The 55,708-nt window shown below is 63.3% G+C and carries 53 protein-coding genes and 2 pseudogenes (1 of these 55 cut by a window edge); 32 read left to right on the top strand and 23 right to left on the bottom strand.

The features are described from left to right. From PJE01S_RS10570 to PJE01S_RS10535, 8 genes are all read left to right on the top strand, one after another. Positions 1–48, top strand: partial view of an ABC transporter permease gene (locus tag PJE01S_RS10570; RefSeq protein WP_068833535.1) — the end only. The gene continues 1,155 nt to the left of window position 1, outside the view; 48 of the gene's 1,203 nt are visible here — the last part of the coding sequence; its start codon lies off the left edge, out of view; the stop codon is at positions 46–48. A 7-nt stretch (positions 49–55) separates the two neighbouring features. Beyond that, positions 56–322, top strand: a complete 267-nt coding sequence (locus tag PJE01S_RS10565; RefSeq protein WP_068833533.1) for a hypothetical protein — start codon at positions 56–58, stop codon at positions 320–322. 50 nt (positions 323–372) lie between these two features. After that, positions 373–975 carry a DUF3299 domain-containing protein gene (locus tag PJE01S_RS10560; protein WP_245660723.1) on the top strand — a complete coding sequence of 201 codons (603 nt, stop codon included), beginning with the start codon at positions 373–375 and terminating at the stop codon, positions 973–975. Between the two features lie 17 nt (positions 976–992). Beyond that, positions 993–1,397, top strand: coding sequence for a hypothetical protein (locus tag PJE01S_RS10555; protein ID WP_068833713.1), 405 nt, complete (start codon positions 993–995; stop codon positions 1,395–1,397). 270 nt (positions 1,398–1,667) lie between these two features. Next, on the top strand, positions 1,668–3,710 hold the full coding sequence (locus PJE01S_RS10550; protein ID WP_068833531.1) for a TonB-dependent receptor: 2,043 nt from the start codon (positions 1,668–1,670) through the stop codon (positions 3,708–3,710). Between the two features lie 71 nt (positions 3,711–3,781). Continuing rightward, positions 3,782–4,744, top strand: coding sequence for an AEC family transporter (locus PJE01S_RS10545; RefSeq protein WP_068833529.1), 963 nt, complete (start codon positions 3,782–3,784; stop codon positions 4,742–4,744). A 100-nt stretch (positions 4,745–4,844) separates the two neighbouring features. Next, positions 4,845–5,492, top strand: coding sequence for a DUF47 domain-containing protein (locus tag PJE01S_RS10540; RefSeq protein ID WP_068833527.1), 648 nt, complete (start codon positions 4,845–4,847; stop codon positions 5,490–5,492). A gap of 16 nt (positions 5,493–5,508) precedes the next feature. Further along, positions 5,509–6,519, top strand: coding sequence for an inorganic phosphate transporter (locus PJE01S_RS10535; RefSeq protein ID WP_068833526.1), 1,011 nt, complete (start codon positions 5,509–5,511; stop codon positions 6,517–6,519). Between the two features lie 248 nt (positions 6,520–6,767). On the opposite strand, the gene PJE01S_RS10530 is transcribed toward PJE01S_RS10535, so the two are convergent. Both PJE01S_RS10530 and PJE01S_RS10525 read right to left on the bottom strand, forming a co-directional pair. Next, a complete protein-coding gene (locus PJE01S_RS10530; protein WP_068833524.1) occupies positions 6,768–7,214 on the bottom strand; it encodes a hypothetical protein in 447 nt (148 codons plus the stop codon). A 19-nt stretch (positions 7,215–7,233) separates the two neighbouring features. Beyond that, positions 7,234–7,770 carry a GNAT family N-acetyltransferase gene (locus PJE01S_RS10525; RefSeq protein WP_068833712.1) on the bottom strand — a complete coding sequence of 179 codons (537 nt, stop codon included), beginning with the start codon at positions 7,768–7,770 and terminating at the stop codon, positions 7,234–7,236. A 187-nt stretch (positions 7,771–7,957) separates the two neighbouring features. Between PJE01S_RS10525 and rpsP the strand changes: the two genes are divergently transcribed. From rpsP to hisC, 7 genes are all read left to right on the top strand, one after another. Further along, positions 7,958–8,209 (top strand): 30S ribosomal protein S16, encoded by a 252-nt coding sequence (gene rpsP, locus PJE01S_RS10520; RefSeq protein WP_068833522.1) that lies wholly within the window; start codon positions 7,958–7,960, stop codon positions 8,207–8,209. Between the two features lie 16 nt (positions 8,210–8,225). Beyond that, complete coding sequence (gene rimM, locus PJE01S_RS10515; protein ID WP_068833520.1) at positions 8,226–8,834, top strand: ribosome maturation factor RimM; 609 nt, start codon at positions 8,226–8,228, stop codon at positions 8,832–8,834. Between the two features lie 69 nt (positions 8,835–8,903). Further along, entirely contained in the window at positions 8,904–9,683 is a 780-nt protein-coding gene (gene trmD, locus PJE01S_RS10510; RefSeq protein WP_068833518.1) for a tRNA (guanosine(37)-N1)-methyltransferase TrmD, read from the top strand. A 149-nt stretch (positions 9,684–9,832) separates the two neighbouring features. Continuing rightward, positions 9,833–10,198: a 50S ribosomal protein L19 gene (rplS, locus tag PJE01S_RS10505; RefSeq protein WP_068833516.1), complete on the top strand. Its 366-nt coding sequence runs from the start codon at positions 9,833–9,835 to the stop codon at positions 10,196–10,198. A gap of 71 nt (positions 10,199–10,269) precedes the next feature. Then, complete coding sequence (locus tag PJE01S_RS10500) at positions 10,270–10,977, top strand: CoA pyrophosphatase (protein WP_068833711.1); 708 nt, start codon at positions 10,270–10,272, stop codon at positions 10,975–10,977. Positions 10,978–11,202: 225 nt separating this feature from the next. Continuing rightward, positions 11,203–12,222 carry a CobD/CbiB family protein gene (locus tag PJE01S_RS10495; protein ID WP_068833514.1) on the top strand — a complete coding sequence of 340 codons (1,020 nt, stop codon included), beginning with the start codon at positions 11,203–11,205 and terminating at the stop codon, positions 12,220–12,222. 22 nt (positions 12,223–12,244) lie between these two features. Continuing rightward, complete coding sequence (gene hisC, locus PJE01S_RS10490; RefSeq protein WP_068833512.1) at positions 12,245–13,321, top strand: histidinol-phosphate transaminase; 1,077 nt, start codon at positions 12,245–12,247, stop codon at positions 13,319–13,321. 9 nt (positions 13,322–13,330) lie between these two features. On the opposite strand, the gene rsgA is transcribed toward hisC, so the two are convergent. From rsgA to PJE01S_RS10475, 3 genes are read right to left on the bottom strand one after another with little or no spacing between them, the layout of a single operon-like run. Then, complete coding sequence (rsgA, locus tag PJE01S_RS10485) at positions 13,331–14,314, bottom strand: ribosome small subunit-dependent GTPase A (protein ID WP_068833510.1); 984 nt, start codon at positions 14,312–14,314, stop codon at positions 13,331–13,333. Beyond that, positions 14,311–14,631 (bottom strand): 4a-hydroxytetrahydrobiopterin dehydratase, encoded by a 321-nt coding sequence (locus PJE01S_RS10480; RefSeq protein WP_068833508.1) that lies wholly within the window; start codon positions 14,629–14,631, stop codon positions 14,311–14,313. Before PJE01S_RS10480 ends, rsgA begins: the two co-directional genes overlap by 4 nt. Further along, positions 14,628–16,013, bottom strand: a complete 1,386-nt coding sequence (locus PJE01S_RS10475; RefSeq protein WP_068833506.1) for a M48 family metallopeptidase — start codon at positions 16,011–16,013, stop codon at positions 14,628–14,630. Before PJE01S_RS10475 ends, PJE01S_RS10480 begins: the two co-directional genes overlap by 4 nt. A 35-nt stretch (positions 16,014–16,048) precedes the next feature. Here PJE01S_RS10475 and orn point away from each other — a divergent pair, with 35 nt between their 5' ends. From orn to PJE01S_RS10460, 3 genes are all read left to right on the top strand, one after another. Beyond that, entirely contained in the window at positions 16,049–16,612 is a 564-nt protein-coding gene (gene orn / locus PJE01S_RS10470) for an oligoribonuclease (RefSeq protein WP_068833504.1), read from the top strand. Between the two features lie 405 nt (positions 16,613–17,017). Continuing rightward, positions 17,018–18,928: a DEAD/DEAH box helicase gene (locus tag PJE01S_RS10465; protein WP_068833502.1), complete on the top strand. Its 1,911-nt coding sequence runs from the start codon at positions 17,018–17,020 to the stop codon at positions 18,926–18,928. Positions 18,929–19,123: 195 nt separating this feature from the next. Next, positions 19,124–20,029, top strand: a complete 906-nt coding sequence (locus tag PJE01S_RS10460) for an alpha/beta hydrolase (protein ID WP_068833500.1) — start codon at positions 19,124–19,126, stop codon at positions 20,027–20,029. 30 nt (positions 20,030–20,059) lie between these two features. On the opposite strand, the gene PJE01S_RS10455 is transcribed toward PJE01S_RS10460, so the two are convergent. Next, positions 20,060–21,037, bottom strand: coding sequence for a GMP reductase (locus tag PJE01S_RS10455; RefSeq protein ID WP_068833498.1), 978 nt, complete (start codon positions 21,035–21,037; stop codon positions 20,060–20,062). Between PJE01S_RS10455 and PJE01S_RS25115 the strand changes: the two genes are divergently transcribed. Beyond that, positions 21,036–21,176 carry a hypothetical protein gene (locus tag PJE01S_RS25115; RefSeq protein ID WP_157090285.1) on the top strand — a complete coding sequence of 47 codons (141 nt, stop codon included), beginning with the start codon at positions 21,036–21,038 and terminating at the stop codon, positions 21,174–21,176. The genes PJE01S_RS10455 and PJE01S_RS25115 overlap by 2 nt on opposite strands. 105 nt (positions 21,177–21,281) lie before the next feature. Here the strand turns inward: PJE01S_RS25115 and PJE01S_RS10450 are convergent, their stop codons facing one another. Further along, positions 21,282–22,010, bottom strand: a complete 729-nt coding sequence (locus PJE01S_RS10450) for a hypothetical protein (RefSeq protein ID WP_245660722.1) — start codon at positions 22,008–22,010, stop codon at positions 21,282–21,284. Positions 22,011–22,032: 22 nt separating this feature from the next. On the opposite strand from PJE01S_RS10450, the gene PJE01S_RS10445 reads away from it, so the two are divergent. After that, positions 22,033–24,483, top strand: coding sequence for a UvrD-helicase domain-containing protein (locus PJE01S_RS10445; RefSeq protein ID WP_068833496.1), 2,451 nt, complete (start codon positions 22,033–22,035; stop codon positions 24,481–24,483). A gap of 15 nt (positions 24,484–24,498) precedes the next feature. Here PJE01S_RS10445 and PJE01S_RS10440 read toward each other — a convergent pair whose 3' ends face one another. The 3 genes from PJE01S_RS10440 to PJE01S_RS10430 are packed head-to-tail and all read right to left on the bottom strand — an operon-like array spanning position 24,499 to position 26,696. Next, entirely contained in the window at positions 24,499–25,314 is an 816-nt protein-coding gene (locus tag PJE01S_RS10440) for a BPSS1780 family membrane protein (protein ID WP_068833494.1), read from the bottom strand. A gap of 39 nt (positions 25,315–25,353) precedes the next feature. Further along, positions 25,354–26,304, bottom strand: a complete 951-nt coding sequence (locus PJE01S_RS10435) for a homoserine kinase (protein ID WP_068833492.1) — start codon at positions 26,302–26,304, stop codon at positions 25,354–25,356. Positions 26,305–26,339: 35 nt separating this feature from the next. Beyond that, positions 26,340–26,696 (bottom strand): hypothetical protein, encoded by a 357-nt coding sequence (locus tag PJE01S_RS10430; RefSeq protein WP_084389458.1) that lies wholly within the window; start codon positions 26,694–26,696, stop codon positions 26,340–26,342. Positions 26,697–26,897: 201 nt separating this feature from the next. On the opposite strand from PJE01S_RS10430, the gene polA reads away from it, so the two are divergent. Beyond that, positions 26,898–29,720, top strand: coding sequence for a DNA polymerase I (polA, locus tag PJE01S_RS10425; protein WP_068833490.1), 2,823 nt, complete (start codon positions 26,898–26,900; stop codon positions 29,718–29,720). A 29-nt stretch (positions 29,721–29,749) separates the two neighbouring features. Here polA and PJE01S_RS10420 read toward each other — a convergent pair whose 3' ends face one another. Both PJE01S_RS10420 and PJE01S_RS10415 read right to left on the bottom strand, forming a co-directional pair. Further along, positions 29,750–30,460: an anti-sigma factor family protein gene (locus tag PJE01S_RS10420; protein ID WP_068833487.1), complete on the bottom strand. Its 711-nt coding sequence runs from the start codon at positions 30,458–30,460 to the stop codon at positions 29,750–29,752. Between the two features lie 10 nt (positions 30,461–30,470). Then, positions 30,471–31,010 (bottom strand): sigma-70 family RNA polymerase sigma factor, encoded by a 540-nt coding sequence (locus PJE01S_RS10415; protein ID WP_245660720.1) that lies wholly within the window; start codon positions 31,008–31,010, stop codon positions 30,471–30,473. 293 nt (positions 31,011–31,303) lie between these two features. Here PJE01S_RS10415 and PJE01S_RS10410 point away from each other — a divergent pair, with 293 nt between their 5' ends. The 9 genes from PJE01S_RS10410 (at position 31,304) to PJE01S_RS10370 (ending at position 44,376) form a co-directional block, all read left to right on the top strand. Next, the gene (locus PJE01S_RS10410; protein WP_068833707.1) at positions 31,304–32,209 is read left to right on the top strand and encodes a metallophosphoesterase family protein; all 906 of its coding nucleotides are present in this window, start codon (positions 31,304–31,306) and stop codon (positions 32,207–32,209) included. 2 nt (positions 32,210–32,211) lie between these two features. After that, complete coding sequence (locus PJE01S_RS10405) at positions 32,212–32,592, top strand: cupredoxin domain-containing protein (RefSeq protein WP_068833486.1); 381 nt, start codon at positions 32,212–32,214, stop codon at positions 32,590–32,592. Positions 32,593–32,694: 102 nt separating this feature from the next. After that, positions 32,695–33,606, top strand: coding sequence for a dienelactone hydrolase family protein (locus PJE01S_RS10400; RefSeq protein WP_068833706.1), 912 nt, complete (start codon positions 32,695–32,697; stop codon positions 33,604–33,606). Positions 33,607–33,836: 230 nt separating this feature from the next. After that, a complete protein-coding gene (locus PJE01S_RS10395; protein WP_068833484.1) occupies positions 33,837–34,622 on the top strand; it encodes a ZIP family metal transporter in 786 nt (261 codons plus the stop codon). 126 nt (positions 34,623–34,748) lie between these two features. Then, the gene (locus PJE01S_RS10390) at positions 34,749–36,302 is read left to right on the top strand and encodes a class I SAM-dependent DNA methyltransferase (RefSeq protein ID WP_068833482.1); all 1,554 of its coding nucleotides are present in this window, start codon (positions 34,749–34,751) and stop codon (positions 36,300–36,302) included. A gap of 118 nt (positions 36,303–36,420) precedes the next feature. Continuing rightward, positions 36,421–37,629, top strand: a complete 1,209-nt coding sequence (locus PJE01S_RS10385; RefSeq protein WP_339374671.1) for a restriction endonuclease subunit S — start codon at positions 36,421–36,423, stop codon at positions 37,627–37,629. After that, the gene (locus PJE01S_RS10380; protein ID WP_068833478.1) at positions 37,629–39,635 is read left to right on the top strand and encodes an RNA/DNA-binding domain-containing protein; all 2,007 of its coding nucleotides are present in this window, start codon (positions 37,629–37,631) and stop codon (positions 39,633–39,635) included. The genes PJE01S_RS10385 and PJE01S_RS10380 overlap by 1 nt, the downstream gene beginning before the upstream one ends. Before the next feature lie 425 nt (positions 39,636–40,060). Next, positions 40,061–41,143 (top strand): Fic family protein, encoded by a 1,083-nt coding sequence (locus PJE01S_RS10375; protein WP_068833476.1) that lies wholly within the window; start codon positions 40,061–40,063, stop codon positions 41,141–41,143. Continuing rightward, a complete protein-coding gene (locus PJE01S_RS10370) occupies positions 41,140–44,376 on the top strand; it encodes a type I restriction endonuclease subunit R (protein WP_068833474.1) in 3,237 nt (1,078 codons plus the stop codon). Before PJE01S_RS10375 ends, PJE01S_RS10370 begins: the two co-directional genes overlap by 4 nt. 67 nt (positions 44,377–44,443) lie before the next feature. Here the strand turns inward: PJE01S_RS10370 and PJE01S_RS10365 are convergent. Together PJE01S_RS10365 and PJE01S_RS10360 are read right to left on the bottom strand one after the other, a co-directional pair. Next, positions 44,444–44,701: pseudogene (locus PJE01S_RS10365) on the bottom strand (NAD(P)-dependent oxidoreductase); the annotation flags it as partial. Between the two features lie 60 nt (positions 44,702–44,761). Next, a complete protein-coding gene (locus PJE01S_RS10360) occupies positions 44,762–45,766 on the bottom strand; it encodes a zinc-dependent alcohol dehydrogenase family protein (RefSeq protein WP_068833470.1) in 1,005 nt (334 codons plus the stop codon). A gap of 117 nt (positions 45,767–45,883) precedes the next feature. On the opposite strand from PJE01S_RS10360, the gene PJE01S_RS10355 reads away from it, so the two are divergent. Continuing rightward, positions 45,884–46,735, top strand: coding sequence for a LysR family transcriptional regulator (locus PJE01S_RS10355; RefSeq protein ID WP_068833468.1), 852 nt, complete (start codon positions 45,884–45,886; stop codon positions 46,733–46,735). Here the strand turns inward: PJE01S_RS10355 and PJE01S_RS10350 are convergent, their stop codons facing one another. The 9 genes and pseudogenes from PJE01S_RS10350 to PJE01S_RS26390 all read right to left on the bottom strand — a co-directional run. After that, complete coding sequence (locus PJE01S_RS10350) at positions 46,736–47,728, bottom strand: 2-hydroxyacid dehydrogenase (RefSeq protein WP_068833466.1); 993 nt, start codon at positions 47,726–47,728, stop codon at positions 46,736–46,738. It lies immediately after the preceding gene. 2 nt (positions 47,729–47,730) lie between these two features. Beyond that, positions 47,731–48,678, bottom strand: coding sequence for a sugar kinase (locus PJE01S_RS10345; protein ID WP_068833464.1), 948 nt, complete (start codon positions 48,676–48,678; stop codon positions 47,731–47,733). An 18-nt stretch (positions 48,679–48,696) separates the two neighbouring features. Then, positions 48,697–49,527, bottom strand: coding sequence for a sugar phosphate isomerase/epimerase family protein (locus PJE01S_RS10340; protein WP_068833462.1), 831 nt, complete (start codon positions 49,525–49,527; stop codon positions 48,697–48,699). After that, positions 49,517–50,317: an amino acid ABC transporter ATP-binding protein gene (locus PJE01S_RS10335; protein WP_068833460.1), complete on the bottom strand. Its 801-nt coding sequence runs from the start codon at positions 50,315–50,317 to the stop codon at positions 49,517–49,519. The genes PJE01S_RS10340 and PJE01S_RS10335 overlap by 11 nt, the downstream gene beginning before the upstream one ends. A gap of 54 nt (positions 50,318–50,371) precedes the next feature. After that, positions 50,372–51,190 (bottom strand): transporter substrate-binding domain-containing protein, encoded by an 819-nt coding sequence (locus tag PJE01S_RS10330; protein ID WP_068833458.1) that lies wholly within the window; start codon positions 51,188–51,190, stop codon positions 50,372–50,374. A gap of 51 nt (positions 51,191–51,241) precedes the next feature. Continuing rightward, positions 51,242–51,895, bottom strand: a complete 654-nt coding sequence (locus PJE01S_RS10325; RefSeq protein WP_068833456.1) for an amino acid ABC transporter permease — start codon at positions 51,893–51,895, stop codon at positions 51,242–51,244. Next, positions 51,895–52,566, bottom strand: coding sequence for an amino acid ABC transporter permease (locus tag PJE01S_RS10320; protein ID WP_068833455.1), 672 nt, complete (start codon positions 52,564–52,566; stop codon positions 51,895–51,897). The genes PJE01S_RS10325 and PJE01S_RS10320 overlap by 1 nt, the downstream gene beginning before the upstream one ends. A gap of 249 nt (positions 52,567–52,815) precedes the next feature. Then, positions 52,816–53,913, bottom strand: coding sequence for a LacI family DNA-binding transcriptional regulator (locus tag PJE01S_RS10315; protein ID WP_068833453.1), 1,098 nt, complete (start codon positions 53,911–53,913; stop codon positions 52,816–52,818). A gap of 690 nt (positions 53,914–54,603) precedes the next feature. Continuing rightward, positions 54,604–54,798: pseudogene (locus PJE01S_RS26390) on the bottom strand (KGG domain-containing protein); the annotation flags it as partial. A gap of 496 nt (positions 54,799–55,294) precedes the next feature. Here PJE01S_RS26390 and PJE01S_RS25515 point away from each other — a divergent pair. Next, complete coding sequence (locus PJE01S_RS25515; RefSeq protein ID WP_068833449.1) at positions 55,295–55,552, top strand: hypothetical protein; 258 nt, start codon at positions 55,295–55,297, stop codon at positions 55,550–55,552. Positions 55,553–55,708 lie beyond the last annotated feature (156 nt).

Here is a 55,708-nt window from a genome sequence, read left to right as displayed (position 1 = left end):
TGGGAGGCCTACCGGGTCAGTGTGTTTGAACTTCTCCAATCCAGGTAACACTTTTATGAAATACATCCCTTCTTTTCATCAAGCCGCCCAGTTGTTTGCCGCTGTGGCGTTGAGCGCCGTGTTCTCGGCGGCCTATGCCCAGCACACCGACAAGGAAACCAAGGAAGACATCCAGCGTCACCGCGCCATGGCCGCCGCCCACGAAGGGGCTGCCAAGTGCCTGGAGTCGGGCAAAAAAGACGAGGTCTGCGAGAAGGAATTGCTGGCGGCTTGCAAGGGCTTGGCAATCGGTAAATACTGCGGCATGAAACACGTGCATTGAGCCCGGTGGATCATCTTTATCTTGTCCCCCTGAAATTTCTGGAGCCCCGCATGACCCATCCACTTCGCACTGAGCCTTCGTTCGGCCGCATGGCGTTGCGCTCCGCGTGCGCCTATGGGCTGGCCTGCGGCTTGCTTTTGGCCGCCATAGGCCCGAGGGCCGAGACGCTGTCTTCGCCGCAGGCTTCGGGCAACCCGAAATCCGCCGCCCCTGCAGCGCCTGGTTTTGATTGGCCGGTGGGGCAGGGCCCCGGGGTGCATGGCGCCAACAGCATTTTTCCGCCGCTCTCGGCCAGAGACGATGTGGTGCCCTGGTCCGTGCTGACCGCGGTGAACGTCAAGAAAGAAAAAAACCGGATTCTTCCGGTGTTCAACCTGCCCCAGCTGGCCCTCCACCAGAAAACCCAGCGCATACAGGGCTTCATGATGCCGCTGGACCCGGGTGAAAAGCAGAATCATTTCCTGCTGTCGTCGGTGCCGCTCACCTGCCCGTTCTGTGCACCGGGCGGGCCCGAAAGCATGGTCGAAGTCAAGACCAAAACGCCGGTGAAATACAGCATGGAGCCGGTGGTGGTCGAAGGGCGTTTCCTGGTGCTCAACGATGACGCTTATGGCCTGTATTACCGGATCACGGATGCGACCAGCGTCAAGTGATCGTCGGTGCTGAGGGCATGAGGCGGCTGCCGCGCCCGCCGGCCAGCTCTTTGGCGTGGCTGCTGGTGTTCGCGCTCCTGGCGGCGCAAATCCTGGGCCTGATGCATGGCGTGGTGCATGGGCCGCAGGCGCATCTGCACGGCAGCGGGCATGGACACCCGCATGTTCACGACGACGACCATTCCGACGCCGCCGACGCTGACCATGGCGATAGTTGGCTGGCGTCGCTTTTTTCCTCGCATGACGGCGACTCGGATTGCCGCCTGTTTGACCAGGCCAGCCATGGCAGCGCAGCGCCTGCCGTGACGGCATTGAGCCTGCCCATGGCGCTCTCGTCGTTTGTTCTGGCCATCTCCCAGGGCGAAGCACTCGCCCGCTGGGCGGCGCTGTTTGACGCCCGCGGCCCGCCCCTGACTCGCTGAATCCCCTGAATCTCCTGAGGTAGCGCTGCATCGGCCGCACGGCCGGGGCGCAGCCTTGCCTTTTCGACGCCGGGCCTTCCCAGACGAAACAGACCCCCACGGGGGCTGTGCATGACACGCCGTGTTCTCAAAGAGCGGCGTGGCCAAAAGCGTGGGAGGCCCTATTCAAAATTCTAAGAAGTCATCATGAACCCACCCCTTTTGAACGGTGCATCCCGCACCCCGTTTGGCCCTGCCCGGTTTTCACGGCATGCCGGCCGGCAGGCTGCGATGGCCTTGTGCGCTTCGGCAGTGCTGCAGGCCGGCACAGCCGGCGCGCAGGAAACACCAGCGCCGGTCCCCAGCCTGAAGGAAGTCACCATCACCGGCAACCCGCTGGGTGCTACTGATTTAATAGCACCTGCCGCCCAGTATTCGGGGACGGGACTGCTGTTGCGTTCCAAGACCACGCTGGGTGAAACGCTGGACGGCGTGCCGGGCGTGAGCAGCACCTATTTCGGGCCGAACGCCAGCCGGCCCATCATCCGCGGCCTGGATGGTGACCGCATCCGCATACTGGGCAACGGCGGCGCCACGCTGGACGCCTCCAGCCTGAGCTACGACCATTCGGTCACGGCCGACCCGATCAGCATCGAGCGCATCGAGGTCCTGCGCGGGCCCGGGGCCTTGCTCTACGGCGGCAGTGCGGTGGGTGGTGTGGTCAATGTGATCGATAACCGCATTCCGCGCGAGGCCTTGTTCGATGCGAAGGGCGGCGTGGGCGGCAAGGTGGATCTGGGCCTGGCGAGCGGCAACCGCGAAAAAAGTGCCGGCGCTCTGCTGGAGGGCGGCAATGACCGCTACGCCCTGCATGTGGATGTGTTCAACCGCGAGACCGGCGATGTCAAGGTGCCGGTCGACCTGGCTTGCACCAAAGGCGGCGTGGACACTGTCACCTCCCGCATCTGCAACTCGGCCAGCAAGGTCCATGGCGGCGCGGTGGGCGGCTCGGTGTTCTTTGACCAGGGCTACCTGGGCGCGTCGGTCAGCACCTACCGCAGCAACTACGGCACGGTGGCCGAAGACGATGTGACCATTGACATGAAGTCTGATCGCGTGGCGCTGGAGGGCGAGGTGCGCAATCTGGGCGGTGCCATCCAGAGCATCAAGGGGCAGCTCAGCCATACCGATTACAGGCACACCGAATTTGAAGGGGCCAACCCCGGCACGGTGTTCAAGAACAAGGGCAGCGATTTCCGGCTGGAGGCGCGTCATGCCCGCTTCGGCAATCTGGACGGCCTGATCGGTTTCCAGGCGGAAAACAACCGCTTCTCGGCGGATGGCGCCGAAGCTTTTGCACCTCACAGCCGGACCGGGCAAAACGCCTTGTTTGCCTATGAGGAATACGCGACAGGCTGGGGAAAGCTCAGTTTTGGCGGACGGCTGGAGTCGGTCAAGGTCGAGTCGTTTGGCAACCCGCTGGTGGCGCGGTTTACGCCCGCCACGCGCGATTTCACGCCCCACAGCTACGCGCTGGGCGCTTTGTGGAATGCGGCGCCCGGCTGGCAGTTCACGACCAACCTGGCTTACACCGAGCGGGCGCCCAAGGACTACGAGCTCTTCGCCCAGGGCCCGCACGTAGCCACCAAGGCCTGGGAAACCGGCGATGCGACTTTGGACAAGGAAAAGTCCACCAGTCTTGATGTGGGTGCCAGCTGGAAATCCGGCGCCCATCGCTTTGCCGCCAACGCTTATGTGCACCGCTTCAGGAACTACATCGGCCTGCTGGCCACGGGCAATACCCGCGACCAGGAAGATGGCACGCTCAATCCGGTCGATGTCAATCCGGACAGCAAGATACTGCCCGAATTCGCCTATACCGGTGTGCGTGCCCGCTTTGTGGGCCTGGAAGCCAGCGGCAACATCCGGCTGATCGAAGGCGCTTCCAGCCTGGACCTGGCGCTGCGCGGCGATGTGGTGCGCGCCACCAACCTCAGCAACGGCCAGCCGCTGCCGCGGATCGCGCCGATGCGGCTGGGCGCCAGCCTGCTGTGGGCGAGCGGGCCCTGGGGCAGCAGTGTCGGTTTTGACCATTCGTTGGCGCAGAACCGCGTGGCGGCCGGCCAGCGCGCCACCTCGGCCTACACGCTGTGGAACCTGGCAACGACCTATCGCATGAAGGCGGGCGCTTCCAGCCTGCTCTGGTATGCGAAGGTGGACAACCTGACCAACCAGCTGGCCTACAGCGCCGCCTCGGTGCTGACCACCACGGCATTTCCGAAGGCACCCCTGCCGGGCCGCAGCCTGAAGCTGGGACTGCAGGTCGCTTTTTAAGCGCCCGATGATTGAACGCCGGGAGAGCAAGGCCAAGGCGAGCTTAACGGGGCGCACGCTAAGATTGCGCGATGAACCAGCTCGTCTTTGTGTCCCTGCTCCCGGTTGTTTTTTTGATTGCTGCAGGTTTCATAGCTGGTCGCGCAGGCTGGATAAGGGCTTCAGCCATAAAAGATCTGTCAAACCTGGTCTTTTTGCTGCTCACGCCGGCGCTGCTGTTTCGCACCATGAGCCAGGTGCGCATCGAGCAGCTTGACTTCAAACCGGTGGCGGCCTATTTCCTGGCCGTCATCATCCTGTTCACCGGCACCCTGCTGGTGCAGGGCTTTAACCGCCGCGCCGCCGTGCTGGCGCTGGCCAACACCTTTTCCAACACCGTGATGATAGGCATCGCGCTGATTGGCCTGATGTATGGCCCGCAAGGCCTGGTGACGCTGTTCACGCTGGTCTCCGTGCATTCGCTGGTGCTGCTGACCAGCGCCACGGTGGTGCTGGAGCTGGCCGTGGCCCATGAGCAGAAGCAGGGCGCATCCAGCGAGTTGGGCAGCGCGTCCCGCCATCCGGTGGCCACCGTGCTGATGGCCGTGAAAAACGCGCTCTTGCATCCCGTGCCTTTGCCCATCATCGCCGGCCTGCTGTTTGCGCAGACCGGGCTGGCGCTGCCCGAGGTGATAGACAAGCCGCTGGAACTGCTGGCCCATGCCTTCGGCCCGCTGGCGCTGGTACTGGTGGGGGTGACGCTGGCCAACACGCCGGTCGGTCGGCACTGGCGCCAGGCGCTGGCGCTGGCCAGCGTGAAAAACCTGCTGCATCCGCTGCTGGTGTTTGGCCTGTGCCGCCTGCTGGACGTGCGCGGACTGCCGATGACGGTGATGGTGGTGGCTTCAGCGCTGCCGATTGGCGCGAATGTGTTTTTGTTCTCCCAGCGCTACAAGGTGGCCGAAGAGCTGGTGACCGCCAGCGTGGTCGTGTCCACCGCGCTGGCACTGCTGACCTTGACGCTGGTGTTGCTGCTGGTGGGGCAGGCCGCCTGAGCGCTGCGCGCGGCGGCCTGGCGGCCCGAAAAGTCTTCGCGGTTAAACTCCCCGCTGTTTCAAAACGTCAAATTCTGACCTATTCCCCGAGGATTCCCCCATGCTGTTTGGCAAATTGCTGCCGCGCGAAGCCAATTTTTTCGTGATGTTCAACCAGCATGCCAGTTGCATCGTGGAGGCTGCCCATGCCTTCTCCAGGCTGGTGAGCAACTACAGCGACGTGCAAAAGCGCGAATCGTTCAACCGCGAGGTCGACAACGCCGAGCATGCCGCTGACCGCATCACGCAAGAGGTCAACCGCGCGCTGCACAAGACCTTCATCACGCCGATAGACCGCGACCAGATCCATCAGCTCATCAACACCATGGACGATGTGGCCGACCTGATCCAGGATTCCGCCGAAACCATGGCGCTCTACGACGTGCGTCACATGACCGACGACATCGTGCGTCTCACTGATTTGAGCGTGAAATGCTGCGAGCGGCTGAAAGATGCCGTGGCGTTGATTGAAAAAGTCAGCGATGCCGCCACCGCCGAGGCCGCACTCAAGACCTGTGAAGAAATCGACAAGCTCGAATCCGATGCCGACCGCGTCATGCGTTCGGCCATGAGCCGGCTGTTTCGTGAAGAGCCCGATGTGCGGGAGATCATCAAGCTCAAGGCGGTCTATGAGTTGCTGGAGACCATCACCGACAAGTGCGAGGATGTGGCCAATCTGATCGAGGGCATTGTCCTCGAGCACTCCTGATCAGCGGTTACTTCCCATGCAAACCGTACAAACGGCCCTGTGGGTCGTCGCGCTGCTGGTGTTTCTGGCCATTGCCTTTGACTTCATGAATGGCTTTCACGATGCGGCCAATTCGATTGCCACGGTGGTGTCCACCGGCGTGCTCAAGCCGGCACAGGCCGTGGTGTTTGCCGCCATCTTCAATCTGATCGCCCTCTTTATCTTCCACCTGAGCGTGGCCGCCACCGTGGGCAAGGGCATTGTCCAGCCCGGCGTGGTCGATACCCATGTGGTGTTTGGCGCGCTGACGGGCGCCATCACCTGGAACCTGGTGACCTGGTATTACGGCATTCCGAGCAGTTCCTCACATGCCCTGATAGGCGGCATTGTGGGCGCCGTGATTGCCAAGGCCGGTGCCCATGCGCTGGTGTCGGGCGGCATTTTGAAGACGGTGGCCTTTATTTTCATATCCCCGCTGCTGGGTTTTCTGCTGGGCTCCCTGATGATGTTTTTGGTGGCCTGGGTCTGCCGGCGCGCCACGCCCTCGAAAGTCGACCGCTGGTTTCGCCGCCTGCAGCTGGTGTCGGCCGGCGCCTACAGCCTGGGCCACGGCGGCAACGATGCGCAGAAAACCATTGGCATCATCTGGATGCTGCTGATTGCCACCGGTTATGCCTCGGCCGGCGACGCATCACCCCCCACCTGGACAATTGTCAGCTGCTACACGGCGATTGCGGCCGGCACCATGTTTGGCGGCTGGCGCATCGTCAAAACCATGGGCCAGAAAATCACCAAGCTCAAGCCCGTGGGCGGTTTCTGTGCCGAAACCGGCGGCGCGTTGACATTGTTTTTGGCGACCGGGCTGGGCATTCCGGTGTCGACCACCCACACCATCACCGGCGCCATCGTGGGCGTGGGGTCGACCCAGCGCGCCTCGGCCGTGCGCTGGGGCGTGGCCGGCAACATCGTCTGGGCCTGGATTCTCACCATTCCCGCCTCCGCCTTCGTGGCGGCGGTTGGCTACTGGCTCAGCCTGCAGATCTTTTGAAGCACCCCCGTCCAGGCTCACTGCGTGTAGCCTGTTCCCCCCTCGAGGGGGCGGTGAATTAGCCCACCCCTGTCCAAGCTCACTGCGTGTAGCTTGTTCCCCCCTCGAGGGGGCGGCCCCCGAGGGGCTGGAGCCCGCGGCTCCAAGCCTGCCTGCTCAGGCTTGGACGGGCGACAGAGGCGAAGCGTCTCGCGAGCCGCGGCCTGCAAGGCCTCGGGAGCGACACGCAGTGCGTGACCGTGGGGGCCTTACTGTGAAATCTTGCGCGCTTCTTCGACCTGGTACTCGAAGTAGCGCTGGAAGCTGAAAACAATGCTGGACATCAAGGCAATGGTTCCGAACAGCAAGGCGAACACGATGGCGCCTATGGTGAGCCAGTTGGTGTGGCCCGCAACCGCATCGGGCGCGTTGCGATTGTGTTTGACATTCCATTTTTCGGGCGCCATCAGGCCGTAGTAAATGGCGGTCAGCGCGGTGCCGGCGAGGGTGAAACCCAGCAGTGGAATCAGCACCCAGGCCAGTTGGTCGTCCTGCCCGTAAAGTCTCACGCGCTCCACGCCCCACCAGCCCAGCGCGGCGACGATGGGGTGCATCCAGGCCCACATGTCGCGCCAGCCAAACAGGTACAGGCGGTGCAGCCCCAGCTGGCCGCCGATGAAGGCCAGCCAGGCGGCAGCCGTTTTGTTTTTTGTCATGGGGAAAAGCATGTGGGAGTTATGGGGCGGGCTGATCCAGGGGCGGCTGCGTGTCGCCCGGCCCGAGGGTTTTTTGCAGGATGACGATGTCGCGCCAGGCGCCGAATTTCCAGCCGCAGGCCTCGATGAGGCCGACCTGCGTGAAGCCCAAGGCGCGATGCACACCGATGGAGCCGGCATTGGCGGAGTCGCCCACGATGGCCATCACCTTGCGAATGCCCACGGCCTCGCAGCGCGCCAGCAATTCGGCGAGCAGGGCACGGCCCAGGCCCTGGCGGTGCAGCTCGGGCGCAAGGTAAATCGAGTCCTCCACCGAGTAGCGGTAAGCCGGACGGGGCTTGAACCAGTTGCCGTAAGCAAAGCCGGCAATCTTTCCGTGCTGCTCGGCGACCAGATAGGGCAGGCCCTTGGAAAGTACATCGGCCCGGCGCGCCGTCATGTCGGCCACGCTGGGCGGCTCGGTCTCGAAGGTACCCGTGCCGTGGAGCACATGGTGGGCGTAAATGGCCGTGATGGCGGGAATATCTTCGTCGCGGCTGGGGCGGATGAGGGGCATGTCGGTCAGCAATTCAGGGGTTAGGTCGGGTGAACAGGCCCTAGCGTAATAGATTTTCGGGCAAAGCGAGAGGGCGGGCTATAATGTCAGGCTTTGCAGCATTTCGCTGGCCGGGTGGCCATGTCGTGTGTCTCAAGCGCTGCAGGAATATTTGGAGTGTTTTCACTCCTCCACCCAAGGATAAATCATGGTCGTCATCCGACTTTCACGCGGCGGTTCCAAGCATCGTCCATTTTTCAATATTGTTGTGGCTGACAAGCGCGTTCGCCGCGACGGCCGTTTCATCGAGCGCATCGGTTTTTACAACCCGATTGCCAAGGGTGGCGAAGAAGGCCTGCGCATTGCGCAAGACCGTTTGACCCACTGGGTCGGTGTTGGCGCCCAGGCGTCACCCACCGTTGAGCGCCTGATCAAGCAGAACGCCGCCAAGGCTGCCTGATTTTTCAGAAGCCTTGATGTTGCCCGCTTCTCAACCGTCCACGGTCTTGACACCTTCAAGCCTTCCTGACGACGCGGTTGAGGTCGGGCGCATTCTGGATGCCTGGGGCGTGAAAGGCTGGGTGAAAATCCTGCCGCACAGCAGCGATCCAGAAGCACTTTTCTCGGCCAAATCCTGGTTTTTGCAGGCACCCGACGCCAAATACCGCGTGGGTTTCACTGCATTTTCCGGCACCGTCTCGCTCAGCGTGGACGAGGCCAAAATCCATTCCGATTCGGTGGTCGCCAAGTTCGGCGGCCTCGATGACCGCAACGCCGCCGAGGCCTTGCGGGGTGCCCGGATATTTCTGCCACGCAGCAGTTTCCCGGCCGCCTCCAAAGACGAGTATTACTGGGTCGACCTGATCGGCCTGGATGTGGTCAACCGTGAAGGCGTGGCACTGGGCTGCGTGCGCGACCTGATGGCGACCGGCCCCCAGTCGGTGCTGTGCGTCGAATACACGGCCAGCCAGGAAGATGGCACGACCGCCCCGGCCGAACGCATGATCCCCTTTGTTTCGGCCTACGTCGACGCCGTGGATCTCGCCGGCAAGCGCATCACCGTCGACTGGCAACCCGACTATTGATGCAGCAAGCCTCGGGCGAATGGCCTGAGCTTGCCTGTACCTCATCTGTGCGCGCAAAATAGCCTTCCCATGCGCTTCGATGTCGTCACCCTGTTTCCCGAGCTTTTTGCGCCGTTTCTGATCAGCGGCGTCACCCGCCGTGCCTACGAAACGGGCCTGGTCGATGTCAAACTCTGGAACCTCCGCGATTTTGCCGAGGGCAACTACCGCCGCGTGGACGACCGGCCGTTTGGCGGTGGCCCGGGCATGGTGATGATGGCCGAGCCACTGGCGCGCTGCCTGGAGCATCTGAAAGCCGATCGGCTGGCTTGCGGCGCTGCCGAGGTGCCCACCGTGCTGTTTTCGCCCATAGGCCAGACCTTGAATCACGCCAGCGTGGAGCGCTGGTCCGCCGGCAGCGGTGCGGTGCTGATTTGCGGCCGCTACGAGGGCCTGGACCAGCGTTTTATCGATCGCCATGTCGACCAGCAGATCAGCCTGGGTGATTTCGTCCTGTCGGGCGGAGAGCTTGCCGCCATGGCCCTGCTGGATGCTGTGGCCCGCTTGCAGCCCGGCGTCCTGAATGACGAAGGCAGCCACCAGATGGACAGCTTCAACCCGGCGCTGGACGGCCTGCTCGACTGTCCGCACTACACCCGGCCGGAAGCCTGGCGCGGCGAGCCTGTTCCGGCCATCCTGATGTCGGGCAACCATGCCCATATCGAGCGCTGGCGACGTGACCAGCGGCTGGCCCTGACCCAGCGCCAGCGGCCCGAACTGGTGAGGCAGGCGCGGCGAGCCGGCCAGCTGAGCGCGACCGACGAAGCTTTTCTGGCCGACCTGGTCGAAAATCCCGAGCAGGACGCCTGATTTGGCGCTGTGCGCTCAAGTTGCTATAATCAAACGCTTTTCGATCCTCTGGCGGCCACTGCAACCATCTGATTGTCTTCGGGTGAATCCATGGATTTGCGGTCTTTAGCGTAGCGCGTGCATGAGCGAAAAAGATAGATGGAAAAATTATGAATCTGATCCAGACTCTTGAGCAGGAAGAAATTGCTCGCCTGAACAAAACCATTCCTGCTTACGCACCTGGCGACACCGTCATCGTGAGCGTGAACGTGGTTGAAGGTACCCGCAAGCGCGTGCAGGCTTTTGAAGGTGTGGTGATTGCCAAGCGCAATCGCGGCCTCAACTCCAGCTTCATCGTTCGCAAGATTTCGAACGGCGAAGGCGTTGAGCGTACCTTCCAGGTCTACAGCCCACTGATCGCCAAGATCGAAGTGAAGCGCCGTGGTGATGTGCGCCGTGCCAAGCTGTACTACCTGCGCAGCCGCAGCGGTAAATCTGCACGTATCAAGGAAAAACTGGGCGCCAAGGCAGCTTGATAAGCCCTTGATGCTCTCGAAAAGCCGCTCTTTTGGGCGGCTTTTTTTATGCCTGTTACGCTTTGCCCTGTATGAACGCCTACAAGCCTTTGCCAAAGTTTGACCCCCGCAGCATCCCGGTGCTGGGCATCGATGATCACCTGGCGGGCGTCTCCCTAGACCGCCTCACGCCGCAGGCCCTGCGCGAGCGATTCAGGCATCCGCCGGTCTGGACGCCCGAGCACAGCGTGGAAAAGAAATTTGCCGACCGCCAACCGGCGCTTGCGGCCGTGCTCTTGCCGCTGGTGATGCGCGACCAGCTCACCTTGCTGCTGACCGAGCGAGGCAGCAACCTCTCGACCCACTCGGGGCAGGTGGCCTTGCCCGGGGGGCGCACCGACGCGTCCGACCGCGATGCCGTGGACACCGCCCTGCGGGAAGCGCAGGAAGAAATCGCCTTGCCGCGTGACCATGTGGAGGTGCTGGGGACGCTGCCCACTTATGTGACGGGAACCGCCTTCATCATCACGCCGGTCGTGGCTTTGGTGAGGCCAGGCTTCGTGTTGCGACCCAACCCCGGCGAAGTGGCGGACGTGTTTGAAGTACCGCTTGGCTACCTGATGAATCCGGCGCATCACCGCCGCCACGAGCTTGAATTTGATGGCGTGATACGTCAGTGGCTGTCCATGCCCTACACCGACCCCGTGGCTGAGGCGGACGACGGCGAGGGCCGGGAGCGCTACATCTGGGGCGCGACCGCCGGCATGCTGCGCAACCTGTACCGCTTTCTGAGCGCCTGAGGCGGGCGGTAACCGCAAGACCGCGGGTTCTGGGGCCACGGCCACAGCGCCGGGCCGCCCCAAGCAAGGCCAGCCCCCTCGGGGGGCAGCGCAGTACACGCAGTGACAAGCGTGGGGGCCACGGCCGTAGTGCCGGGCCGCCCCAAGCAAGGCCAGCCCCCTCGGGGGGCAGCGCATTACGCGAAGCGAAAAGCGTGGGGGCCATTTACCCCGTTATGATTTGGCATGAGCTTTTTTGCCGTATTGTTTGCCCTCATCCTCGAACAGGCACGGCCGCTGGCCCGTGGCAACTGGGTTCATGCCGGTCTTCTGGGCTGGACCCGCTGGAGCAATCGCAGCCTGGATGCCGGCAAGCCCCACCATGGATGGATTACCTGGACGGTCGCTGCGGTTGTCCCTGCGCTGCTGACCCTGCTGGTCCACTGGCTGCTCTGGCGCGTGAGTGTGCTGCTGGCTTTCGCGTGGAGCGTGGCCATTTTGTATGTCACGCTGGGTTTCCGGCAATTCAGCCATTACTTCACCGATATTCGCGACGCGCTGGACGACGGCGATGAAGCCACGGCACGCGAGTTGCTGGCCCAGTGGCGCCAGGTCGATGCCAGTGAGTTGCCGCGCAGTGAAATCGTGCGCCACGTGATTGAATACTCGGTGCTGGCCGCCCATCGCCATGTGTTTGGGGTGCTGAGCTGGTTTTCCGTGCTCGCGGCGCTGGGTCTGGGGCCCGCCGGCGCGGTGTTTTACCGCATGAGCGAATTCGTGGCGCGTTACTGGGTCTACGAAAGCAAATCCGCCACGGAGGATGCCAGCCCGGCCTTGCAACTGGCTGCCGTTCGCGCCTGGGGCCTCATCGATTTTGTGCCCGCCCGTGTGACCGCGCTGGGTTTTGCGGTCGTGGGGAGTTTTGAAGACGCCATTGATGCCTGGCGCAGCTACACGCAGCGCTTCCCGGCCAATGCGCCGGCCACCTCTGAAAACCGCAACGATGGCGTCATTCTTGCCGCCACCTCGGGCGCGGTGAATGTGCGTTTGGGAGGGGAAGTGCTCAAGACCATGTTCTCGCCCGATGCCTCGCCCGCGTTTCAGGCGGGCGGACTTGATGGCGAAGACGTGACCGCCACGGAATCCATGCCGGGGCGGGTGGCCGAAGTGGCCCATCTGCGCAGCATCGTGGGCCTGGTGTGGCGCTCCGTGGTGCTGTGGATGGTGCTGCTGGCCCTGCTGACCCTGGCGCGCCTGCTGGGCTGATGTTTGCGATATTTGATTTGATATGAGCGCTTCCCAAAGCTTCTGGAGTCCGGTGGTCGCCGGCCTCAAGCCCTATGTGCCCGGCGAGCAGCCGAAAATCGACCGACTGGTCAAGCTCAACACCAACGAAAACCCGTATCCGGCATCGCCCCGTGTGGTGCAGGCCATCACGGCGGCCGCTCAGCAGGGCCTGCAGCTCTATCCCGATCCCGAGTCCACTGCCTTGCGTGAGGTGATTGCCCGCCATCACGGCATGGCGGCCGATCAGGTCTTTGTGGGCAATGGCTCCGACGAGGTGCTGGCGCACGCCTTCTTTGCCTTTTTCCAGCAGCACAAGCCGCTCCTGATGCCGGACATCAGCTACAGCTTCTACCAAGTGTATTGCCGCCTGTATGGCATCAGCGCCGAACAGGTACCGCTTGATGACAACATGGTCATCCGGGTCGAGGACTACCGGCGCGCGCAGACCGTCGCCGGGGTGGTTATTGCCAACCCGAATGCCCCCACGGGCAGGGCGCTGCCGCTGGCCGACGTGGAGCAGCTGCTGCAGGGCCAGCCCGGGCAGGTGGTGCTGGTTGATGAGGCCTATGTCGACTTCGGCGGTGAAAGCGCGATCCAGCTGATCGACCGCTATCCGAATCTTCTGGTGGTGCAGACCCTGTCGAAATCGCGCTCGCTGGCCGGCCTGCGGGTGGGCTTTGCGGCCGGGGCGCGGCACCTGATCGATGCGCTGGAGCGTGTGAAGAACAGCTTCAACTCCTACCCGCTGGACCGGCTGGCGATCGCCGGAGCCATTGCGGCCTATGAAGACGTTGATTACTTCGAGCAGACCCGGCGGGCCGTGATGCAAAGCCGTGAGTCGCTCGCAGCGCAACTCACGGCGCTGGGCTTCGAAGTGCTGCCATCGGCCACGAACTTCCTCTTCACGCGGCATCCGCGGCACGATGCGGCGCTGCTGGCGCAGCGTTTGCGCGCGCAAGGCATTCTGGTGCGCCATTTCCGCCTTCCGCGTATTGAGCAGTACCTGCGCATCAGCATCGGGACGCCGGCGCAATGCGAGGCCCTGGTCGCCGCCCTGCGGCCCTTGCTGGCCGCCTGAGCCTTCGTTTCAGTAGCGGGTCTGCGACAGCTCGGCAAACAGTTCGCTATATAAACGATAGCGGTTTGCGCTGATGGCGCTTGGGCTGGAGGTCGAATTGACCTCAGAAATCACACCGCAGCCGGGTTCATGCAGGTGCGTGCAGTTGTAGAACCTGCAGTCCTGCGCATGCGCCTTGAAGTCGGGCATGTAGTTGGCCAGCTGCATGGGGTCGATGTGGTGCAGGCCAAACTCCTGAAAACCTGGCGAGTCGATCAGTGCCGTGTTCCGGGCCCCATCGCCATCGGCATCTACCCAGTACAGCGTGGTGCTGGTGGTAGTGTGCTTGCCCGAGTTCAGGGCCTGGGAGATCTCGGCCGTCAGCACCCGTGCCTGGGGCACCAGGAGATTGGTCAAACTGCTTTTTCCGGCGCCCGAAGGGCCTAGCACCAGCGTCTTTTTGCCGCGCAGCAGCGCCAGCAGTTCGGCGGTCTGCGCGTCATCCGGCGGGGTCGCGGACGCCCTGGGCTTGATCGCCAGCGACAGCATCTGGTAGCCCATGGCCCGGTAGGGCGCGAGCCTGGCCCAGGCGCGGGCAAAGGGCTCGGCCAGATCGCTTTTATTCAGCGCAATGATGGGTGTGATGCGCTCGGCCTCGGCGGCAATCAGGGCCCGCGTCAGCTGGCTTTCCGAAAACTCCGGTTCGGCGGCGATCAGGATGAGGACCTGGTCGAGGTTGGCGGCGAAGGACTTGGTGCGCATCTCGTCCTGCCGGTAAAACAGGTTGCTGCGCGCCTCGATTTTTTCGATGGTGCCTTCATCCTCGGAAGGCAGCCAGCGAATGCGGTCGCCGACGACGGCCTGGCTTTTCTTGCCGCGCGGGTGGCAGATCACGCGTTCGCCGGCATCCGTTTCCACCAGCACATGGCGGCCGAAACCGGCCACCACCAGACCCGCCCGTGTGCCCGACACCGGTGCCGCGCCGGAACGCGGCGGCCGCGCCGGCTTGCTCAAGCCAGCAAGGCGTCAACCTTGGACGCGCAAAAGAAGTCGCTGACAGAAATGCCCTGCACATCGTGGGTGTTGAAGCGCACCGTGCATTTGCTGTAGCTCACCGCCAGGTCCGGGTGGTGGTCTTCGGCATTGGCGATGAAGGCCACCGCGTTCACGAAGCCTATGGTTTCGTGGTAGTTTTTGAAGCTGAAGGTTTTTTCGAGCGCGCCCTCCATCAGGCGCCAGCCAAGCGGCTGTTCGCCATTGAGCTTGCTCAACTGCGTGACGATTTCCGTGGCGCTCAGCGCGCGGCGGTTTTGATGGATCGGGTTGCTCATGGGGCTGCGCTTTCTGGAGAAGGGTTGATGCCGGGAGCGGTCATGCGTTGCAGCCGCTCGGACGCCGGCGGATGCGAATAGTAAAACTTCACAAACACCGGGTCGGGCGTGAGCGTGCTGGCGTTGTCCTGGTACAGCTTGAGCAGGGCGCTGCGCAAATCCCCGCCGTCCGTTTGCGCCACGGCATAGGCGTCGGCTTCGAATTCATGCTTGCGCGAGAACTGGGCAAATACCGGCGAGACAAAAAAGCTGAAGAGCGGCACCACCAGCAGGAACAGCAGCAGGGCCAGCGCGTCGTTGGGAACGGTTATGAGCGACGCCGGGCCGCCCCAAGGCGCGAGCGCCCCCCCGGGGGGCAGCGCGGACGCGATAGCGCCAAGCGTGGGGGCCATATTCGGCCTGACACCCAGGCCCGTGTAAAACCACACCTGCGACGACAGCCAGCCCAGCAGCGCAAAGCCGGCCAGGCTCATGGCAAACATGGCGACGATGCGTTTGAGGATGTGCTTGTGCTTGAAGTGACCCAGCTCGTGCGCCAGCACGGCATCGACCTCGCCGGGGTTCAGCTGCTTGAGCAGGGTGTCGTAAAACACCACGCGCTTGGCCGCGCCGAAGCCGGTGAAATAGGCGTTGGCATGGGCCGAGCGCTTGCTGCCGTCCATCACGAACAGGCCTTTGGCCGCAAAGCCGCAGCGCTGCATCAAGGCCGTCACCCGCGCCTTCAGGGCTTCGTCTTCCAGCGGCTTGAACTTGTTGAACAGGGGGGCGATCACCGTGGGGTAGAGCACCAGCACCAGCAGGTTGAAACCCATCCACACGCCCCAGGCCCACAGCCACCAGCCCTTGCCCGCGCTGCCCATCAGCCACAGGATCAGCGCCACGATGGGCAGGCCGATGACGGCGCCGACCAGCGTGGCCTTCACGAGGTCGAGCAGCCAGAGCCTGAAGGTCATTTTGTTGAAGCCGAAGCGCTCCTCAATTTTGAAGGTGCTGTACAGCGTGAAAGGCAGGTCCAGCAGGCCGCTGATGAGGCCGAAAGCGGCCAGCAGGGCCAGCTGGGGCGCCAGGCTGCCATAGGCGGCCAGGCCTGAATGCAGCAGCGCCTGGTTCAGCGCATCGAGGCCGCCCAGCAAGGTCCAGCCCAGCAGCACGGCCGCACCGAAAGCCATTTCCAGCAGGCCGAAGCGGGCCTTGGCCATGGTGTAGTCGGCCGCTTTCTGGTGCGCCTGCAAGGAGATGGTGGCCGCAAACGCCGCCGGCACGCTGTCACGGTGCCGCGCCACATGGCGTATTTGCCGCGAAGCCAGGTAGAACTTCGTGAGCAGCCCCAGCACCAGGACGGCTGAGAACAGCAGGGTGAAGACAAGTGAATGGTCGGTCATGGCTGGAAGTTTAGGCGATCGGCGAGAATCGCCAGATGCCTGAAATTGAACCCCTACTTAAAAAATCGGACCAGAACCTCGTCTGGCTGGACTGCGAAATGACCGGGCTGGACCCGGAAAAAGAACGCCTGATCGAAATTGCCGTGATCGTCACCGGCCCGCAACTCACCCCGCGCATCGAAGGCCCGGTGCTGGCCATCCACCAGTCCGACGCGGTGCTGGACCAGATGGACAAATGGAACAAGGGCACCCACGGCCGCAGCGGGCTGATCGACAAGGTCAAGGCCAGCACCGTGACCGAGCATGACGCCGAAGCCCAGTTGCTGGCGTTTCTGGCGAAATACGTGCCCAAGGGCAGCTCGCCCCTGTGCGGCAATACCATCAGCCAGGACCGGCGCTTTCTGGTCAAGTACATGCCCAAGCTGGAGGCGTTTTTCCATTACCGCAATATCGATGTCAGCACCTTCAAGGAACTGGCCAAGCGCTGGAAGCCCGAGGTCTACAACGCTTTCAAGAAGCGGCAAAGCCATATGGCGCTCGCCGACGTGCACGAGTCGATCGACGAGCTGGAACACTACCGGGAACACTTCTTGAAGTGATTTTGAAGCATTTCAGGCCTGTAGCCCTTGTGCCATGGGTGTAGCCAGCTCTTGAAATCATAGCGGGCAGAGGATGCGCCAGGCTCCGTGGCGGCCACTCGCCAGGGGCTGGAATAACCCCGGCCCGGCAAGGGGACTGGTAGAAACCCGTAAACCACGCTATAATCAAAGGCTTGCAGCTGCACAGGGTGCGCTGCATTTGTACATCTACCTCACACTTTTGGACTCTACCGACAGAGTCACCGCTTCAGGCTAGTTTCTTCCTGAACCGCATATTCGTTTGATGGTTGATGTTTTATTAACCATGAACGAAGCCTTCTGCATCGCAGGAGGTGTAGTTTCCTGCTTCAATTTTTTTGGCTCGGTGCCAAAGACCTTGCTTGCAGGTGATTAGTGAGAAAAAACATGACTGACTCTTTTGAGGCTCGTGGCGACTTTTTGCCCGAAGCCAACACCGACATGGCTTCTGACATCATTTCCGATGTTGAAATCAAGGTGATCCCTGACTTTTCCGATGCGGCCGCCGAAGCCACGTCGCTGGAAGCCATCGCCGCCGAGCCCAACGGCTTCGTGAAGCTGGGCCTGGCCAAGGAACTGCTGCAGGCCGTCGCCGACATGGGCTTTACCCAGCCGACCGCCGTGCAGATGGCCACCATTCCCAAGGCCATGCAGGCCCTGGATGCCGACCCCGCCGCGCAAAAATTCACCGACTTGCTGGTCTCCAGCCAGACCGGCAGCGGCAAGACCGCCGCCTTCCTGCTGCCCGTGCTGCACACCCTGCTCAAGCAGCAGGAAGCCGCCGAGCGCCAGGAACGCGCTGAATTTGAACGCCTGAGCGCGGAAGCCATCGCCCGCGGCGAAGCGCCCCCGAAAAAGCCCAAGCGCAAGGACCCGACCAGCCCGCGCAACTTCAAGGCCGCCACGCCTGGCGCGCTGATTCTGTGCCCGACGCGCGAACTGGCCCAGCAGGTCTGTGCCGATGCGATCGACCTCGTGCGTCACTGCCGCGGTTTGCGTGTTGCCAACGTGGTGGGTGGCATTCCTTACCAGCTGCAAATCGCCAAGCTGCAAAACGCCAACCTCGTGGTGGCCACGCCAGGCCGCCTGCTGGACCTGCAGCGCAGCATGCAGATCAAGCTCGACCAGGTGCAGTTCCTGGTGGTCGACGAAGCCGACCGCATGCTGGACCTCGGTTTTGCCGACGACCTGACCGAAGTCAACCAGCTGACGCTGCAGCGCCAGCAGACCATGATGTTCAGCGCCACGTTCGCGCCGCGCATCATGCAACTGGCGACCCGCGTCATGCGCGAACCCCAGCGCGTGCAGATCGACTCGCCGCAAGACAAGCACACCTCCATCACGCAGACCCTGCATTGGGCCGACAACATGACGCACAAGCGCAAGTTGCTGGACCACTGGCTGCGCGACAGCTCCATCAACCAGGTGGTGGTGTTTGCCAGCACGCAGGTGGAATGCGACGGCCTGGCCAATGACCTGGTGCAGGAAAACTTCAGCGCCGTGGCCCTGCATGGCGCGCTGAGCCAGGGGCTGCGCAATCGCCGCCTGATGGCTTTCCGCGACGGCCGCGTCCAGATCCTGGTCGCCACCGACGTGGCCGCCCGCGGCCTGGATGTGCCCAGCATTACCCATGTGGTCAATTTCGGCTTGCCGATGAAGGCCGAAGACTATGTGCACCGCATTGGCCGTACCGGCCGGGCCGGCCGCAGCGGTCAGGCGATCACGATTGCCGAGTTCCGCGACCGCCGCAAGATTGGCGATATCGAGCACTACACGCAGCAAAACCTCAAGCCCAGTGTGATTGCCGGCCTGGAGCCCCAGCAGCGTTTCCCCGCGACGTCCGAGCGCCCACGTGGCAATTTCGGTGGTGATCGTGGCGGCCGCAGCTTCGGCGGCGGTGGCTACGCAGGCAGAAAACCCGCCGGCGGTGGTTTTGGTGGCGGCTTCGGCGGCAACCGCGACGACCGTGGTGGTTTCGGCGGCGGCTTTGGCGGCAATCGTGATGACCGCGGCGGTGCCTTCCAGGGCCGTCCCGCGCCTCAGGGCAATGCTTATGCCGACCGCTCCGGTTTCAACGACCGTGGCCCGCGCCGTCAGGACGACCGCGGCTTTGGCAACAGCAACGCCGGCTTTGCTCCCCGCGAAGACCGCAACTTTGGCGCACGCAACGAAGGCTTCGCCCCACGCCCTGACTTTGCCAACCGCAAGCCCGGTTTCGCCAAGCCGGCCGGCAAGGTGTTTGTGCCCCGCGACATGGCCAGGAAGCCCGGCAAGTTTTCCAAGCCCGTGCGTGACTGATCTTTTTTGATCCGCCGCCGGCCTGAATGAAGTGCCCAGGGCCGCTGCCCACCGGAAGGTGGGCAGCGGCCTTTTTCATGGGCGGGCCAAAACGGGGCTCAAGAGGGCCTGCCCGGAGGCACCGCCAGTACAGCGTGACGGCACCAAGGAAAGCTGTGCCAAGATGCAGGCCGGCAATACCTTGAAAGAAGGCCCATGAACAGTGCTTTATCCGCCTGGGACCCGGCGTGGCTGGATCGCATGTACAACAACCGCGCCCGGGTGCCCGAGCATGGCGAGCATTTCGGCCGCTGGGCCGAGGATTCCCGGCGCGCGCGCCAGCGCTTGCCCTGCCGGCTGGATGTACCTTACGGCAACGGTCCAGCCGAGACGCTGGATATTTTTCCGGCCGGTGACTTCAGCGCCGGGGGCCGCCAGCGGCCTCAGCCGGGGGCGCCGGTGCTGGTGTTTATCCACGGCGGCTACTGGCGCGCGCTGGACAAGGCCGATCATTCATTCATTGCGCCGGTCTTCACGCGGGCTGGCGCCTGCGTGGTGGTGCCCAACTACGCCCTGAGTCCTGCCGTCAGTATTCCCCAGATCACCCTGCAAATGGTCGCGGCGCTGGCGTGGACCTGGCGGCATGTGGCCAGCTACGGCGGCGATCCCCGGCGCATCACGGTGGTGGGACACTCGGCGGGTGGGCAACTGGCCGCCATGCTGCTGAACTGTGCCTGGAAGACGTATGCGAACGATTTGCCAGCCGAGCTGCTCAGGAGCGCGCTGTCGATTTCGGGTCTGTACGACCTGGAGCCCATCCGGCAAACCCCTTTCCTCAAGGATTTGCGCCTGACGCCCGGGCAGGTCCGGCAAGCCAGCCCGGCACTGCTGCCAGGCCCCAGCCAGGGCCGGCTTTACAGCGTGACGGGCGCGGACGAAAGTGCCGAGTACCTGCGCCAGAACTTGCTGATCCGGCAAGCCTGGGGCGCTAAAACCGTGCCGGTTTGTGAGGCTCTGCCGGGGCGCAATCATTTCACCGTGCTGGACGCGCTGGTCGAGCCGCCCCATCGCCTGCACCGGCTCGCGCTTGAACTGCTGGGCCTCAAGGGGCTGAAGGGCTGAGTCCTCGCTAAGGATCGAGCAGGGCTGGGCTTACATCAAGAGGTGTTCGCCCGCGTTGTCGCCGCCCAGGATCACGTAGTTGACCTTGCGGATGTCCATGAGCCTGGTGCCGCCGGCATAGCTGATCGAGCTCTGCACGTCTTCTTCCATCTCGCGCAGGGTATCGGCCAGCGTGCCCTTGACGGGCTCCAGGATGCGCTTGCCCTCGACATGCCTGTACTCGCCCTTGTTGAAGTCCGAAGCGCTGCCGTAGTACTCCTTGAAGATCTTGCCGTCGACCTCGACGGTTTTGCCGGGGCTTTCTTCCAGGCCGGCCAGCAGGGCGCCGATCATCACCATGGTGGCGCCAAAGCGCACTGACTTGGCAATGTCGCCGTGCTCGCGTATGCCGCCGTCCGCAATGATGGGCTTGGTGGCCACGCGGGCGCACCATTTCAGCGCCGACAGCTGCCAGCCGCCGGTGCCAAAGCCGGTTTTCATCTTGGTGATGCAGACCTTGCCCGGGCCAATGCCCACCTTGGTCGCGTCGGCGCCCCAGTTTTCCAGGTCGATCACGGCTTCGGGCGTGCCGACGTTGCCGGCAATGATGTAAGAGGCCGGCAGTTTCTTTTTGAGGTAGCCGATCATTTTCTGCACGGTGTCGGCGTGGCCGTGGGCAATGTCTATGGTGATGTACTCGGGCACCAGGCCCTGGTCGGCCAGGCTATCCACGGTGTCGTAGTCGGGTTGCTTCACCCCCAGCGAGATCGAGGCGTACAAGCCCTTGGCGTGCATGTCCTTGACGAACTGGACGTTGTCCAGGTCAAAGCGGTGCATCACGTAGAAGTAGCCGTTTTTTGCCATCCAGGCGCAGATTTCCTCGTTGACCACCGTTTTCATGTTGGCCGGCACGACCGGGATGCGGAAGCTGCGTCCGCCCAGCGTGACGCTGGCGTCGCATTCGGCGCGGCTTTCCACGCGGCATTTGCGCGGCAGCAGCAGGATGTTGTCGTAGTCGAAAATTTCCATGATTCCCAAGCTCCTGAAAAAACTGTTGATGAACAGAGAAGGCGCTTGGATTGGCCCGGGTTTGTCGGCAGGCGATCAGCGGAAAGAGCGAGCCCTGAAAACAAAAAACCGGGCGCAATTGCTTGGGCCCGGTGACTGATTCTAAGCGCCTGCGCGCCATGTCGTGATGGTTTGGGCGGTATACCCGTTATATGAGGAGGCTGATTTTTGGGGGCTTACGGGCCTTTCAAAGCCCCAACGCCCATTAGCGCTCGCAGCGTGACTGCGCCGCCGCCAGCACCTGGCCTTTGTCGTCTTCCACCCAGCCGATGACGCGCAGGCGGTTGCGGTCGGCGGCCGGGGCGATGTTCATGGAACGCGCCTCAAAAAACCGGTTTTGCTCCGTTATTGATAGCTTCTTGCGCCCATCCCACGTGGATTGGAGCAGGTTTCTGACCAGATTCCGCGCGGTCGGCGAGCCTTCGGTGCCGGCCGGCAAGGCTTCCACCAGCGCCAGCCAGGAGGTCCACACCTGCTGCCTGGCGGCCGCCGGAATCGGCTTGAGTTCTATGGATGCGCCCACGTAGTCGGCCAGCGGCAGGCCGTGCGCCACGCGCAGGGTGGCGCCCTTGAGCGCTTTCACCGGATGGCTGCGGCTGCTGGCCGCGGCGGGAACGCGCTCGCCCAGGGCCTCCAGCCGGGCCAGTGCATCCCGCGTGGCCACGGCCGACAGGGGAGCGTCGTCGCCCTGGTCACCGGGCACGACCCAGTCCAGGGCGATGACACCGGCGCCCGCTATGGGGGTGGCCGGGTCGGTCCAGCAGCTCTCGCAGTTGGCGTTGATAAAGCGCTCCATGAGCTGCACCGGCCGCGGCTGGCCGTCGCTGGCGCAAAACGACTGGGCTTGCGCGGCGGGCGGCTGCGCCAGCAGGGCCAGGGCGGCCAGTAGGGGCGCAAAAGCCAGGGTTGAAGCGGCGGTCGTGAAGGGTTTCATCGGGGGCTTTCTACAATGAGGGATGTTCTCAGAAGTCGCGCCAAACTCTCCCCTCCTGCAAAATCTTAATCCAGAGCAACTGGCTGCGGTGACCCTGCCGGCCACGCACGCCCTGATTCTCGCCGGGGCGGGCTCCGGCAAGACCCGGGTGCTGACCACCCGCATCGCCTGGCTGCTGCAAACCGGCCAGGTCTCGCCCGGCGGCATCCTGGCCGTGACCTTCACCAACAAGGCCGCCAAGGAGATGCTGGCGCGCCTGTCGGCCATGCTGCCGGTGAATGTGCGCGGCATGTGGATAGGCACCTTCCATGGCCTGTGCAACCGCTTTTTGCGCGCCCATTACAAGCTGGCCAACCTGCCGCAGAGCTTCCAGATCCTGGACACGCAGGACCAGCTGTCGGCCATCAAGCGCCTGTGCAAGCAGTTCAATGTGGACGACGAGCGCTTTCCGCCCAAGCAGCTGGCGTGGTTTATTGCCGCCTGCAAGGAAGACGGCCAGCGCGCCAAGGACGTGCCCGTGCGTGACGAGGAAGGCCGCAAAAAGGTCGAGATCTACGCGCTGTATGAAGAGCAGTGCCAGCGCGAGGGCGTGGTCGATTTCGGCGAGCTGATGCTGCGCAGCTACGAACTGCTGCGTGACAACGCGGCGGTGCGCGAGCATTACCAGCGTCGCTTTCGCCACATCCTGATCGACGAGTTCCAGGACACCAACAAGCTGCAGTACGCCTGGATCAAGATGCTGGCGGGGCAGGGGCCTGACGCGGCGCAGGGCGCTTCGGCCATGCCGGGCGGCTCGGTGGTGGCGGTGGGCGACGACGACCAGAGCATTTACGCGTTTCGCGGTGCGCGCGTCGGCAACATGACCGACTTCGTGCGCGAGTTTGACGTCACCCACCAGATCAAGCTGGAGCGCAACTACCGCAGCTTCGGCAACATCCTGGATTCGGCCAACGAGCTGATCAGCCACAACAGCAAGCGTCTGGGTAAAAACCTGCGCACCGAGGCCGGCCCCGGCGAGCCGGTGCGGGTCTACGAATCGACCAGCGATTTCGCCGAGGCGCAGTGGTTTGTCGATGAGGTCAAGCAACTGGTGCGCGACGGCAGCGCGCGCAAGGACATTGCGCTGCTGTACCGCAGCAATGCGCAAAGCCGCGTGATGGAAACGGCGCTGTTCAACGCCGGCGTGCCCTACCGCGTGTATGGCGGCCTGCGCTTTTTCGAGCGCGCCGAAATCAAGCACGCGCTGGCCTATCTGCGCCTGCTGGAGAACCCGCATGACGACACCAGCTTCATGCGCGTGGTCAACTTTCCGCCGCGCGGCATAGGCGCCCGCAGCATCGAACAACTACAGGACATCGCGCGCGCCTCGGGCTGCTCGCTGCACGACGGCGTGAGTGCCGTCACCGGCAAGGCCGGCGCCAACCTCGGCGCCTTTGTCGCCAAGCTGGACGTGCTGCGCGAGCAGACCAGCGGCCTCACGCTGCGCGAGATCATCGAGCTGGTGTTGCAGCACAGCGGCCTGGAAGAGCATTACAAAACCGAAAAGGAAGGCCAGGACCGGCTGGAAAACCTGGCCGAACTGGTGAATGCCGCCGAGTCTTTTGTGAGCCAGGAAGGCTTTGGCCGAGACGCCGTGGCCATGCCTGTGGATGAGCTGGGCGCAGGCCCTAACTCGACATTGACCCAGTCGCCCGCCAGCCAGGGCCTGGACCCCGCGACCCTGCTGGATGAACCCTTGCCCGAGTTGCTGGTGCCCGACAGAGATACCGGCGAAACACTGTCACCGCTGGTGGCCTTTCTGACGCACGCGGCGCTGGAGTCCGGCGACAACCAGGCGCAGGCCGGCCAGGATGCCGTGCAGCTCATGACGGTGCACTCGTCCAAGGGCCTGGAGTTTGACTGCGTGTTCATCGCCGGACTGGAAGAGGGCCTGTTCCCGCACGAAAACTCCATGAGCGACCAGGGCGGCCTGGAAGAAGAACGCCGCCTGATGTACGTGGCCATCACGCGTGCGCGCAAGCGGCTGTACCTGAGCCATTCGCAAACCCGCATGCTGCATGGCCAGACGCGCTACAACCTCAAGAGCCGGTTTTTTGATGAACTGCCCGAAGCGGCGCTCAAGTGGATCACGCCAAGGAACCAGGGCTTTGCGTCCGGCCTGGGAACCAGCGCGGGTGGCTGGAATGGCGCTAGCAATTCAGGAGCTGGTGGCGGCCGTGGAGATTGGGCCAGCAGCGTATTTGCTTCAAAATCCGGGAGTGCGGAGCGCTTTGCCAGCCCGCCGGTGCCGCCGCAGCGCAATGCGCCTTCGCATGGGCTCAAGAGCGGCATGGAAGTGTTTCATGCCAAGTTTGGCGAGGGCAAAGTGCTGATGCTGGAAGGCAGCGGCGACGATGCCCGCGCGCAGATCAATTTCACGCGGCATGGCGTGAAATGGCTGGCGCTGAGCGTGGCCAAGCTCACGGTGGTCTAGGAGCGGGCCCGAGGCTCAGGACAGGTCTGGGTGCGTGCCCAGGCCATGGTCGGGCAGCGAGTCGTCGGGCGTGGCCAGGAAGCTGTCCCGAAACGTGAAGTAAATCGAGGTGAAAAACATCGCCACGATCACCAGGACCATGGGGAACATGGCCACCGCCGCGAACATGGGGTTGCCCAGCACTATGGCCACCAGCGACACCAGGGCGGCGGCCGCCACGAAGACGCCTATCCAGGCCAGGCCGAACACGGTGAGCGCGCCAAAGTTCTTGTAGCAGGCCATGAAGCTGAAAAACAGGCTCTTGACCGGCGTGATGCCGTGCCAGTGCACCAGCGCCGGCGCATGCCAGAACATCAGCGACAGCGGCAGGTACAGTGCCAGCGCGACCCACATGGCCAGCTGGAAGTTGCCTTGCTGCACCAGTTCTTCGCTGATCTGGCCGCCCAGCAGGTAAAGGCTGGCAAACTGCCCGCCATCGAACAGGGCCGAGACCCCCATCAGGGCCAGAAAACCCACGGCGTACAAGGCGCCCAGCACCATCATGGCCCGCACGCGCTGCTGGCCGGCGCGGAAGGCGCTGATCAGGATCGAGGGCATGGGAAACTTGCCCTTGGTGGCTTCCTGGGTGGCGGCCATCAGGCCCAGGGTGGCCGCTGGCAGCAGGGCCAGCGCCAGCGCCGCGCCCACAAAGGGCACCAGCGTGGCGATGGAGAGCAGCGCCATGAACATGAAGAACAGGCCCGACATGGCCAGCGGCTGCCGGATAAACGTCGTGATGCCCAGCCTGACCCATGTCAGACCTGTGCGCGCGGGAACAATATTCAATTTCATGGCATGAGGCCGGGCTTGTGACCCGGACTTCCGATGGGTTTACAGGAGGTAAGGGTGTGCAAGCCGCTGGCGCAGCACGCGTTCAAAATGGCCGGGATCGTGCGCCTTGAGCACGGCGGCCTCGCGTGGCAAATGGAAATCCCACAGCCGTGAAATCCAGAAACGCAGCGCTCCGGCGCGCTGCTGGGACGGCAGCAGGCGGCGTTCCTGGGCCGTCAGGGGGCGCACGCGCTGGTAGGCCGCCATGAAGGCAGCGGCACGCGCCGCGTCTTGCGCGCCGTTGTCCAGGTCAATGCACCAGTCGTTGAGGCAGACGCCGATGTCAAACAAAAAGGTGTCGCAGCCGGCAAAGTAGAAGTCAAAAAAACCGGTCAGCCGGCCGTCCTCGAACATGACATTGTCGCGGAACAGGTCGGCGTGGATGGCGCCGCGCGGCAGGCTGCGGTAGCCCGACATGGCCGCGACATGGTTCTGGTAGGCCAGCTCACCCAGGATCAGGCTGCGCTGATCGGGCGTGAGGTGTGGCAGCACCACGGGCACGGTCTCATTCCACCAGGCGAGGCCGCGCAGGTTGGGCTGTCGCCGGGGGTAGTCCAGTCCGGCCAGGTGCATGCGTGCCAGCATCTCGCCCATGCTCGTGCAATGGGCCGGCGTGGGGTTCAGCTCGCTGTGCCCGCGCAGCTTGTTGGCCACGGCGGCGGGTTTGCCCTTCAGCCGGTGCAGGATGTTGCCCTTGGCGTCCGCCGCCGGGTTGGGCACGGGAATGCCGTGCCCCGCCAGGTGCTTCATCAGGTGCAGGTAATACGGCAACTGCTCGGATGTCAGGCGTTCAAACAGCGTGAGCACGTACTGGCCCTGATCGGTGTCGACAAAGTAATTGGTGTTTTCGATGCCGCCTGCAGCGCCCTTGATGCTCTGCAGTTGCCCCAAATTCAAAGAGCGCAAGAACGCTGCAGCCTCGTCAAACGAGACTTCGGTAAATACGGCCATGCCTGAAACTGAACCCTGTACTGGAAATTATTGAATTAAAACTTCAGCACGTTCCAGACGCGCGAGCCATTGGTGTCGGTGTTGGTGGCGGCGGGTGCAGCGCCGCGGGCGCCCTCGGCGGGCTTGACCTCGTAAGCGGCGCCGCCGGTTTTGGGCTGCACCGTGATTTGCTGCGTCTCGCCACCGACCCGCAGCTCATCAATGCGCGTGCCGGCGTCTTCGGTGCGTATGCGCTGGATTTTCTTGTCCGGACGCGTGGAGCCGGCTGGCTTCGCCTCTGTCGCCACGGCGGGCGCGGCATTTTGCGCGGGCGCCTGCGTCTGGGCCACGGCCGCAGCCAGCGGCAGCACTGCTAGCGCAGCGGCAATGAGAGGGCGAAGAGCGGTTTTCATACCTGCATTGTAGGCTTGCGAGGGCCGACCTACCAAGGAATCCGGGCGTGGCAGGGCCTGCCAGAGGCCTTGTCAAAAGCCTCGTCAAAAGTGGGGTGGAGCGCGTGGCGAATACAGCGACCCGGCTTGTCATCCACGGCATCGCCAGTGCCTGGCCGCCTGCCTGGAGCGCTTTACGGATATCCCCGACAATCTGGCCCCATGAGCTCTGACAAAAAAACACTGCTGCTGGTCGATGGCTCCAGCTACCTGTACCGCGCCTTTCATGCCATGCCCGACCTGCGCGTGGTCCCCGGCGACCCGTCTAGCGCGGCCACCGGGGCGATTCGCGGCATGATCAACATGATGCAAAGCCTGCGCAAGGAAGTGCCGGCCGACTACGCCGCCTGCGTGTTTGACGCCAAGGGGCCGACCTTTCGCGACGCGCTCTACCCCGAGTACAAGGCCAACCGCTCGCCCATGCCCGACGACCTGCGCAGCCAGATCGCGCCCATCCACGAGGTGGTGCGCCTGCTCGGCTGGAAGGTGCTGGACGTGCCCGGCGTGGAAGCCGACGACGTGATAGGCACGCTGGCCGTGACCGCCGCCAACCAGGGCATAGAGGTGATCGTGAGCAGCGGCGACAAGGATTTAAGCCAGCTGGTCAACGAGCACATCACCATCATCGACACCATGAACGGCAAAAAGCGCGACGTGGCCGGCGTGACGGCCGAGTTCGGCGTGCCGCCCGCGCTGATGGTGGACTACCAGACCCTGGTGGGGGACGCGGTGGACAACGTGCCCGGCGTTGAAAAAGTCGGCCCCAAGACCGCCGCCAAATGGCTGCAGGAATACGGCTCGCTGGACGCGCTGGTGGCGCGCGCCGGCGACATCAAGGGGGTGGCCGGCGAGAACCTGCGCAAGGCGCTGGAATGGCTGCCGAAAGGCCGCGAGCTGCTGACCATCAAGACCGATTGCGAACTGGATGGCTATGTGGACGGCCTGCCTGCTATGGATTCGATAGCTATAGGCGACCAGCAGATGGAGGCCCTGACTGCTTTTTATGAGCAATACGGGTTCAAGGGCCTGGTCCGGGCGCTGGGCGGCAATGCCGCTCAGGCGCAGCCCGCGGTGCCGGCAGCGGCCAAGCCGAAACGGGCCACGCAAGCAGCCGGGCCCAGCCTGTTTGACGAGCCCGAAGAGGCGCCGCCAGCCGCCGCCGCCCCGGAACAAGCCACCAGCACGCTGGCCTACGACACGATTTTTACCTGGCAAGCCTTCGACCACTGGCTGGCCAAAATCGAGGCGGCCGAGCTGGTGGCGCTGGACACCGAAACCACCTCGCTGGACGAGATGCTGGCCGAAATCGTCGGCATCAGCTTTAGCGTCACGCCCGGCGCGGCCGCCTACATCCCGCTGACGCACGATTACCCCGGCGCCCCCGAGCAGCTGCCGCAGGGCGAGGTGCTGGCACGCCTGAAGCCCTGGCTGGAGAACCCGGCCAAGCCCAAGCTGGGCCAGCATGTCAAATACGACCGCCATGTGTTTGCCAACCACGGCATCGAGGTGCAGGGCTATGCCCACGACACCATGCTGCAAAGCTATGTGCTGGAAGTGCACAAGCCGCACGGCCTGGCCAGCCTGGCCGAGCGTCATCTGGGGCGCAGCGGCATCAACTACGAAGACCTGTGCGGCAAGGGCGCAAACCAGATCAGGTTCAACCAGGTCGATGTTGCCAAGGCCGCGGAATACTCAAGCGAAGACTCCGACCAGACGCTGGACGTGCACCGCGTGCTGTGGCCCCAGATAGAGGCCAATGACAAGCTGCGTTTTATTTACGACCTTGAAATGCAGAGCAGCGAGACGCTGTACCGCATAGAGCGCAACGGCGTGCTGATTGACGCGCCCATGCTGGCCAAGCAGAGCGGCGAGCTGGGCGCGCGCATTTTGCAGCTGGAGGCCGAGGCCTATGAGATTGCCGGCCAGCCCTTCAACCTGGGCAGCCCCAAGCAGCTGGGCGAGATTTTCTTTGACAAGCTGGGTATGCCGGTGGTCAAGAAGACCGCCACCGGCGCGCGAAGCACCGACGAAGAGGTGCTGGAGAAGCTGGCCGAGGACTATCCGTTGCCCGCCAAGCTGCTGGAGCACCGGTCCCTGAGCAAGCTCAAGGGCACGTACACCGACAAGCTGGCGCAACTGGCCGATCCCAAGACGGGGCGGGTGCACACGCACTACGCGCAGGCCGTGGCCGTCACGGGCCGGCTGTCCAGCAACGACCCGAACCTGCAGAACATTCCGGTCAAGACCGCCGAAGGCCGGCGCGTGCGCGAGGCCTTTGTGGCGCCCGCCGGCAGCGTCATCGCCAGTGCCGATTACTCGCAGATCGAGCTGCGCATCATGGCCCACATCAGCGGCGACGAGGCGCTGCTGCGCGCGTTCAAGGAAGGCCTGGACGTGCACCGCGCCACCGCCGCCGAGGTGTTTGGCGTGAGCGTGGAGCAAGTCAGCAGCGAGCAGCGCCGCTATGCCAAGGTCATCAACTTCGGCCTGATTTACGGCATGAGCAGCTTTGGCCTGGCGCGCAACCTGGGCATTGAAACCAAGGCCGCCGCCGCCTACATCGACAAATACTTCCAGCGCTACCCCGGCGTGAAGCAGTACATGGACGAAACCAAACAAAGCGCCAAAAGCAAGGGCTATGTGGAAACCGTGTTCGGCCGGCGTTTGTACCTGCCCGAGATCAATTCACCCAACGGCCCGCGCCGCAGCGGTGCCGAGCGCGCCGCCATCAACGCGCCCATGCAGGGCACGGCGGCCGACCTGATCAAGCTCAGCATGGTCAAGGTGCAGCAGGTGCTGGATGCCGAAAAGCGCGGCACCAAGATGATCATGCAGGTGCACGATGAACTGGTGTTCGAGGTGCCCGAGGCCGAGGTGGCATGGGTCAAGACCGAAATCCCGCGCCTGATGGCGGGCGTGGCCGATCTCAAGGTGCCCCTGCTGGCCGAGATTGGGGTGGGGGAAAACTGGGAAAAAGCGCACTGAGCTTCCCCGCGAGTTAGCGGGTTAGCGGATCAGGGCGGCGGCGCCGCGCGGGCCAGCCGGGCGAACTGCGCCAGCTCGGCCGGGCTGATGTCCGACACCGCCCGGAAGCGCATGCCGGACTGCGTCCAGCCGAGCAGGTTGAATCCCTGCAGCGACGCGGCGCTGTCAGCGCGTGAGCTGCTGCCAGCGGCCGGCCAGGTGTACAGATTGATCACATGCTGGCCGCGCGCATACACCAGCACGGCGACCGGCCGGCCATCGATGTAGTCAAGCCGCCCGCCGGTCAGGGGAAAGCCGGCGGCCGACAGATCGTGCACCGTTGGCGAGTAGTCGAGCCTGCCCAGAAACCAGGGCTTCACCTGGTGCTGGTCCGACGAGGGGATGTCGAGCAAATGGCTGGCCATCAGCGAGCGCACATGGCTGGCGACGATTTCACGGTTCAGTGCCTCCGGCGCGGCCGAGGGTGATGGCGATGGCCAGCCCACCAGCACCTGCAGGGCCACGGCGCTCGCCAGCACCCCGGCGGCAAAGCCGGTGCCCAGGGTCATCCAGCGACGCTGTAGCGCTTGCAGCACGGCCCTGCGCCAGTCCCACCAGTCCCGCCAGCCCGGGCGTTTGGCCGTGGAATGTTTGGCGATGTCGTCCAGGATGCGCTGGCGCAGTGCCGCGGGCGCCTTGCCGCGATGCAGCGCCGCGTCCTTCAGCCGTTCATCGAGGTCTCTGTCCTTGTTGGTGTTCATGCGTAAAACCTTACTCCGGGTGACTCAAGGCCTGGCGCAGCAGTGCGCGTGCGCGCGACAGGCGTGACATGACCGTTCCCACAGGGATGTCCATTACCTCAGCAATGCACTCGTAAGTCATTTCATCCATTTCCCGCAAGACGATCACCTCCCGAAAATGCAGGGGCAAGGCCTCGACCGCCGACAGCACCTCCTCGCGCTGGGCCTGGCGCAACAGCAGCGTCTCCGGATTTCCGCCGAAGGCATCGTCCGGGTCGCTGGCACCGTGCAGCTCCTCATCGTGGAACTCCAGCATCTCGGCCTGCTGGCTATGGGTTTTCAGCCACGAATAGCAGGTGTTGCGCACGATGCGCAGCAGCCAGGGACGGGCGTCACCGCCGCGGAACCGGTGGAAATAGCGAAACGCCCGCAGATACGCCTCCTGAACCCGGTCCTGCGCATGGTGGCTGTCCCGCACCAGCCAGCGCGCCAGGCTGTAGGCGGCATCCAGATGCGGCAGCATGAGGGCCTCAAATCGGGTGCTGTCGGGCTTGTCGCGTTCGGGTGTCAAGTCATGCCTCGCCCTTGTTGCTGGTTTACCTCAAATCGCCATGTTTTATTCCCGCATCACGAATGATTGTGACGGCTTTGACCCCGCTCCAGTTCGAAATAATGCCTCGGGTCTCCGTGGAGGCGCATGGGGCTTGAAGACCCTGGGCGGCAAATAAAAAGTGCGGGCACTGGAATGAAGTGGCCGGCAAGCCGGTATTGACAGATGAACAGGGCTCTTTCGTGTTTGGCGCGTTTGGCGCCCTGTCCGTTCCGGCCTTTCAACATTTTCAACACCTCATCCAGGAGTCAGCCATGAACCATTCAGGCAACACCCGCAGAGACTTCATCCGGCTCGTGGCGGCGGGCGGCGGCGTGGTCTACCTATCCGGCCTGCCGGGCCACGCGCTGGCGGCCGCCGGCAAGGCCGCGGCCTACGACGACTTCCATTTTGTGCAGCTCTCCGACACCCACTGGGGCTACAGCGGCCCCGCCAACCCCGACGCCGCCAACACCCTCAGGAAGGCCGTGGCGGCGGTGAACGCACTGGCCGAGCCGCCCGACTTTATTGTCTTCACCGGTGACCTCACCCACACCACCGACGACCCCGCCGAGCGGCGCCGGCGCCTGGCCGGGTTTCGCGACATCGCCGCCGGGCTCAAGGTCAAGACGGTGCGCTTCCTGGCCGGCGAACACGACGCAGCGCTTGACGCCGGAGCCGCCTACAAGGAGTTTTTCGGCGACACCTTTTACGCCTTCGACCACAAGGGGGTTCACTTCATCGCCATTGACAATGTGTCGGACCCCGGCGGCAGCATTGGCCAGGAACAGCTGGCCTGGCTGCAGCAGGATTTGAGCCGCCAGGCCAGGGACGCGCGCATCGTGGTCCTGACGCACCGCCCCCTGTTTGACCTGGCGCCCAAATGGGACTGGGCCACCCGCGACGGCGCCAAGGCCATCGAGCTGCTGATGCCGTACACCAACGTCGTGGTGTTTTATGGCCATATCCATCAGGAAAACCACCACATGACGGGACACATCGCGCACCATTCCGCCAAGTCGCTGATCTTTGCCCTGCCGGCGCCGGGCAGCCAGGACAAGCGAACCCCGCTGGACTGGGACCCGGCGGCACCCGGCAAGGGCCTGGGTTTTCGCGAGGTGGAGGCCGAGGCCAGGCCGGTCGCCTACGCGATCCAGGAATTTTCCGCACAGGGAGCATGAGCATGGATGAACAGAGACGCCGGCTGCTGCGGCGAGGCTTGACCCTGGCCGGCAGCTGCATCGCCGGGGCCTTTGGACTGGGCAGGCCGGTCGCCGGCGCGGCGCAGGCGCCGGTGATCAGCCTCACGGCCCGCCGGTTTTTCTACACCCCCAACGAAATTGTGTTGCAAAAGGGGCAGACGGCCGTGCTGGAGATCACCTCGCTTGACTTCACGCACGGCTTCAATATTCCTGAGCTGAAAATGCGTGCCGATCTGCCGCCGGGTCGGCTCACCACGCTGCGCGTGCGCTTCGACCAGCCGGGAAGCTACGATTTTCTCTGTGACAACTTCTGCGGCGAAGGGCACGAAAAGATGGCCGGGCATTTCCGCGTGACCGAATGACGGCGCCGGCAGGTGGCCCCCGCGCCGCGCTGGCAAGAAACGCCGGGTCCGCATAGACTCCGGTGGGTTTGCCCCCATCACCCTATTTGGAGAATGCCCGCCATGCTGAACCAGGACCAGAAAAACGACTTCAATGCCTTGCTGCCCGGCCAGACGGGCGAAGCCGGCGCCAGCCGCCGCACGGCGCTCAAGGCCGCGCTGGGCGTGGGCTACGCTGCCGCGGCCCTGCCCATCATGGCGCAGACGGCCATCAAGACCTCCTCGGAAGGCCTCAGGACCGGCGAGACGACTTACGAAGTCAACGGCTTCAAGGTGCCGGCTTTTTACGCGGCTCCCGCCGGCAAGACCGATCTGCCGGTGCTGCTGGTGATCCATGAAATCTTTGGCGTGCACGAATACATCGCCGACACTGCCCGCCGATTCGCCAAGGCCGGCTACCTCGCCCTTGCACCCGAGCTGTATGCGCGCCAGGGCGACCCCGGCAGCTACAACGAGATCGGCAGGCTGATTGCCGAAGTCGTCGACAAGGTGTCCGACGAACAGGTCATGGCCGACCTGGACGGCGCGGTGAAATGGGCAGGCGCCAATGGCGGCAACACCCAAAAGGTCGGCATCACCGGCTTTTGCTGGGGCGGCCGCATCGCCTGGCTGTATGCCGAACAGAGCCCCAACGTCAAGGCCGGCGTGGCCTGGTATGGCCGCCTGGTCGGTACCTCATCGGCGCTGACCCCCAAGCACCCGCTGGACCTGGCCGCCGGCCTCAAGGCGCCGGTGCTGGGCCTGTATGGCGGGCAGGACGGCGGCATTCCGCTGAGCACCATCGACCAGATGAAGAAGGCTCTGGCCGAAGCCGGCAAGAAGGGCAATGCGGCGGCCCGGGCTTCCGAGTTCGTGGTGTATCCCGATGCGCCCCACGCCTTTCACGCCGACTATCGCTCCAGCTACCGCAAGGCCGCCGCCGAAGACGGCTTCAGGCGTGCGCTGGCCTGGTTCAAGGCGCACGGCGTGGCCTGAGGCTTGCCGCAAACCCAACGCAAGCCTGCGCAGCCGCCTCACCCCGCGTGGGGCGGATTTCTTTTGCATGGACCTCTTGACACGCTTGATAAGATAAGGACAACCCCGGCCGCTGGCACCCATGCTGCGCCCGGGGTTTCGCCATTTGTGGGGCGGGCCGTCGGGCTGCCGCCACAGGTGTTTGCTAGTGATTCAGGGCTCCGGCCCAAACAATACGGGCGTAAGTAGCTATGACTTTGATAGCGATTTTGATGGGAACAATGGCCGCCGGCATAGGCAGCGTGTGGCTGGCGGCCTTGCTCAGTTTTGGCGTGCTGGCGCGCTACACCCAGCACATGCTCAGCCTGGCCGCCGGCGCCTTGCTGGCCACCGCCTTCATGCACCTGCTGCCCGAAGCCTTTGAAAGCCAGGCGGGCGCCAAGGAGCTGTTCGCCACCTTGCTGGTCGGTCTGGTGTTTTTCTTTTTACTCGACAAGGCCGAACTGTGGCACCACGGGCACGAACACCATGGCGGTGAGCATCATGATCACGACCATGGCCACGACCATCACAACCATGGCGCCAAAACCGGCGGCTGGGCCGTGCTGGCCGGCGACAGCGTGCACGCGTTTGGCGACGGCATCCTGATCGCCTCGGCCTTCATGGCCGATTTGCGCCTGGGCTTTGTCGCCGCGCTGGCCGTGATGGTGCACGAGGTGCCTCACCACATGGGCGACCTGGTGGTGCTGCGCCAGTCCTCCAACAACCGGCGCGTGGCGCTCATCAAGGTGTCACTGGCCGGCGCCGTGACGGCCCTGGGCGGGATGGTCGGCTACGCGCTGGTGGACCAGCTCTACGAGTACCTGCCCTTCTTTTTGATCATTGCCTCCAGCAGCTTTATCTACGTCGCGCTGGCCGATTTGATTCCGCAGTTGCAAAGGCGCGCCACCGCCCGCGAAACCGCCACGCAGATCGCCTGGCTGGCGATAGGCATCGGGCTGGTGACGCTGATCAGCGGGGTGGCGCATCATCATTGAGTCCTGCATCGGAGACGGCCGAAGCGCAGAAATGTAAGATGCGCCGCTCCGCCTTCCTGCGACCTGCAACACCCGCAGTATCAGCCTGCAGCGGGCTTGCCAACCCCTCACGACAACAAGCGTTCAATGCTCGAAGACATCAAAAAAACACTCTGGGCCACCGCCGACAAGCTGCGCGCCAACATGGACGCCGCCGAATACAAGCACCTAGTGCTGGGCCTGATCTTCGTCAAATACATCTCCGACACCTTTGCCGCCCGCCGCGCAGAACTCGGCACGCGCCTGAGCAACCCGGCCGACGAGTATTACTACGCAGGCGCCAGCGCCGACGACTTGGCCGCCGAACTGGAGGACCGCGACTATTACAAGGAAGTCAACGTCTTCTGGGTGCCCGAAGCCGCCCGCTGGGAAAGCCTGCGTGCTGCCGCCAAGCAGCCCGACATCGGCAAGCGCATCGACGACGCCTTGAGCCTGGTGGAGGCCGAGAACCCCAAGCTCAAGGGCATCCTCGACAAGCGCTATGCCCGGGCCCAGTTGCCCGACGGCAAGCTCGGCGAGCTGGTCGATCTGGTCTCCACCATAGGCTTTGGCGACACCCCCAGCGTCGCCCGCGACACGCTGGGCCAGGTCTACGAATACTTTCTGGGCATGTTTGCCAGCGCCGAAGGCAAGCGCGGCGGGCAGTTTTACACCCCGGCCAGCATTGTCAAGACCCTGGTGGCCGTGCTCAGCCCCCACAGCGGCAAGGTGTACGACCCCTGCTGCGGCTCGGGCGGCATGTTTGTGCAGAGTGAAAAGTTCATCGAAGCCCACGGCGGCAAGCTGGGCGACGTGTCCATCTACGGTCAGGAATCCAACCCCACCACTTGGCGCCTGGCCGCCATGAACCTGGCCATTCGCGGCATCGACTTCAACCTGGGCCGCGAACCCGCCGACACCTTCACGCGCAACCAGCACGCCGACTTGCGCGCCGATTTCATTCTGGCGAATCCGCCTTTTAATATCAGCGACTGGTGGCACGCCAGCCTGACGGGCGATGCGCGCTGGCACTATGGCGACCCACCGCAAGGCAACGCCAACTACGCCTGGCTGCAGCACATGCTGCACCACCTCAAACCCACGGGCCGCGCCGGCATTGTGCTGGCCAATGGCTCCATGAGTTCCAGCCAGAACAACGAAGGCCAGATTCGCGCTGCGATGGTCGAAGCCGACGTGGTGGAGGTCATGATCGCGCTGCCCGGTCAGCTGTTTTTCAACACGCAGATTCCGGCCTGCCTGTGGTTTTTAGTCAAGAAGAAAACCCATCGCCAAGGCGAGGTGCTGTTCATCGACGCCCGCAAACAAGCCAGCATGATCAGCCGCGTGCAAAGCGAGCTGACCGACGAGGTGATTGATCGCATTGCGGGCACTGTGGCCGCGTGGCGTGGTGAGGCCGATGCAGGGGAGTATCAAGATATTCTTGGCTTCTGCCGCAGCGTGCCGCTGGCCGAGATCGCCCGGCACGGCCATGTGCTGACGCCCGGCCGCTACGTCGGTGCGGAAGAAGTGGAAGACAACGACCAAGACTTCGCCACCAAGATGCAGCAGCTCACCGAGAAGCTGGGGGAGCAGATGGCCAAGGGGGCGGAGCTGGACCAGTTGATTCGGCAGAAGTTGAGGGGGCTGGGGTATGAGTTCTGAGTGGCGATCCACCACACTTGGCCAAATTTGTGACGAACAAGGTGGTGCAATCCAAACGGGACCGTTTGGTAGTCAGTTACATACATCTGACTACAGGGAGTTTGGAGTTCCGGTCGTGATGCCAACCAACATCGGTGATGGTGGCATCGTTGAGGACGGTATTGTGCGGATTGACCAAGCGGACGTGGAGCGGCTGTCTCAGCACAAGCTCCGACTTGGAGATATTGTTTTTAGCCGCAGAGGTGATGTGACTAAAAATGCTTTGATCCGCCCGCATGAAGTTGGCTGGTTTTGCGGTACTGGTTGTCTCAAAGTCCGGCTGGGTGATGAATCTATCGCGGACGCCAAATTCATCTCTCATTGCTTGCGATTGCCCGAAATCAAAGACTGGTTGATTCGTCATGCCGTGGGAGCCACGATGCCGAATCTGAACACCGGCATTCTTTCGGCAGTTCCTGTTTTTCTACCGCCCCTGAAAATCCAGCTTGAAATCGCCGCGATGCTGGGAGCCCTCGACGACCGCATCACTCTTCTGCGCGAAACCAACGCCACGCTCGAAGCCATCGCCCAGGCGCTGTTCAAGTCGTGGTTTGTCGATTTCGACCCCGTGCGCGCCAAGATGGAAGGCCGCGCCCCCGAAGGCATGGACGAGGCCACGGCGGCGCTGTTTCCGGATGCGTTTGAGGAGTCGGAGTTGGGGTTGGTGCCGAGGGGGTGGTGCCCCTTTTCGGTTTATGACTTGGCGACGTATATTAACGGCGCGGCCTACAAGGCATTTGAGCCTAACCTCGAACGTCGAGGACTTCCGATCATAAAAATTGCAGAACTCAAGTCCGGTGTAACGGCACAGACTGCCTACTCTGACGTAGCCATGCCAGAGAAGTACCGCATTCAGACCGGAGACATTTTGTTTTCTTGGTCAGGTAACCCCGACACATCAATTGACACCTTCGTGTGGACCTACGATCAAGCGTGGTTGAATCAGCACATTTTTCGTGTGTTGCCTCATGCCGCGAAAGAGCGGTCATTTTTGCTCCGCACACTCAAACACTTGCGTCCGGTATTCGCCGAGTTAGCCCGCAACAAACAAACGACTGGGCTCGGTCATGTGACAGTTGCGGACATGAAGCGTTTGCAAGTCATCAAGCCGGATATGACCGTACTTGATCACTTCGACAACGTTGTTTCTCCGATTCACGACGCGATTTTCGATAATGAGCAACAAGCCCAAACCCTCGCCACCCTCCGCGACACTCTGCTCCCGCGCCTGATCTCCGGGGCTTTGCGGCTGCCGGAGGCCGAGACTTTGATGAAGGAGACGGCCTGATGTTCGATGTGCACACCCTGGACGATTTGCAACTCTTGCGCGAAACGGTCGAGCTGGAATGCAAGCTGGCACAGGGCCAGGATGGCAAGGGCGAAGTCCCCAAGGATTTCTGGCCCACCTATTCCGCCATGGCCAATGCCCACGGTGGGGTGGTGTTGTTGGGGGTGCGGGAGAAAGAGGGTGAATTCAGCATCGCCGGCCTGGTGAATCCCGAAAAAGTTCGCGGCGACTTGTTCAACAACCTGAACAACCGTGCCAAGGTCAGTGCCAACCTGCTGAGCGATGCGGATGTGCAGGAAGTCACCCTGGATGGCAAAGCCATTCTGGTGGTGCACATTCCGCCTGCAGTGCGCAAGCAAAAGCCGGTGTTTCTGAACGGGCAGCCGCTGGGCAACACCTACCGTCGCCTGAACGATGGCGACCGGCACTGCGATGAAGAAGCGGTGAAGCGCATGCTGGCCGAGCAGGTCGAGGATGAGCGCGATGCACGCATCTTGGTCGGCTTTGACGCGAAAGACATAGATACCGAAAGCCTGCGCATTTATCGGCAGATGCTTAAGGATGAGAAGCCCGGTCATCCCTATCTGGAGCAGGACGACTTCGAGTTTTTGAAAAGCTTGCGTGGTTGGCGGCGCGACCGCCAAACGGGCGAATCCGGCTTGACGCTGGGTGGTCTATTGATGTTTGGCAATTGGTCTGCCATTCAGGAGGCCGTTCCACACTATTTTCTGGATTATCAGGAGCGCCCAGAGGCCAAGACCGAGTTGCGTTGGGTGGACCGTTTGGTGCCCGACGGCACCTGGACGGGCAATCTGTTCGAGTTTTATCGACGGGTGTACCGCAAGTTGATTGCTGACTTGAAAGTGCCATTCGCTTTGAAAGATGGACAGCGTCAGGATGACACCCCGGTGCACCAGGCCTTGCGCGAGGCCCTGGTCAATACGTTGGTGCATGCCGATTACACCGGGCGAGTGTCCGTTCTGGTGGTGAAGCGTCCTGACATGTTTGGGTTTCGCAACCCCGGTGGCTTGCGCTTGCCGCTGGAGCAAGTCATTCGTGGAGGCGAAAGTGATTGTCGCAACCGCATCCTGCATCAGATGTTTTTGCTGATCGGGCTGGGGGAGCGCGGCGGTTCGGGCATGCCCAAGATCTACAGCGGCTGGCAAAGCCGGCATTGGCGCCAGCCGTTGCTGCGTGAAAAGGACGTTCCGGAGCAAACGTTGCTGGAGCTGCACATGCTGGACCTGTTGCCTGCACCTGTGTTGTCTGAGTTACGGACTCGCCTGGGTGAGCGATTTGACGACGCCAGCGCGTTGGAGCGCATGATCCTGTCTACTGCGGCGATTGAAGGCGTGGTCAACCACTCACGCATGGCCGAAATTTGCAGTGACCACCCTCATGATCTGAGCATGGCGCTCGCCCGGCTCGAAAAAGAAGGGCTGTTGCTGTCTCAGGGGCAATCCCGTGGCAAGGTCTATCACTTGCCCGGAGCCACGCCGGTATCGCCGGAGCAGGTGTTTGCTGCCGCAGCTAGCTTCGGATACAACGCCGGCAGCTCCGGAGGTAACGCCGACAGCTCCGTACATATCGATGACAGCTCCGTACATATTCCCCAGGATCAAGCCGTGGAAGGGGCGGCGCCGGCAGGCGCAACGAAGTTGCAGCGAGACGCGTCCGGGTGCTTGCTTTCTCCCTTGCTGGATGCGCCGATTGTGGACAACTTGGCTGAACTGACGTCCGAAGTACGTCTGGAGCTAGAGATACGTGCGGCGCTACCCCGGGAGCGTCGGCGGCTGGATCCCGAGGCGATGTCACGCGTGATCCTGTCCGTCTGTGAGGGGCGGTATATCCGGCTGAGTGTGCTGGCCGAACTGTTGGACCGTAATCCGGACAGTCTGCGGCGAAACTATCTGGATACCTTGGTCAAGGATCACCGCATCCGGCGGGCTTTTCCTGGCACCCCGACGCATGAAATGCAGTCTTACCGCGCAGCCGAAAGCGAATGAGCGGGCAGGTGCTGTTGGCAGACCGCCTGCGCACTGCGCTGGCGCGGCTGAACCCGGGAGTTCCTGCGGCAGCCGGAAGCGGCTTGAGGTTGGTGGCTTGCTGCTGATTTGGTAGCTGCTTGCGCCCGTTCCTCATGGGCTGGAGCCCGATTTGATCATCAAATCCAGCCCTTGCACCCTGCGCGGGAGGCTTCATTCCTCGGCAAGCGGCAGGCTGACCCACGGGGTGATATATATAGAAAATCGAGTTTTCTATACATATCCCGGCCAACATGTTTAAAAAATTGCGCTTTCTATACACGTCGAGCCTGACCAGATCGAACCCCGCGACATGTATAAAGAATCGCGCTTTCTATGCAGATGACGGCTAACATGTATAAAAAATCGCGGTTTCTATACACGTCGCTGCTCTAAAAAGGCCATCCATGCCCTCGCTCAAGCCCCTCGAACATCTGGACGCTGCCCGCTTCGACACGCCAGCCATCCTCAAAAAGCTGGCCAGCAGCAGCCGCCGGTTGGCTGAACTCAAGGGCATGGCGGCGTCGATTCCCAACCAGGGCATCCTGATAAACACCCTGGGCCTGCAGGAGGCCAAAGACAGTTCCGAGATTGAAAACATCGTCACCACGCATGACGAGCTGTTCAAGGACGACGTGCTGCCCGAAGCCTTTGCCAACCCGGCTGCCAAAGAGGTGCTGCGCTACCGCCAAGCGTTACGGGTGGGGTTTGAGCAGGTACGTGCCAGCGGATTGCTAACGGCCAACCACATCATCGAGATTCAGGGTGAGCTGGAGCGCAACAACGCCGGCTTTCGCAAGCTGCCGGGTACCGCGCTGAAAGACCGCAGCGGACAAACGGTTTACACGCCGCCGCAAGACCCGGCTGAGATTGTGGCGCTGATGCGTGGGCTGGAGCGGTTCATGAATGAGCCCGATTTGTTCGCGGTAGACCCGTTGATCAAGATGGCGTTGATGCACCACCAGTTTGAAAGCATCCACCCGTTTTACGACGGCAATGGCCGCACCGGACGCATTTTGAACGTGCTGTACCTCGTCAAGGAAGGGTTGCTGGATATTCCGGTGCTTTACCTCAGCAACCATATCGTGCGCACCAAGGCCGACTACTACCGCCTGCTGCAAACCGTGCGCGAGGACGACACCTGGGAGGACTGGGTGCTGTACATGCTGGAGGCCGTGGAGCACACCGCCGGGCAAACCATTGCCACCATCCATGCGATCAAGGCGGCGCTGTTCGACTACAAGCACCGCATACGCGCCAGCCACAAGTTCTACAGCCAGGACCTGATCAACAACCTGTTCACGCACCCCTACACCAAGATCGAATTTCTGCAGCGAGACCTGCAGGTGTCGCGACTGACGGCGACCAAGTACCTGGACGCACTGGCGGTCAGCGGCTTTGTGAAGAAGCAAAAAATCGGGCGCGGCAATTACTACGTCAACCTGGCGTTAAACGAGATTTTGTTGGCGCAGCACGGAGCAGACGCATGACCGAGGACCAACTCGAACAAGAAACCCTGGCCTGGCTGCAAGACGTGGGCTACACCCACTGCTATGGCCCCGACATGGCGCACGATGGCACCGCGCCTGAGCGCACCAGTTACCGGCAGGTGCTGCTGGCCGGGCGGCTGCGGTCTGCGATTGACCGGCTCAACCCCGGCATACCTGCGGCGGCGCGTGAAGATGCGCTGAAACAGGTGCTGGAGCTGGGCATTCCGGCGCTGCTGTATGCCAACCGGCACTTTCACCGCCTGCTGGTGACGGGTGTGCCGGTGCAGTACCAGAAGGACGGCGAAACGCGGGGTGACTTTGTGCGGCTGCTGGATTGGGCCCAGCCAGAGGCCAACGACTGGCTGGCGGTCAACCAGTTCAGCATCAAGGGGCCACATCACACGCGCCGGCCCGACATCATTCTGTTCGTCAACGGTTTGCCGCTGGTGCTGCTGGAGCTGAAGAATCCGGCAGACGAGGCTGCCGATGTCTGGAAGGCTTACGAGCAGATCCAGACCTACAAAGAGCAGATCCCCGACGTGTTCCAAACCAACGAGGTGCTGGTGATTTCGGACGGCACCGAGGCGCTGCTGGGCTCGCTCTCCAGCGACGCCGAGCGCTTTATGGCCTGGCGCACGATTGACGGCGTTACGCTGGACCCATTAGGCGAGTTCAACGAGTTGCAAACCCTGGTGCGCGGCGTGCTGGCCCCGGCCTATTTGCTGGACTACCTGCGCTACTTTGTGCTGTTCGAAGACGACGGCACGCTGGTCAAGAAGATTGCGGGCTACCACCAGTTTCATGCGGTGCGTTCGGCCATTGGACAGGTGGTGGCGGCTTCGCGCCCGGGCGGCAACCAAAAAGGCGGTGTGGTCTGGCACACGCAGGGCAGCGGCAAAAGCATCACCATGACCTGCTTTGCCGCCCGCGTGATGCAGGAGCCGGCGATGGAGAACCCGACCATCGTGGTGATCACCGACCGCAATGACCTGGACGGCCAGCTGTTTGGCGTCTTTAGCCTGGCGCAGGATTTGTTGCGCGAGCAGCCGGTGCAGGCGCGCACGCGGCAGGAGCTGCGCACGTTGCTGGCCAATCGGCCCTCCGGCGGCATTGTGTTTGCCACCATCCAGAAGTTCATGCCGGGGGAGGACGAAGACAACTTTCCAGTGCTGTCAGAGCGGCACAACATCGTGGTGATTGCCGACGAGGCGCACCGCACGCAATATGGCTTTGAGGCCAAGCTGAAAACACGCAATTCAGTGCGAAAAGTGCCTCTAGCCCAGGCAGGTTATGCGCAAGTAGCTATCAATGTTGTAGCGACTGGTGATGGTGCAGTGACGCCCCATCGTGCCGAATTTGCTCCGCCAGCGTACGCCGTGGAGCCCACCGAACGCTACCAGGTCGGCTACGCCCAGCACCTGCGCGATGCGCTGCCGCATGCCACCTTCGTCGCCTTCACCGGCACGCCCGTCAGCAGCACAGACCGCGACACCCGCGCCGTGTTTGGCGACTACATCCATGTCTATGACATGCAGCAGGCCAAGGAAGACGGCGCCACGGTGGCGATTTACTACGAGTCACGCCTGGCCAAGCTCAGCCTGAAAGAGGCTGACCTGCCGCAGATTGACGATGAGGTCGACGAGCTGGCCGAGGACGATGAAGAAAGCCAACAGGCCGCCCTGAAAAGCCGCTGGGCCGCGCTGGAAAAAGTGGTGGGCGCCGAACCGCGCGTGGCCAGCGTGGCGGCCGACCTGGTGGCGCACTTTGAGGCGCGCAACACCGCGCAGACCGGCAAGGCCATGGTGGTGGCCATGAGCCGTGACATTTGCGTGCACTTGTACAACGAGATCATCAAGCTGCGCCCCGATTGGCATGACGCCGACCCCGAGAAGGGCGCGATCAAGATTGTCATGACCGGCTCGGCCAGTGACAAGGCTTTATTGCGGCCGCATATCTACAGCCCGCAGGTGAAGAAGCGGCTTGAAAAGCGCTTTAAAGACCCGACCGATCCGTTGCGCCTGGTGATCGTGCGCGACATGTGGCTCACCGGTTTTGATGCGCCCTGCGTGCACACGCTGTATGTAGACAAGCCTATGAAGGGCCACAACCTGATGCAGGCGATTGCGCGGGTCAACCGCGTGTTCAAGGACAAGCAGGGCGGGCTGGTGGTGGACTACATCGGCATTGGCAACGAGCTGAAATCGGCCATGAAGGAGTACACCGCCAGCCAGGGCCGAGGCCGGCCGACGGTAGACGCGCACGAGGCATTTAGCGTAATGGCGGAAAAGATGGACGTGCTGCGCGCCATGCTGCACGGCTTTGATTACAGCGGCTTCCTCACCGGCGGCCACAGGACGCTGGCCGGCGCCGCCAACCATGTGCTGGGCCTCAACAGTGGCCCAGCGAGGGACGGCAAGAAGCGCTTTGCCGACACGGCACTGGCGATGAGTCATGCCTTCACCTTGTGCTGCACGCTGGACGAAGCCAAGGCGGTGCGCGAGGAAGTCGCTTTTCTGCAGGGCGTGAAAGTCATCCTGACCAAGAAAGACATCAGCGCCAGGAAACGCACCGACGAGCAGCGCGAGCTGGCCATCCGCCAGATCATCAGCTCGGCCGTGGTGTCTGAAAGCGTGGTCGATATTTTTGACGCCGTGGGCTTGGACAAACCCAACATCGGCCTGCTCGACGACGAGTTTCTGGCCCAAGTGAAAAACCTGCCCGAGAAGAATCTGGCTGTGGAGCTGCTGGAGCGCCTGCTGGAGGGCGAGATCAAAAGCCGCTTTGCCAGCAACGTGGTGCAAGACCGCAAGTTCTCCGAGATGCTCGCCAACGTGATCAAGCGCTACCAGAACCGATCCATCGAGACCGCGCAGGTGATGGAAGAGCTGGTGGACATGGCCAAGAAGTTTCGTGACGCGGCGGCGCGCGGCGAAACGCTGGGGCTGAGCGAAGACGAGGTGCGTTTTTACGACGCGTTGGCCAACAACGAATCAGCCGTGCGCGAGCTGAGCGACGAAACGCTCAAGAAAATTGCCCATGAGCTGACCGACAACCTGCGCCAGAACCTGAGCGTGGACTGGTCAGCGCGTGAGAGCGTGCGCGCCAGGCTGCGCCTGATGGTCAAGCGCATTCTGCGCAAGTACAAATATCCGCCAGATCTGGAAAATGCTGCCGTAGAGCTGGTGCTGCAGCAGGCCGAGGCTTTGGGCGAAGCCTGGGAGGCGTATGCCTGAAACGGTTTCTTGCTATTGATTTAGTAGCATTTTGCGCCCATTGCATAAGGGCTAGGAGCCGATTTGGCTATGAAGCCGCGGCGTCAAACACCGCCGCCGGCCGCTCTCCCGCCAAAGCCTGCAGCAGGTTGCTGGTGGCCAGCACTGCCATCGCATGCCGGGTCTCGAACGTGGCCGAGCCGATGTGCGGCAGCGCTGTGACTTTGTGGTGCGTGCGCAGGGGTGAATCCATAGGCAGGGGCTCTGTGGCAAACACATCCAGCCCGGCGGCGCGCAGGGTGCCATGGTCCAGTGCGTGAAGCAGGACTTCCTGCACGATGGCGCCGCATTTGGACAACGCATGGAGTGGCGTGTGCGCCATACCCACCCGGCGCAAACCACGGCATCAAGCCGCTACATCCACCACCAGCTTGCCGCGCGCGGTGCCGGTCTCTATCGCCACATGTGCATCGGTCGCGTTCTCCAGCGTGAAGTGCCGGTCGTCCAGCAGCACCTTCAGCTTGCCGCCTTCAGCCAGCCGGGTCGCCTCGCGCATGATCTCGCCGTGGTGCGCGCGCCCCTGGCCGGTCAGGAGCGGCAACAGCGTGAACACGCCCGAGTAGGTCGCCGCGCGAAATGACAGGGGCGCCAGTTTGTGCGTGCCCCAGCCGAGGCAGCTGACGACGTGGCCCTGGTAAGTGCGTGCCGCGGCGAACGAGGCGTCCAGCGTGGCGCCGCCCACGGTGTCGTACACGATGTCAAAACCTTCGCCACCGGTGTGCTGTGCAAGGTACTGCTCCACCGTGGTGGCCTGGTAGTCGATGGCGGTTGCGCCCAAGCCTTCAATGGTTTCTTTCTGCTGGGCACTGCCGGTGGCGTACACCTCGGCGCCCATTGCGACAGCGATCTGGATGGCCATGTGGCCAACACCGCCGGCGCCGCCGTGCACCAGTACTTTCTGGCCGGCGCTGAGATGGGCGCGATCGACCAGGCCCTCCCAGGCGGTGATGAAGATCAGCGGCAAGGCGGCGGCTTCGCGCATGCTGAAATTGGCCGGCTTTTTGGCCAGCAGGTCGGCATCGGCCGCCGCGAATTCAGCCAGTGAACCTTGCACGCCGCCGACACCGCCGGCCATGCCGTACACGGCATCACCCACGCGCCAGCCGGTGGTGCCGGGGCCGACTGCTTCGATGGTTCCGGCCAGGTCCATGCCCAGCACGGCCGGCAAGGTGGTCCTGGCATGGGCCGCATTGCCGCTGCGGATCTTGGTGTCGAGCGGGTTGACGCCGCTGGCCTGGATGCGGACCAGTACCTGGCCGTCGGCGGCGATGGGGCGTGCGATGTCGCGCAGCGTGAAGGGGGTGTTGTATTGCTCGAGAACGAGCGCGCGCATCGTGGGGGCTGTGATCATGTGAGGTGCCTTTGGGTTGAGTGTTTGTCAGTTGACGTCCTCATGGTAGGGTCTACATAATCGTTCGTAAACAAAACATATTGCACGGAGTTCATGCATAAATGCATGAGTTGAATAATGGAATGGAGTGACCTCAAGGTATTCCTCGCGATTGCGCGCGCCGGCACCCTGGGCGGTGCGGCGCGGCAGCTGGGGCAAACCCAGCCCACCATGGGACGGCGCCTGCGGGCGCTGGAAGAGGCCGTCGGGCAGACGCTGTTCCAGCGTACCAGCGACGGCTTTGTCCTGACCGACGAAGGGGCGGCGGTGTTGCTGCATGCGGAGCGGGTGGAGGAAGAGGCTATGGCGTTCCAGCGTCAGCTCGATGGCCAGCAGCAGCAATTGAGCGGTTTGCTGCGTCTGTCGTCGTCGGACTGGTTTGGCGTGCACATGCTGACGCCTGTGTGCACCGAATTTTCGCAGGCGCATCCGCTGGTGACGATTGAACTGCTGACCGATGCGCGCCTGCTCAGCCTGGCGCGGCGCGAGGCGGATCTGGTGTTCCGGATCCAGCCCTTTGACCAGCCGGATGTCATCCAGCGCAAGTTGATGCGCATCGAGTATGGCCTCTATGCACTGGGCGGCATGCCGCGGCCCAAGGCGGGCGATGGCGCCGGGTGTGCGCTGATCACGCTCGACAGCGCCTTCGAGGATTTTCCGGACGTGCAGTGGCTGCAGCGCCTGCTGCCGAATGCGCGGGTGGTTTTTCGCAGCAACAACCGCGATGCGCAGGCGATGATGTGCGCGCAGGGCGCGGGGCTGGCGGTGCTGCCCAGGCCGCTGGGCGATCGCATCACCGGGCTGCAGCGCGTCAACCTGGGCGAGGCACCACCCGCGCGCGAGGTGTGGGCCGGCTATCACCGCGATCTGCGCGGGCTGGGGCGCCTGCGGGCGCTGCTGGATATGGTGGTCCGGCGCTACGCCGGTTGATCAGGCCTGCTCAAACACCGCCGCCGGCCGTTCCCCCGCCAAAGCCTGCAGCAGGTTGCTGGTGGCCAGTTCCGCCATGGCATGCCGGGTCTCGAACGTGGCCGAGCCGATGTGGGGCAGGGCGGTAACCTTGGGATGCGTGCGCAAGGGCGAGTCCATGGGCAGCGGCTCGGTGGCAAACACGTCCAGCCCGGCGGCGCGCAGCGTGCCGTGGTCCAGCGCATGCAGCAGGGCGTCTTCCTGCACCGTGGCGCCGCGTCCGCCGTTGATGAAAATCGCACCCGGCTTCATGGCGCCGAACACGCTGGCGTCTATCATGCCGCGCGTGCTGTCCGACAGGGGCAGCATGGCGACCACGATGTCCGCGCGCGCCAGCAGATCTGCCATGGGCGTGTGCAGCGCGCGGCCTTGCAGTTCGGGCGCTTGCAGGGCGAGGTCGACGGGGCGGCGTGCGTGGTAAAGAACCGGCATGCCAAAGCCCAGCGCCGCACGGCGCGCGATCGCCTGGCCGATGCGGCCAAAGCCCAGCAGGCCCAGCGTTTTTCCATGCACGTCGAAGCCGAACAGGTCTTCGCCGATGTTCCTGGTCCAGCGGCCTTCGCGCACGAGGTTGGACAGTTCGACAAGGCGGCGGCTGCTGGCCATGAGCAAGGCAAAGACGGTGTCGGCCACCGTCTCGTCGAGCACGCCGGGCGTGTGGCACAGCAGAATGCCGCGCGCGGCGAGCGCGGGCAGTGCGTAGTTGTCAACGCCGACGGAGACGCTGGAAATCACCTTGAGTTGCGGCGCGCTCGCCAGCAGCGCTTCATTGACCGGATAGCTGGAGCCGATCATGCCTTCGGCCGTGGCAAGGGCGGCCTGGAAGGCGGGCAACTGCTCGGGCAGGCGCGGGTTGGCCACCGTCACCTCGTGCACGGCTTGCAGGCGTGCCAGCTGGTCGGGCGGCAGTTCGCGAAAGACCAGGACTTTTTTTCGGTCGGTGGGGCTGTTCATGTTCAGAGTCCTGCGGCGTTGAGTTCGGCACGGGTCGGCAGGCCTTCGCTGTCGCCCAGCACCTGCACGGCGCGCGCGCCAATCCAGGCGCCGCGCTTCACGGCCTCGGGCACGCTCAGGCCGTCAAGCAGCGCACTGATCACGCCCACCGCAAAGCCGTCACCGGCCCCCACGGTGTCGATGACTTCGGCCACCGGAAAGCCAGGCACATGGCCGCTGCTGGCGGTATCACTGTCAAAGTAAGCGCCTTCGCTGCCGAGCTTGACGACGACCAGCTTGGCGCCGCGCTGCCGGTAAAAGCGGGCCACGCCTTCGGGCGTGGTTTCGCCGGTCAGGAAGCGGCCCTCTTCCATGCCGGGCAGCACCCAGTCGGCGCGCGTGGCCAGGTCGTTGATGGACTCGCGCATGAGTTCGGGCGTGGCCCACAGCGTGGGGCGCAGATTCGGGTCAAACGACACGCTGCGGCCGGCGCCGCGCATCAGGTCCATGGTTTTGCGGGCGGCGGGCAGGGTGGTGGCCGAGATGGCGGCAAACACGCCGGTGGCGTGCAGGTGCCGGGCGCTCAGCAACCAGGCTTCGTCGATATCGATCTCGCCCATGTGGCTGGCGGCCGAGCCCTTGCGGTGGTATTCAACAGGCGGGTCGCTGCCGTCGGTGACCTTGCCCTTGAACTGGAAGCCGGTTTTTTGCGAAGCGTCACACACCACGTGCGTGCAGTCTATGCCTTCCTTGGCCATGGCGGCCAGCAAATAGCGGCCCATGGAGTCGGTGCCCAGGCGGCTGGCCCAGCCGACCTTCAGGCCCAGACGAGCGAGGCCGATGGCCACATTGGTTTCGGCGCCGGCGGTGCGCTTGTGAAAGGCTTCGGCATATTCCAGCGGGCCGGGCCGGTCGGCCACCAGAAGCATCATGGCTTCGCCAAAGGTAATAACGTCCAGCGCGTTGGTCATGGGCAGACTCTCTTTGTTTTATTGAAGGGTATTGCTGCGGCTCGCCATGCTTGCGGCGACGCTGCGCAGCTGGTCAATTTCGCGGCGCGTCACGGCCGGCAGGTCATCGCCGGCCAGCGGGTATTCGATGGCCCAGGGCATGCTGGCCGGCAGGGCGCGCAACACGGCGCGCCAGGGGGCGCTGGATTCGGCCAGCGGCACGGCGACCCAGCGCTGCGGCTGGCGCTGCACGCCCTTGCAATGTACATAGCGCACCTGCGGCGCGAGGGCGGCGGCGGCCTGCAGCGGGCATTCGCCGCTCCAGTGCCAGTTGCCCATGTCAAAGGTCATGCCCAGGAATACATCGCGGGCGTTGGCGATGGCAAAAAAATCCTGCATCGCGGCCAGTGTGCCGGCCAGGGGGGTCTGGTCGTTCTCGATGACGAGTTCGATTCTGGCCGTCTGCAGGCGGTCCTGCAGCGTGCTCAGTGTCGGGTGGGATGCTGCGTTAAAACCGCCAATGGCCATTTTCAGGCGCGGCGCACCCAGGGTTTTGGCGGCGGCCAGGGCCCGCTCCAGCGCGGGCATATCCAGTGAGCCGTCGGCGGCCCAGAGGTAGTCGGCGCAGGAATACACCAGGCCTTTGCCGGCCGCGCGCGCGGCTTCGGCGATGGCGGGGAGTTCGGTGGCGGGATCGACCAGCAGCTCGCTGCGCACTTCAACACCGTCGGCGCCGGCCGCGAAGCTGAGCCGGGTGAACCACAGCTGTCCGTGGCGCCGGACTTCGGCCGCGCCAAACGAAGACAGGGAGATCAGGATGGGGGGCGCGCCGTGGGTGTCAGCAGCGCTGCCGTAAACATCAGTGAGCATGTTGCGAGCTCAGGATCTGACCGAGGAAATTACGGGTCTTCTCGTTTTGCGGGTTGCTGAAGAACTGCTGCGGCGGCGCCTGCTCGATGATCTTGCCGTCGGCCATGAAGATCACGCGGTCGGCCACGCTGCGGGCAAAGCCCATTTCGTGCGTGACGCAAAGCATGGTCATGCCGTCATCGGCCAGGCTGATCATGGTGTCCAGCACTTCCTTGACCATCTCCGGATCGAGTGCGGAGGTGGGCTCGTCAAACAGCATGATCTTGGGCGTCATGCACAGGGCGCGGGCAATCGCCACGCGCTGCTGCTGGCCGCCCGAGAGCTGGCTCGGGTATTTGTGGGCCTGCTCGGGAATGCGCACGCGCGTGAGGTATTTCATCGCGATGGTTTCTGCTTCTTCCTGGCTCAGCCCGCGCGAGCGCATGGGCGCCAGCGTGCAGTTCTGCAAGATGGTCAGGTGCGGAAACAGGTTGAACTGCTGAAACACCATGCCCACTTCCTGGCGCACCGAATCGACATTTTTGCCTCCGGCCGTCAGGTCGATGCCGTCCACCACGATGCGGCCCTTCTGCACGGTCTCCAGGCGGTTGATGCAGCGTATCAGCGTGGACTTGCCCGAGCCCGAAGGCCCGCAGACCACAATGCGCTCCCCGGCGCGTACGTCCAGGTTGATGTCGGTCAGCACCTGGAACTTGCCATACCACTTGTCGACCGCTTCGATGCGGATGATGGGTTCGGCCACCGCCTGGTTCGTGGCGGCAGGCGTGGGGGATTGCATTGTGTCTGTCATGAAAGCACCGTCGTTGTAGGCAGCGTGGTCAGCGAAAAAGCCGAATGGGCCGGTTTACTGCATCTGGGGCAGGTCGGTTTCCAGCCATTTCTGGTACAGCTTGTTGAGCTCGCCGTTGGCCGTGTTGCGCGTGACGAAGTCGTTGATGGTTTTCAGCAGCTCGGCCTGGCCGGGACGCATGGCCACACCCATCACCTGCTGGCGCAGCAGGAACTTGTTTTCAAAGGTGTTGGCGGGTGCGCGCTTGGCGACCTGCGCGGCCACGGTGGTGGAGCAACCAATGGCGTCCACCTGGCCCGACAGCAGGGCCTGCATGGCCGAGGCGTCGTCGTCGAAGCGGCGGATTTCGGCGCCTTCCGGTGCCACGGCGGTCAATGCCACGTCTTGCGTGCTGGCACGGGCCACGCCCACGCGCTTGCCCTTGAGGTCGGCCGGGGCCTTGAGCTCGGCCTTCTTGCTGCCGAAAAGCACAATGCTGGCGGCGGCATAAGGCTTGGAGAACTGCACCTGCTTGGCGCGCTCGGGCGTCACGGCCAGCGAGGCGACCAGCAGGTCCACCTTGTTGGTCAGCAGAAACGGAATGCGGTTGGGGCCGGTCACAGGGACCAGCTTGACCTTGACGCCCAGGTCCTTGGCCAGCAGGCGGGCCACGTCGGCATCGTAGCCGTCAGGCTGGTTGCTGCTGTTCATGGTGCCGTAGGGGGGGAAGTCCACCAGCATGCCTATCGTCAGCTCGCCCTTTTTCTTCAGCTCGGCCACCGTTTGCGCGCTGGCGTCGGGTGCCCACGCCGACAGGGTGGCGGCCAGGCCTAAAGCCACGACCGAGGCCAGGGCGGCGCCCGTGAATGCGCGGCGTTGCAGATGCTTGATCATGTGAGTCTCCGTAGGTTGAGAGGAAAAAAGCAGGGTGAAAACGGGGCCGCTTCAGCGCGCCAGTGCGGCGGCGTGCTTGCGTTCCATGCGGGTGGCCAGCAAGGACAGCGGCCAGCACAGCACAAAGTAAATCGCCGCCACCACGCCGAACACGATCAGCGGCTGGAAGGTGGCGTTGTTGATGATTTGCCCGGCGCGCGTGACTTCCGCGAAGCCGATGATGGCCGCCAGCGAGGTGCCCTTGATGATTTGCACCATATAGCCCACGGTGGGCGCCAGTGCAATCTTGAAGGCCTGCGGAAGGATCACATCGCGCATGCGCGAGAAGTAGGACAGGCTGAGCGCTTGCGCCGCCTCGACCTGGCCGGCCGGGATGGCCTGAATGCAGCCGCGCCAGATTTCGCCGAGGAAGGCGCTGCTGTTCAGAATCAGCGCCACGCCCGCGGCCACCCAGGGATTGATCTCAATGCCGAGCACCGGCGCGCCAAAAAAGACCAGAAACAACTGCAGCAGCAGCGGTGTGCCCTGGAAGATCTGGATGAAGCCGCCCGACAGCCATTGCGCCGTGCGGTTTTCCGAGGTGCGGCTCAGCGCCACGATCAGGCCGCCCAGCGCGCCGCCGACAAAGGCGATCAGCGACAGCGCCACGGTCCACTTGGCTGCTTCAAGAATGAACAGGAATTCAGGAAAACCGAAGGTACGCATTATCGACGGTCCGGGTAGTTGAGGCTGGTCCTGTAGATCAGGCGGAACAGCGCAGAAAACGCCAGCGCCAGCAGCAGGTAGATGACGGCCACGACGATGTAAATCTCGAAGCTGCGGAAGGTTTGCGATTGCAGGTTGGCCGCCACCGAGGTCAGGTCGTCCGCGGAAATGGCCGACACCACCGCAGAGCTCAGCATCAGCAGGATGAACTGGCTGGTCAGGGCCGGGTAAATCGCCTTGAGGGCCGGCTTCAGAATGACAAAGCGGAAAATCTCGTGACGCTTGAGGTTGAGCGCCAGGCCGGCTTCGATCTGACCCTTGGGAATGGACTCGATGCCGGCGCGGATGATTTCGGTGGCGTAGGCGCCGAGGTTGATGACCATGGCCGTCAGCGCCGCGGTGTAGGCCGACCAGCGCAGGCCCAGCGCGGGCAGGGCAAAGAAGAAAAAGAAGAGCTGCACCAGAAAGGGCGTGTTGCGGATCAACTCGATGTAGGCATTGATCAGAAAGCGCAGCGGCCTGGGCCCGGCGGTTTTGCCCCAGGCGCAGACGATGGCGAGCACCAGGCCGAACAGCATGGCCAGCAGCGACAGCTCTATGGTGCTCCAGGTGCCTTTGAGCAGCAGGGGCCAGGCCGCAAAGACGTCACCGAATTGAAATGTGTAGTTCATGAGTGGGCGGTGGCGTCATGGATGACGCAAGCGCTGGGGTCACTGTTGTTGGTACAAGATTTCCTGATGGCCCGGTGCCTGGCCTGTTTTGCAAGCAAGGCTCTGAAACCGGTTTCAATGGATTATAGAAGGATATGTACCTGCGTTGTAACTAAGGGATTACCCTAGGTTCGGTGTCGGAGGTTGAAAGCCTGGGCCCTGATCCTGCAGGCTCGGCTCCTCTTGAGGCGGCGACGCAGACGCCGCCGGTCAAGACGCCTGTCGCGTCGAAACCGGCGCGGCTTCGGGCTGCGAGGAGCCGCGCGGCAGCAGGCGACCGGACAGCAGAATCTGGCGCGGCGGCAGGTCCAGGCCCTTGAGGCGCTCGATCAGGCAGCCTGCGGCCACGCGGCCCAGTTCGTCGGTGGGCTGGGCAATGGTGCTCAAGCCCGGGCCAATGTAGGGCGACCATTCGGTGTCGTCAAAGCCCACCAGGCCCACGTCCACGCCAAACCGCCAGCCCAGGCGCGCCATGGCCGCGACCACCCGCAGGGTGACCACGGCGTTGCTGGAGAGCACGCCGGGCAGGCGCCCGCCGGCCCGCTGGCGCAAGCCGCGCAGCGCCTCGTCCAGGTTGTAGGTGTCGTCCTCGCGGCTTTCAAACGTGCTGCCCTGAAGGCCGGCCACGTCGGCTGCGGAGTCGCTGATAAAACTGCGGAACGCGGCTTCGCGCTCCATGCGCGAGCTCACGTCCTTGATCGGCTGCGAGACAAACAGCAGCTCGCGGTAGCCGGCGTCCACCAGGTGCTGGACGCCCAGGCGCACGCCGCCGGCATTGTCGAGCGAGACAAAGTCGGCCTGCATGTCGTGGTGGCGCCGGTCCACCAGCACCACCGGCTTGCCGTGGCGCGCGGCCTCGGCGGCGGCCCCGGCGTCACGGCCCAGCGTGTTCAGGATCAGGCCCTCCACCTGGTAGGCCGTGAGCGCTTCGATGGCTTCGCTTTCGCGCCGGCTGTCATTGCCCAGGTTGAACAGCATCAGCAGATAGCCGGATTCCTGGCAGGCTTTTTCGGCGCCGCGCAGCACCGCCACCGAAAACGGGTTGGTCACATCGGCCACCACCAGGCCTATCAGGCGCGAACGGCCCCGTTTGAGCGCCTGCGCCATGGGGCTGGGGCTGTAGGCCAGCGCCGCGATGGCGACTTCCACCCGCGTGGCAATGTCCCGCGTGAGCAGCGTCTCGCGGTGGTTCAGGAACCTGGACACGGTGGCCTTGGAGACGCCCGCTTCGCGCGCCACATCCGCAATGGTGGCGCGTGCGGCGGGCGGGGTGGAAGTAGCGGTTCGCTGGAGGTTTTTGGCGGACATCTGAAATGAAAACTGGGGCGGAGGGAGCGCAGGTTGCAGGGCGTGACTGAAACCAGTTTCAGAGAATGGTAGCACCAGTTCCTGCCTGTGCGTCAGAAGCGTTGATGCTACCTTTTTGCTAGCTTCCTGCGCTTGGTTCTATTGGGCCGGAGGCGGATTTTATTGATTTTTTGGCGCAGGGCCAGTTCCCGGGGCCTGTACTGTCGACCAGTGGCTGACAACAGCAGGGGCTGCCAGCCTGTTTCCAGGCAGGGGCATGCCCATGGGCCAAGGCTCGGCCAAGGCTCGCCCGATGAGCCCGCCAGCACTTGGGGCCGGCTGTAGGTCTTCTCCTACGTGAATGCCTGTATTCGCCTACATGGCGTGCACCAAGCCGTCCCAAAATTGAAAGTATCTCTGCAGCCTTTGAAACCTTCGGCCAACCCAGGGGGATACGCCCATGAAAACCGTCAAGACTTTCACCCGTCGGCATGAACCCGGACCTCCCAAGGAACAGCTGGGCGAAAGACCGGACAACGGTTCACGGAGCAGCCGGGGTTCGGGACCCAGTTCCGGCTCCCGAAGGGACAATGCGCACATGCGGCTCAAGCTGGTCACGCACGGCGGCTGAGTTTGATCCTATCGGTTGATAAAAGAGCGGGGCGACCCGGTCGCCCCGCTGTGTGCAGAGAGTCTTTGTGGGGTGCCCGATTAAAGATCGCCGCCCTGGTTTCCACTCCGGCTCGCACTTGGGTTGCCGCCTGGAGGGGCGCTGCTGTGACTGCCTTGCTTGCCCGCGCTGGCCTGGCCACCTTTGCGGCCGGCTTCACGAGCCTCCTCGGAGCTGAATTCGTGGGCATGGCCGCTCTGGTGTGCGGCCTTGCCGCCTTCGCTGGCAATGGCGCGTTGCCGGTCCGCATCCATGGCGGCAAAACCGCGCTCCGATTTACCACTCTTGCTGCCGGCCTGCTTGCCCCCTTGCTGACCGCCCTGATTGCGGCCTTGATCGCCCTGGTCGTTAGATGCCATTTTGGATATCTCCTTGAGGAATACGCGTGATGGATCGCTTCCGTGCGCGCGTGCTGGTTGACAAAGGTGGCCGGCCCATTGCCTGCCACGGCCTCAAATTTAGGGTCCAGCCTCGGCGCTTGCTGTCATCACTGCCGGGGGTGTTCATGTAGGACAAACGGACGCGCAAAAAAACAAAAAAACCGGCGATGGATGGCGCGTGCGTCTTGAAAAAGACCGGTGGCAGGAACTGCGGCGGGCTGGCCATCACCCAACCCGGGGCGAAAAACCCCTACAGCGGCTTGCGTCCGTGTCTCATGGGGAAAACGCGGTGCCTGGCTACATTGAACCTTGGCTGACATTCAGCCGTTCCATTTTTTAAAAGGAAACTGACATGTACGCATCCCGATTCAAATCCGCCGCCGCCCTGGTTTTGGCCTTGTCCGCCGTGCTGGCGCTGGGCGCATGCAATAAAAAAATGGATGACACCACCAAAGCACCCTCGTCCACCGCGCCCATGAGCAACCCCGGCACCAGTGGCGGCGCCATGGGCGGCAGCTCCACCAAGGCCCCGACGTCCCCGACGGGCTCCACGGGCTCTGGCAGCTCCACGAGCGCCGCGCCGCCGGCCACCGCTGGCAGCGGCTACTGAACCGCTTTGAGGGCTGAAAGGTCGGCCACAAAAAAGCGCCCTGGCGCTCACGCCGCTGCCGCAATGGTGGACCACGGTGGCCGGGTCGCGTCCGCCGAGCAAGGCGTCAAATCCGGTCTTGCGTTGTGCCGCGGATTTAGAGCCGCTAACAAAACC

Origin of the sequence: Polaromonas jejuensis NBRC 106434 (assembly GCF_001598235.1) — a bacterium.
Taxonomy (GTDB): Bacteria; Pseudomonadota; Gammaproteobacteria; order Burkholderiales; family Burkholderiaceae_C; genus Polaromonas; species Polaromonas jejuensis.
Note: the sequence above shows the minus strand (reverse complement) of the source record. Positions and strands in the feature narration are given on the sequence as shown.

Excerpts from the sequence above, each read along its gene's own strand:
- PJE01S_RS10565 (WP_068833533.1), top strand. The coding sequence starts at position 56 with ATGAAATACATCCCTTCTTTTCATCAAGCCGCCCAGTTGTTTGCCGCT.
- PJE01S_RS10560 (WP_245660723.1), top strand. The coding sequence starts at position 373 with ATGACCCATCCACTTCGCACTGAGCCTTCGTTCGGCCGCATGGCGTTG.
- PJE01S_RS10555 (WP_068833713.1), top strand. The coding sequence starts at position 993 with ATGAGGCGGCTGCCGCGCCCGCCGGCCAGCTCTTTGGCGTGGCTGCTG.
- PJE01S_RS10550 (WP_068833531.1), top strand. The coding sequence starts at position 1,668 with ATGGCCTTGTGCGCTTCGGCAGTGCTGCAGGCCGGCACAGCCGGCGCG.
- PJE01S_RS10545 (WP_068833529.1), top strand. The coding sequence starts at position 3,782 with ATGAACCAGCTCGTCTTTGTGTCCCTGCTCCCGGTTGTTTTTTTGATT.
- PJE01S_RS10540 (WP_068833527.1), top strand. The coding sequence starts at position 4,845 with ATGCTGTTTGGCAAATTGCTGCCGCGCGAAGCCAATTTTTTCGTGATG.
- PJE01S_RS10535 (WP_068833526.1), top strand. The coding sequence starts at position 5,509 with ATGCAAACCGTACAAACGGCCCTGTGGGTCGTCGCGCTGCTGGTGTTT.
- PJE01S_RS10530 (WP_068833524.1), bottom strand. The coding sequence starts at position 7,214 with ATGACAAAAAACAAAACGGCTGCCGCCTGGCTGGCCTTCATCGGCGGC.
- PJE01S_RS10525 (WP_068833712.1), bottom strand. The coding sequence starts at position 7,770 with ATGCCCCTCATCCGCCCCAGCCGCGACGAAGATATTCCCGCCATCACG.
- rpsP (WP_068833522.1), top strand. The coding sequence starts at position 7,958 with ATGGTCGTCATCCGACTTTCACGCGGCGGTTCCAAGCATCGTCCATTT.
- rimM (WP_068833520.1), top strand. The coding sequence starts at position 8,226 with ATGTTGCCCGCTTCTCAACCGTCCACGGTCTTGACACCTTCAAGCCTT.
- trmD (WP_068833518.1), top strand. The coding sequence starts at position 8,904 with ATGCGCTTCGATGTCGTCACCCTGTTTCCCGAGCTTTTTGCGCCGTTT.
- rplS (WP_068833516.1), top strand. The coding sequence starts at position 9,833 with ATGAATCTGATCCAGACTCTTGAGCAGGAAGAAATTGCTCGCCTGAAC.
- PJE01S_RS10500 (WP_068833711.1), top strand. The coding sequence starts at position 10,270 with ATGAACGCCTACAAGCCTTTGCCAAAGTTTGACCCCCGCAGCATCCCG.
- PJE01S_RS10495 (WP_068833514.1), top strand. The coding sequence starts at position 11,203 with ATGAGCTTTTTTGCCGTATTGTTTGCCCTCATCCTCGAACAGGCACGG.
- hisC (WP_068833512.1), top strand. The coding sequence starts at position 12,245 with ATGAGCGCTTCCCAAAGCTTCTGGAGTCCGGTGGTCGCCGGCCTCAAG.
- PJE01S_RS10480 (WP_068833508.1), bottom strand. The coding sequence starts at position 14,631 with ATGAGCAACCCGATCCATCAAAACCGCCGCGCGCTGAGCGCCACGGAA.
- PJE01S_RS10475 (WP_068833506.1), bottom strand. The coding sequence starts at position 16,013 with ATGACCGACCATTCACTTGTCTTCACCCTGCTGTTCTCAGCCGTCCTG.
- orn (WP_068833504.1), top strand. The coding sequence starts at position 16,049 with ATGCCTGAAATTGAACCCCTACTTAAAAAATCGGACCAGAACCTCGTC.
- PJE01S_RS10465 (WP_068833502.1), top strand. The coding sequence starts at position 17,018 with ATGACTGACTCTTTTGAGGCTCGTGGCGACTTTTTGCCCGAAGCCAAC.
- PJE01S_RS10460 (WP_068833500.1), top strand. The coding sequence starts at position 19,124 with ATGAACAGTGCTTTATCCGCCTGGGACCCGGCGTGGCTGGATCGCATG.
- PJE01S_RS25115 (WP_157090285.1), top strand. The coding sequence starts at position 21,036 with ATGATTCCCAAGCTCCTGAAAAAACTGTTGATGAACAGAGAAGGCGCT.
- PJE01S_RS10455 (WP_068833498.1), bottom strand. The coding sequence starts at position 21,037 with ATGGAAATTTTCGACTACGACAACATCCTGCTGCTGCCGCGCAAATGC.
- PJE01S_RS10450 (WP_245660722.1), bottom strand. The coding sequence starts at position 22,010 with ATGAAACCCTTCACGACCGCCGCTTCAACCCTGGCTTTTGCGCCCCTA.
- PJE01S_RS10445 (WP_068833496.1), top strand. The coding sequence starts at position 22,033 with ATGTTCTCAGAAGTCGCGCCAAACTCTCCCCTCCTGCAAAATCTTAAT.
- PJE01S_RS10440 (WP_068833494.1), bottom strand. The coding sequence starts at position 25,314 with ATGAAATTGAATATTGTTCCCGCGCGCACAGGTCTGACATGGGTCAGG.
- PJE01S_RS10435 (WP_068833492.1), bottom strand. The coding sequence starts at position 26,304 with ATGGCCGTATTTACCGAAGTCTCGTTTGACGAGGCTGCAGCGTTCTTG.
- PJE01S_RS10430 (WP_084389458.1), bottom strand. The coding sequence starts at position 26,696 with ATGAAAACCGCTCTTCGCCCTCTCATTGCCGCTGCGCTAGCAGTGCTG.
- polA (WP_068833490.1), top strand. The coding sequence starts at position 26,898 with ATGAGCTCTGACAAAAAAACACTGCTGCTGGTCGATGGCTCCAGCTAC.
- PJE01S_RS10420 (WP_068833487.1), bottom strand. The coding sequence starts at position 30,460 with ATGAACACCAACAAGGACAGAGACCTCGATGAACGGCTGAAGGACGCG.
- PJE01S_RS10410 (WP_068833707.1), top strand. The coding sequence starts at position 31,304 with ATGAACCATTCAGGCAACACCCGCAGAGACTTCATCCGGCTCGTGGCG.
- PJE01S_RS10405 (WP_068833486.1), top strand. The coding sequence starts at position 32,212 with ATGGATGAACAGAGACGCCGGCTGCTGCGGCGAGGCTTGACCCTGGCC.
- PJE01S_RS10400 (WP_068833706.1), top strand. The coding sequence starts at position 32,695 with ATGCTGAACCAGGACCAGAAAAACGACTTCAATGCCTTGCTGCCCGGC.
- PJE01S_RS10395 (WP_068833484.1), top strand. The coding sequence starts at position 33,837 with ATGACTTTGATAGCGATTTTGATGGGAACAATGGCCGCCGGCATAGGC.
- PJE01S_RS10390 (WP_068833482.1), top strand. The coding sequence starts at position 34,749 with ATGCTCGAAGACATCAAAAAAACACTCTGGGCCACCGCCGACAAGCTG.
- PJE01S_RS10385 (WP_339374671.1), top strand. The coding sequence starts at position 36,421 with ATGCCAACCAACATCGGTGATGGTGGCATCGTTGAGGACGGTATTGTG.
- PJE01S_RS10380 (WP_068833478.1), top strand. The coding sequence starts at position 37,629 with ATGTTCGATGTGCACACCCTGGACGATTTGCAACTCTTGCGCGAAACG.
- PJE01S_RS10375 (WP_068833476.1), top strand. The coding sequence starts at position 40,061 with ATGCCCTCGCTCAAGCCCCTCGAACATCTGGACGCTGCCCGCTTCGAC.
- PJE01S_RS10370 (WP_068833474.1), top strand. The coding sequence starts at position 41,140 with ATGACCGAGGACCAACTCGAACAAGAAACCCTGGCCTGGCTGCAAGAC.
- PJE01S_RS10360 (WP_068833470.1), bottom strand. The coding sequence starts at position 45,766 with ATGATCACAGCCCCCACGATGCGCGCGCTCGTTCTCGAGCAATACAAC.
- PJE01S_RS10355 (WP_068833468.1), top strand. The coding sequence starts at position 45,884 with ATGGAATGGAGTGACCTCAAGGTATTCCTCGCGATTGCGCGCGCCGGC.
- PJE01S_RS10350 (WP_068833466.1), bottom strand. The coding sequence starts at position 47,728 with ATGAACAGCCCCACCGACCGAAAAAAAGTCCTGGTCTTTCGCGAACTG.
- PJE01S_RS10345 (WP_068833464.1), bottom strand. The coding sequence starts at position 48,678 with ATGACCAACGCGCTGGACGTTATTACCTTTGGCGAAGCCATGATGCTT.
- PJE01S_RS10340 (WP_068833462.1), bottom strand. The coding sequence starts at position 49,527 with ATGCTCACTGATGTTTACGGCAGCGCTGCTGACACCCACGGCGCGCCC.
- PJE01S_RS10335 (WP_068833460.1), bottom strand. The coding sequence starts at position 50,317 with ATGACAGACACAATGCAATCCCCCACGCCTGCCGCCACGAACCAGGCG.
- PJE01S_RS10330 (WP_068833458.1), bottom strand. The coding sequence starts at position 51,190 with ATGATCAAGCATCTGCAACGCCGCGCATTCACGGGCGCCGCCCTGGCC.
- PJE01S_RS10325 (WP_068833456.1), bottom strand. The coding sequence starts at position 51,895 with ATGCGTACCTTCGGTTTTCCTGAATTCCTGTTCATTCTTGAAGCAGCC.
- PJE01S_RS10320 (WP_068833455.1), bottom strand. The coding sequence starts at position 52,566 with ATGAACTACACATTTCAATTCGGTGACGTCTTTGCGGCCTGGCCCCTG.
- PJE01S_RS10315 (WP_068833453.1), bottom strand. The coding sequence starts at position 53,913 with ATGTCCGCCAAAAACCTCCAGCGAACCGCTACTTCCACCCCGCCCGCC.
- PJE01S_RS25515 (WP_068833449.1), top strand. The coding sequence starts at position 55,295 with ATGTACGCATCCCGATTCAAATCCGCCGCCGCCCTGGTTTTGGCCTTG.